At 71.5% G+C, this 57,457-nt stretch carries 46 protein-coding genes and 3 pseudogenes (1 of these 49 cut by a window edge); 22 read left to right on the top strand and 27 right to left on the bottom strand.

Features of this window, described 5'->3' with window-relative positions:
• On the top strand, positions 1-1,179 hold the 3' portion of the coding sequence (locus tag ACWGJM_RS34145) for a carboxylesterase/lipase family protein (RefSeq protein ID WP_453415633.1). The gene continues 405 nt to the left of window position 1, outside the view; 1,179 of the gene's 1,584 nt are visible here — the last part of the coding sequence; its start codon lies off the left edge, out of view; the stop codon is at positions 1,177-1,179.
• Positions 1,180-1,239: 60 nt separating this feature from the next.
• Here ACWGJM_RS34145 and ACWGJM_RS34140 read toward each other — a convergent pair whose 3' ends face one another.
• Both ACWGJM_RS34140 and mmuM read right to left on the bottom strand, forming a co-directional pair.
• The gene (locus ACWGJM_RS34140) at positions 1,240-1,923 is read right to left on the bottom strand and encodes a LacI family DNA-binding transcriptional regulator (protein WP_453415632.1); all 684 of its coding nucleotides are present in this window, start codon (positions 1,921-1,923) and stop codon (positions 1,240-1,242) included.
• A 41-nt stretch (positions 1,924-1,964) separates the two neighbouring features.
• Complete coding sequence (gene mmuM / locus ACWGJM_RS34135) at positions 1,965-2,891, bottom strand: homocysteine S-methyltransferase (protein ID WP_453415631.1); 927 nt, start codon at positions 2,889-2,891, stop codon at positions 1,965-1,967.
• Between the two features lie 20 nt (positions 2,892-2,911).
• On the opposite strand from mmuM, the pseudogene ACWGJM_RS34130 reads away from it, so the two are divergent.
• A pseudogene (locus ACWGJM_RS34130) lies at positions 2,912-3,094 on the top strand (amino acid permease); the annotation flags it as partial.
• Between the two features lie 50 nt (positions 3,095-3,144).
• Here the strand turns inward: ACWGJM_RS34130 and ACWGJM_RS34125 are convergent.
• Positions 3,145-5,178, bottom strand: a complete 2,034-nt coding sequence (locus ACWGJM_RS34125; protein WP_453415630.1) for an autotransporter — start codon at positions 5,176-5,178, stop codon at positions 3,145-3,147.
• 251 nt (positions 5,179-5,429) lie between these two features.
• On the opposite strand from ACWGJM_RS34125, the gene ACWGJM_RS34120 reads away from it, so the two are divergent.
• The gene (locus ACWGJM_RS34120; protein ID WP_453415629.1) at positions 5,430-6,521 is read left to right on the top strand and encodes a glycoside hydrolase family 43 protein; all 1,092 of its coding nucleotides are present in this window, start codon (positions 5,430-5,432) and stop codon (positions 6,519-6,521) included.
• Between the two features lies 1 nt (position 6,522).
• Complete coding sequence (locus tag ACWGJM_RS34115) at positions 6,523-7,935, top strand: RICIN domain-containing protein (protein WP_453415628.1); 1,413 nt, start codon at positions 6,523-6,525, stop codon at positions 7,933-7,935.
• 15 nt (positions 7,936-7,950) lie between these two features.
• On the opposite strand, the gene ACWGJM_RS34110 is transcribed toward ACWGJM_RS34115, so the two are convergent.
• Entirely contained in the window at positions 7,951-9,639 is a 1,689-nt protein-coding gene (locus tag ACWGJM_RS34110; protein ID WP_453415627.1) for a rhamnogalacturonan lyase B N-terminal domain-containing protein, read from the bottom strand.
• 230 nt (positions 9,640-9,869) lie between these two features.
• On the opposite strand from ACWGJM_RS34110, the gene ACWGJM_RS34105 reads away from it, so the two are divergent.
• The 6 genes from ACWGJM_RS34105 to ACWGJM_RS34080 all read left to right on the top strand — a co-directional run bounded on the left by ACWGJM_RS34105 (position 9,870) and on the right by ACWGJM_RS34080 (position 15,121).
• Positions 9,870-10,919, top strand: coding sequence for a rhamnogalacturonan acetylesterase (locus ACWGJM_RS34105; protein WP_453415677.1), 1,050 nt, complete (start codon positions 9,870-9,872; stop codon positions 10,917-10,919).
• A gap of 67 nt (positions 10,920-10,986) precedes the next feature.
• Positions 10,987-12,708, top strand: coding sequence for a DUF2264 domain-containing protein (locus ACWGJM_RS34100; protein WP_453415626.1), 1,722 nt, complete (start codon positions 10,987-10,989; stop codon positions 12,706-12,708).
• A 180-nt stretch (positions 12,709-12,888) separates the two neighbouring features.
• Positions 12,889-13,257 carry a VOC family protein gene (locus ACWGJM_RS34095; RefSeq protein ID WP_453415625.1) on the top strand — a complete coding sequence of 123 codons (369 nt, stop codon included), beginning with the start codon at positions 12,889-12,891 and terminating at the stop codon, positions 13,255-13,257.
• A 74-nt stretch (positions 13,258-13,331) separates the two neighbouring features.
• Positions 13,332-13,826, top strand: a complete 495-nt coding sequence (locus tag ACWGJM_RS34090) for a hypothetical protein (protein WP_453415624.1) — start codon at positions 13,332-13,334, stop codon at positions 13,824-13,826.
• A gap of 14 nt (positions 13,827-13,840) precedes the next feature.
• Entirely contained in the window at positions 13,841-14,596 is a 756-nt protein-coding gene (locus ACWGJM_RS34085; protein ID WP_453415676.1) for an isocitrate lyase/PEP mutase family protein, read from the top strand.
• A gap of 99 nt (positions 14,597-14,695) precedes the next feature.
• Entirely contained in the window at positions 14,696-15,121 is a 426-nt protein-coding gene (locus ACWGJM_RS34080; RefSeq protein ID WP_453415623.1) for an NUDIX hydrolase, read from the top strand.
• Here the strand turns inward: ACWGJM_RS34080 and ACWGJM_RS34075 are convergent.
• The 17 genes from ACWGJM_RS34075 to ACWGJM_RS33995 form a co-directional block, all read right to left on the bottom strand.
• Positions 15,108-15,836 carry a hypothetical protein gene (locus ACWGJM_RS34075; RefSeq protein ID WP_453415622.1) on the bottom strand — a complete coding sequence of 243 codons (729 nt, stop codon included), beginning with the start codon at positions 15,834-15,836 and terminating at the stop codon, positions 15,108-15,110. The two genes, ACWGJM_RS34080 and ACWGJM_RS34075, sit on opposite strands and share 14 nt — an antisense overlap.
• Positions 15,837-15,858: 22 nt before the next feature.
• Entirely contained in the window at positions 15,859-17,244 is a 1,386-nt protein-coding gene (locus ACWGJM_RS34070) for a hypothetical protein (RefSeq protein ID WP_453415621.1), read from the bottom strand.
• Between the two features lie 50 nt (positions 17,245-17,294).
• Entirely contained in the window at positions 17,295-18,005 is a 711-nt protein-coding gene (locus ACWGJM_RS34065) for an alpha/beta fold hydrolase (RefSeq protein ID WP_453415620.1), read from the bottom strand.
• The gene (locus ACWGJM_RS34060; protein WP_453415619.1) at positions 17,998-18,582 is read right to left on the bottom strand and encodes a TetR/AcrR family transcriptional regulator; all 585 of its coding nucleotides are present in this window, start codon (positions 18,580-18,582) and stop codon (positions 17,998-18,000) included. Before ACWGJM_RS34060 ends, ACWGJM_RS34065 begins: the two co-directional genes overlap by 8 nt.
• 55 nt (positions 18,583-18,637) lie before the next feature.
• Positions 18,638-19,966: a jacalin-like lectin gene (locus ACWGJM_RS34055; protein ID WP_453415618.1), complete on the bottom strand. Its 1,329-nt coding sequence runs from the start codon at positions 19,964-19,966 to the stop codon at positions 18,638-18,640.
• Positions 19,967-20,478: 512 nt separating this feature from the next.
• Positions 20,479-21,051 carry a hypothetical protein gene (locus ACWGJM_RS34050; protein WP_453415617.1) on the bottom strand — a complete coding sequence of 191 codons (573 nt, stop codon included), beginning with the start codon at positions 21,049-21,051 and terminating at the stop codon, positions 20,479-20,481.
• The gene (locus ACWGJM_RS34045; protein WP_453415616.1) at positions 21,048-22,208 is read right to left on the bottom strand and encodes an MFS transporter; all 1,161 of its coding nucleotides are present in this window, start codon (positions 22,206-22,208) and stop codon (positions 21,048-21,050) included. Before ACWGJM_RS34045 ends, ACWGJM_RS34050 begins: the two co-directional genes overlap by 4 nt.
• Positions 22,205-23,011: an ABC transporter permease gene (locus ACWGJM_RS34040; RefSeq protein ID WP_453415615.1), complete on the bottom strand. Its 807-nt coding sequence runs from the start codon at positions 23,009-23,011 to the stop codon at positions 22,205-22,207. Before ACWGJM_RS34040 ends, ACWGJM_RS34045 begins: the two co-directional genes overlap by 4 nt.
• The gene (locus ACWGJM_RS34035) at positions 23,011-23,814 is read right to left on the bottom strand and encodes an ABC transporter permease (protein WP_453415614.1); all 804 of its coding nucleotides are present in this window, start codon (positions 23,812-23,814) and stop codon (positions 23,011-23,013) included. Before ACWGJM_RS34035 ends, ACWGJM_RS34040 begins: the two co-directional genes overlap by 1 nt.
• 1 nt (position 23,815) lies before the next feature.
• The gene (locus tag ACWGJM_RS34030) at positions 23,816-24,817 is read right to left on the bottom strand and encodes an ABC transporter ATP-binding protein (protein ID WP_453415613.1); all 1,002 of its coding nucleotides are present in this window, start codon (positions 24,815-24,817) and stop codon (positions 23,816-23,818) included.
• Between the two features lie 164 nt (positions 24,818-24,981).
• Positions 24,982-27,870, bottom strand: a complete 2,889-nt coding sequence (locus tag ACWGJM_RS34025; protein WP_453415612.1) for a glycoside hydrolase family 2 TIM barrel-domain containing protein — start codon at positions 27,868-27,870, stop codon at positions 24,982-24,984.
• A 12-nt stretch (positions 27,871-27,882) separates the two neighbouring features.
• The gene (locus ACWGJM_RS34020) at positions 27,883-28,779 is read right to left on the bottom strand and encodes a carbohydrate ABC transporter permease (protein ID WP_453415611.1); all 897 of its coding nucleotides are present in this window, start codon (positions 28,777-28,779) and stop codon (positions 27,883-27,885) included.
• Positions 28,776-29,741: a carbohydrate ABC transporter permease gene (locus ACWGJM_RS34015; RefSeq protein WP_453415610.1), complete on the bottom strand. Its 966-nt coding sequence runs from the start codon at positions 29,739-29,741 to the stop codon at positions 28,776-28,778. The genes ACWGJM_RS34020 and ACWGJM_RS34015 overlap by 4 nt, the downstream gene beginning before the upstream one ends.
• 20 nt (positions 29,742-29,761) lie before the next feature.
• Complete coding sequence (locus ACWGJM_RS34010) at positions 29,762-31,027, bottom strand: ABC transporter substrate-binding protein (RefSeq protein WP_453415609.1); 1,266 nt, start codon at positions 31,025-31,027, stop codon at positions 29,762-29,764.
• Between the two features lie 250 nt (positions 31,028-31,277).
• A complete protein-coding gene (locus tag ACWGJM_RS34005; RefSeq protein WP_453415675.1) occupies positions 31,278-33,122 on the bottom strand; it encodes a glycoside hydrolase in 1,845 nt (614 codons plus the stop codon).
• An 11-nt stretch (positions 33,123-33,133) separates the two neighbouring features.
• Complete coding sequence (locus tag ACWGJM_RS34000) at positions 33,134-34,378, bottom strand: ROK family transcriptional regulator (protein ID WP_453415608.1); 1,245 nt, start codon at positions 34,376-34,378, stop codon at positions 33,134-33,136.
• A gap of 129 nt (positions 34,379-34,507) precedes the next feature.
• Positions 34,508-35,752: an FAD-binding protein gene (locus ACWGJM_RS33995; RefSeq protein WP_453415607.1), complete on the bottom strand. Its 1,245-nt coding sequence runs from the start codon at positions 35,750-35,752 to the stop codon at positions 34,508-34,510.
• A gap of 106 nt (positions 35,753-35,858) precedes the next feature.
• Here ACWGJM_RS33995 and ACWGJM_RS33990 point away from each other — a divergent pair, with 106 nt between their 5' ends.
• The 4 genes from ACWGJM_RS33990 to ACWGJM_RS33975 all read left to right on the top strand — a co-directional run bounded on the left by ACWGJM_RS33990 (position 35,859) and on the right by ACWGJM_RS33975 (position 41,174).
• A complete protein-coding gene (locus ACWGJM_RS33990) occupies positions 35,859-36,866 on the top strand; it encodes a hydroxyacid dehydrogenase (RefSeq protein WP_453415606.1) in 1,008 nt (335 codons plus the stop codon).
• Positions 36,863-37,930: a LacI family DNA-binding transcriptional regulator gene (locus ACWGJM_RS33985; protein WP_453415605.1), complete on the top strand. Its 1,068-nt coding sequence runs from the start codon at positions 36,863-36,865 to the stop codon at positions 37,928-37,930. Before ACWGJM_RS33990 ends, ACWGJM_RS33985 begins: the two co-directional genes overlap by 4 nt.
• Before the next feature lie 113 nt (positions 37,931-38,043).
• On the top strand, positions 38,044-39,375 hold the full coding sequence (locus tag ACWGJM_RS33980; RefSeq protein WP_453415604.1) for a radical SAM protein: 1,332 nt from the start codon (positions 38,044-38,046) through the stop codon (positions 39,373-39,375).
• A gap of 284 nt (positions 39,376-39,659) precedes the next feature.
• A complete protein-coding gene (locus ACWGJM_RS33975; RefSeq protein ID WP_453415603.1) occupies positions 39,660-41,174 on the top strand; it encodes a cellulose-binding domain-containing protein in 1,515 nt (504 codons plus the stop codon).
• A gap of 58 nt (positions 41,175-41,232) precedes the next feature.
• Here the strand turns inward: ACWGJM_RS33975 and ACWGJM_RS33970 are convergent, their stop codons facing one another.
• From ACWGJM_RS33970 to ACWGJM_RS33960, 3 genes are all read right to left on the bottom strand, one after another.
• Positions 41,233-42,240, bottom strand: a complete 1,008-nt coding sequence (locus ACWGJM_RS33970; RefSeq protein ID WP_453415602.1) for an ABC transporter substrate-binding protein — start codon at positions 42,238-42,240, stop codon at positions 41,233-41,235.
• Positions 42,241-42,326: 86 nt separating this feature from the next.
• Positions 42,327-43,388 (bottom strand): ABC transporter permease, encoded by a 1,062-nt coding sequence (locus ACWGJM_RS33965; RefSeq protein WP_453415601.1) that lies wholly within the window; start codon positions 43,386-43,388, stop codon positions 42,327-42,329.
• Positions 43,385-44,206 carry an ATP-binding cassette domain-containing protein gene (locus tag ACWGJM_RS33960; RefSeq protein ID WP_453415600.1) on the bottom strand — a complete coding sequence of 274 codons (822 nt, stop codon included), beginning with the start codon at positions 44,204-44,206 and terminating at the stop codon, positions 43,385-43,387. Before ACWGJM_RS33960 ends, ACWGJM_RS33965 begins: the two co-directional genes overlap by 4 nt.
• Before the next feature lie 219 nt (positions 44,207-44,425).
• On the opposite strand from ACWGJM_RS33960, the pseudogene ACWGJM_RS33955 reads away from it, so the two are divergent.
• Positions 44,426-44,632: pseudogene (locus tag ACWGJM_RS33955) on the top strand (ribosome small subunit-dependent GTPase A); the annotation flags it as partial.
• A 310-nt stretch (positions 44,633-44,942) separates the two neighbouring features.
• Here ACWGJM_RS33955 and ACWGJM_RS33950 read toward each other — a convergent pair.
• Together ACWGJM_RS33950 and ACWGJM_RS33945 are read right to left on the bottom strand one after the other, a co-directional pair.
• A pseudogene (locus ACWGJM_RS33950) lies at positions 44,943-45,296 on the bottom strand (class I SAM-dependent methyltransferase); the annotation flags it as partial.
• A gap of 165 nt (positions 45,297-45,461) precedes the next feature.
• Positions 45,462-45,773, bottom strand: coding sequence for an ArsR/SmtB family transcription factor (locus ACWGJM_RS33945; RefSeq protein ID WP_329533144.1), 312 nt, complete (start codon positions 45,771-45,773; stop codon positions 45,462-45,464).
• 572 nt (positions 45,774-46,345) lie between these two features.
• Here ACWGJM_RS33945 and ACWGJM_RS33940 point away from each other — a divergent pair.
• From ACWGJM_RS33940 to ACWGJM_RS33930, 3 genes are all read left to right on the top strand, one after another.
• The gene (locus tag ACWGJM_RS33940) at positions 46,346-48,028 is read left to right on the top strand and encodes an SWIM zinc finger family protein (protein ID WP_453415599.1); all 1,683 of its coding nucleotides are present in this window, start codon (positions 46,346-46,348) and stop codon (positions 48,026-48,028) included.
• A 250-nt stretch (positions 48,029-48,278) separates the two neighbouring features.
• Complete coding sequence (rsgA, locus tag ACWGJM_RS33935) at positions 48,279-49,391, top strand: ribosome small subunit-dependent GTPase A (protein ID WP_453415598.1); 1,113 nt, start codon at positions 48,279-48,281, stop codon at positions 49,389-49,391.
• A gap of 175 nt (positions 49,392-49,566) precedes the next feature.
• Positions 49,567-50,970 carry an AlkA N-terminal domain-containing protein gene (locus ACWGJM_RS33930; RefSeq protein ID WP_453415597.1) on the top strand — a complete coding sequence of 468 codons (1,404 nt, stop codon included), beginning with the start codon at positions 49,567-49,569 and terminating at the stop codon, positions 50,968-50,970.
• On the opposite strand, the gene ACWGJM_RS33925 is transcribed toward ACWGJM_RS33930, so the two are convergent.
• Positions 50,967-51,335, bottom strand: coding sequence for a PPOX class F420-dependent oxidoreductase (locus tag ACWGJM_RS33925; protein ID WP_453415596.1), 369 nt, complete (start codon positions 51,333-51,335; stop codon positions 50,967-50,969). The genes ACWGJM_RS33930 and ACWGJM_RS33925 overlap by 4 nt on opposite strands.
• 168 nt (positions 51,336-51,503) lie before the next feature.
• Here ACWGJM_RS33925 and ACWGJM_RS33920 point away from each other — a divergent pair, with 168 nt between their 5' ends.
• From ACWGJM_RS33920 to ACWGJM_RS33905, 4 genes are all read left to right on the top strand, one after another.
• Positions 51,504-52,766, top strand: a complete 1,263-nt coding sequence (locus ACWGJM_RS33920) for an SGNH/GDSL hydrolase family protein (protein ID WP_453415595.1) — start codon at positions 51,504-51,506, stop codon at positions 52,764-52,766.
• A gap of 508 nt (positions 52,767-53,274) precedes the next feature.
• On the top strand, positions 53,275-54,879 hold the full coding sequence (locus ACWGJM_RS33915) for a protein phosphatase 2C domain-containing protein (RefSeq protein ID WP_453415594.1): 1,605 nt from the start codon (positions 53,275-53,277) through the stop codon (positions 54,877-54,879).
• Between the two features lie 28 nt (positions 54,880-54,907).
• Positions 54,908-56,650: a pyruvate dehydrogenase gene (locus ACWGJM_RS33910; RefSeq protein WP_453415593.1), complete on the top strand. Its 1,743-nt coding sequence runs from the start codon at positions 54,908-54,910 to the stop codon at positions 56,648-56,650.
• Positions 56,651-56,950: 300 nt separating this feature from the next.
• On the top strand, positions 56,951-57,430 hold the full coding sequence (locus ACWGJM_RS33905) for an ATP-binding protein (protein ID WP_453415592.1): 480 nt from the start codon (positions 56,951-56,953) through the stop codon (positions 57,428-57,430).
• The last annotated feature ends 27 nt before the right edge of the window (positions 57,431-57,457 follow it).

Raw genomic sequence — 57,457 nt, 5'->3', positions numbered from 1 at the left:
GTCTTCGTCTCGGTCAACTACCGGCTGGGAACGGAGGGCTACGGACTGTTCCCGGACACGCCCGCCAACCCCGGACTGCGCGACCAGCTGGCCGCCCTGCGCTGGGTGCACACCTCCATCGCGGCCTTCGGCGGCGACCCCGAACAGGTGACCCTGGCCGGGCAGTCGGCCGGCGCCATCAGCGCCGGCGCCCTGCTCGCCGCACCTCAGTCACAGGGCCTCGTCCGGCGGGCCGTGCTCCAGAGCGGGGCCCCGGAGGCCGTGGAGCGCGACAAGGTACGGCGGATGGTGCGCCGCATGGCGAACCGGCTGAGGATCCCCGCCACCGCCGAGGCCTTCGCCGCCGTCGACCGGGACCTGCTGCTGCACACCCAGGCCGAGGCCGGCCGGCTCAGCAGCCCGGTGCTGGGCGGCCCGTCCTTCGGCATCGTCGTCGACGGCGACCTCGTCCCGCGCGACCCGCTCCAGGCCCTCATCGACGGCGAGGCCGCACGCGACGTCGACCTGCTCATGGGCTGGACCCGCGACGAGTACCGGCTGTGGCTGGTGCCGGGCGGGCTGGTCGAACGCGTCGACCGGCTCGGCGCGGTGGCCCTGGCCGGCGCCATGGCCCGCTGCCACTGCGGCCACGAGGTGCCCCGCGGCTACCGCACCCTGTACCTGGACGCCTCACCCGCCGAACTCGTCGGCCAGATGGTCACCGACCATCTGCTGCGGGTCCCGATGCACCGCCTGGCCGACGCCCGACCCGGATCGTCGTACGTCTACGAGTTCGCGTGGCCCTCGAACCTCCCCAGGCTGGGCGCCTGCCACGCCCTGGAGCTCGGCTTCGTGTTCGACACCGGGGAGACCCCGGAATCCGCCCGGCTGGCCGGGGAGGGCGCGCCGCAGGAGCTGGCCGACACGATGCACTCGGCCTGGGTGCGGTTCGTGACCAGCGGGGATCCGGGATGGGAGCCGTGGGACACCGCCCATCCCGTGCGGATCCTCGGCGACGGTGAACCGTATACCGCACACGGGCACCGGGATCCCGAGGTCGGCCTGTGGCCGACCGCCTCCGGGACAGCCGGGGCAGCCGGGGCACCGGATGCGATCGACGGCACACATGCCGCCCGCAGCGCCGAACTCGCGGCGACGGTACGCAGGCTGCGCCGCTCGGTCGGCACCCGCCTGCACTGAGAGCCTGAGCCGTCAGCGGTGCGCCGCGGCCGGCCGTCAGCGGTCCGCCGAGTCCGGCCGTCAGCGGTCCGCCGAGTCCGCGGCGTCCGCCCGGTCGGCCGGCCTCGCCACCGAGCCCCGCACCACCACGTGCGTTCCCAGCAGCAGGTGCTCGTCGGCCGAGTCCGCGGTGTGGCCGAGCGCGGTGCGCACGGCGAGGCGGCCCAGCTCCTCGTACGGGACGTGAACCGTGATCAGGGCGGGATACAGGTCCCGCGCGAACGGGATGTCGTCGTACCCGGCCGGCGACACGTCGCCCGGCAAGTCGCGGCCCGCCTCGTGCAAGGCGGTCAGCGCGCCCGCCGCCACCATGTCCGTGCCGGCCACCACCGCCGTGAACTCCAGCCCCCGCCGCAGGGCCTCCCTCATCAGGCGGTGGCCCGAGTCACGGGTGAAGTCGCCGTGCAGCAGCAGCTCGGGGTCGGCCTCCAGGCCGCGGGCGCGATGGGCGGCGAGGTAGCCGCGCTCACGGCCCTGCGCCGTGGTGTGGTCCGGCTTGCCGCCCGGGAACAGCACCCGCCGGTGGCCCTGCGCGAGGACGTGCGCGCCCAGGACGTAGGCGCCGCCCTCGTTGTCGTACTCGATGACCGTCACCGGCGCCCCCGGCCCCAGCGGCGGGCGGCCGCACAGCACCAGCCGGGAGCCCGCCGACGCCAGCGAGTCGCCGATCCGGCGGGTGCGCTCGCGGTAGGAGGTCGAGCTCAAAGGGGGCGCGGGGACCCCCTACGGCGAGACGGCGAGCCTGTTCAGGCCGCGCCCACCGTTCGTGCGATCGACGCGATCGTCTCAGGGCCCACCCGGCAGCAGCCGCCGATCAGCCGGGCGCCCGTCTTCCGCCAGGCCTCGACCTGCTCCGCGGCGAAGCTGGAGCAGCCTTTCCAGGTGCGGGCCCCGGCGTCCCAGGCCTCGCCGCTGTTGGGGTAGACCACCACAGGCTTCCCGGTCACCCGGACGGCGGTCTCGATCGCGTGCTCCACGTCCTCGGGGGCGCAGCAGTTGACGCCGACCGCGATCACCTCGTCGGCGTCGGCGGCCAGGGCGAACGCGTCCTCCAGCGGTTGTCCGGCGCGCGTACGACCGCCGTCGACGGTATACGAAAGCCAGGCAGGTGTATCCAATCCGCGCACCGCCCGCAGCAGCGCCGCCGCCTCGTCCGCGTCCGGAACCGTCTCCAGGGCCAGCACGTCGGGCCCTGCCGCCGCCAGCACCTCGAGACGGGGCCGGTGGAAGCGCTCCAGCTCGGCCACGCTCAGCCCGTACCGCCCCCGGTACTCGGAGCCGTCCGCGAGCATCGCCCCGTACGGGCCGACGGAAGCCGCCACCCACAACGGACGCGCCGTCCCCCCGGCGTGGGCCCGCCGCGCCGCCTCCCGGGCCAGCTCCACGCTCAGCGTGAGCAGCCGGGCCGCCTCCTCCTGGCCGATCCCGCGTTTCGCGAAGCCCTCGAAGGTGGCCTGGTAGCTGGCGGTGATCGCCACGCTCGCGCCCGCCTCGAAGTAGGCGAGGTGTGCCTCGGTGACGGCTTCCGGCCGCTCCGCGAGCAGCCGTGCCGACCACAGCTCGTCGCTCAGGTCGTGCCCGGCGGACTCGAGCTGGTTGGACATGCCGCCGTCGAGCACGACGGTGCCGGCGGCGAGGGCTTCGGCGAGCGGGGGAGCGGTGTCGCTGGTCATGCCCCGACGCTAGTCCGTAATGGCTGGCCCGCGGCAGCCGCGACCGCGTCCGCCCCGCCGGCCTCACCCGCGACCTGATCGTCGCCGCCCTCTCCTTCGCCTTCTCCTTCTGGCTGATCGCGGGCGCCGGCTACGCCGCCGTCTACCAGGGCGTGCTGTTCCTCTTCGCGGGCATCCCGGTGTACGTGTGGCTGCGCGGACGGGGGGGAACCGGCGGAGCAGTCCGCCTAGGCCGCCCAGCGGGCGCCGAAGCTCACCCCGCCGTGTGCCGATCGCCCCGGCGCCGCCCCCTGACCCGTCCGCGCAGGCTCGCGGGGAACACCAGCCCGCCCAGCAGGCCGAGCGCGAGGACGTACGGCCACCAGCCGAAACCCTCGGCCGCGCTGCTCGTGCTCCGGGTGTCGACCGCCTTCGGGCCGGCCGCGGCCTCGGCGCGGGCGCTCGCCGCCGGGTTGCTCTCGACGGCGGTGAGGACGACGTCGTTGCCGTCGCCGCCCCGGTAGGTGATCCGGTAGACGGTGTCCGCCAGCTTCACCTCCGCACCCTCGCGCAGGCCGTCGAAGGCGCCGACGGTCCGGGACGCTCCCTGGTGATCGACGACGGTGATCTCCGGCGCGGGGCCGCCCCCGGCCGCGGACATGTCGAAGGACCCGTCCAGCCGCAGCCTGCCCGCCACCTTCAACGGCCGTCCGCGCAAGACCAGTTCGCCCTTCGCGCGCTGGCTGTAGTCCCCTGTCACGGTCAGACCCCCGGCGACCACACCGTCGTTCGTCACCGAACCCCTCACCGTGCCCTCGCCGGTGAGCGCGGTGGCCACGCGCAGCGCCGAGGGGCCCGTGTCCAGCCGTGCGTCGGCCGACGTGAGCCGGATCGCCTTGCTGCGGGAGAGGGTGGCGCCCGCGCGGAGCGCCAGGATGCCGCTGGAGACGGTGGTCGTGCCGGTGTACGTCACCGCGCTGCCGGTGAGCGTGAGGGGTGCCGCGCCCGACTGGGTGAGGGAGCCGCTGCCGCTGATCCGGGAAAGGGCCAGCCCCGTGTACTTGTTGTTCAGCACGAGTGAGCCGTTGTCGACGATCCTGCAGAGCTCGCCTTTTGTGTACAGTCCGCCGTCGCCGCCGTACTTGCCGCTGCCCAGCCGCAGTACGGCGTTCTTCTCGACGGTCGTCGAGCCGTTGTAGTACTGGATGGCCGCGAAGGTGACGTCGTTGCCCTTCGTGCCCTTGACGACGACGTCGCCGGCGCCGGGCGCGGCCAGCGTGTCGTGGTACTTGCCGCCGCCGATGGGGGCGCCCAGCGTCACGGGCCCGTTGTAGTCGAACGTGAGCAGCGAACGGGACCGGGCGGCCAGCAGATTGATGTAGACGGTCTCGGCGGTGCCCGGCATGAAGATCTTGTCCGTGGTGCCGTCGCCCCACTGGACGTTCGCGCCCTTGATGTTGGTGCCGCGCTTGTTGACGTTCTTCCGCGCGGGCGTCCAGTTGAGGCCGGGGTCGCTGAGCGAGGGGTCGGTGTCGCCGCCCCGGTTCGACCAGCTGTACTGGCCGGTGAGGACGACCTTGCCGCCCGGCCGGGACTGCACGTTGATGTCGCTGCCGTACTCGCGCTGGTAGAAGTCCATCCCCATGGTGACGGTCCGGCCGAGCGGGGTGTCGACGGTCCAGGTGCCCTGGTTGAGGACCTTGCGCACGTTCGGCAGCGAGGTCGCGTACTCCGGCCCTCCGGCGTTCAGCTGCGTGCCGTTGTCGATCACCCCGGAGAAGGTGTGGGTGCCGGAGAGGTCCCAGGTGCCCCAGAGGAACCTCGGCTGGGTGATCAGACCCGAGCCGCTGATGGTGCCCAGGTTGTAGGCGCTCTTGAGGGACAGCCGCAGGGTGCCGTCGACCCGGATGTTGTCCTGGTTGAGGCGGAACGCCGGGGTGTTGTAGGGGAAGTGGCCGATCAGCCCGGTCGTGCCGCCGTTTCCGTACTGGAGGGTCGCTCCGCGCGCGACCGTGATCGCCGGCGGGTCCGGGTGGGTGACGGTGACGTACGGGTGGTTGCCGCCCTCCGTCCTCACCGCCTGCCGCTGCCGGGACTTGGGCAGGGTGAAGTCGCTGTCCCTGGTGAGGATCAGCGTTCCACTGCCGCGCACGGTGAGGGTGCCCTCGCCGCGGAAGACGCCCTCGTACGTCGTGGTCCCGGCGGGCACGGTGACCAGGGTGTCGCCGCCGAGCGTGACGTCCCGGCCCGCGAGCACGTCGGCTGTGACGTCACGGGTGCCGGCCGCGGCCGGGGGAGCACCGATCATGAGGGTGACCGTCGCGAGGACGCCGACGGTCGCTGCTGTCCTGTGGATGTGGCTGCGCACGTACTGGGAGACGGGCGGGGAGGCGGCCGATAACAAAAATCCGTGCAGCTCCCAGAAATCGCTTACCCCCGTGTCTCGTCAGACCCGTTGACCCCGTGGTGGCTCACCCTTACCTTTTCGGCGTTCGTAATCACAGATGATGTCCGTGATTTCGAACCCCCTCATGTCTCCCCCACCGAGAGGCAGTCCACATGAGCCGCGATCACGACCTGCCCCGAGTCCCCAGCCGGAGAGTGGTGCTGAAGGGCGCCGCGGCTGGTGCCGCCCTGACCGCCCTGTCCGGCGCCCCCGCCGAATCCGCCGAATCCGCCGAATCCGCGCCCCGGAAGGCGGCCCCGTACGTGAACCCCCTCGTCCCCCAGCGAGCCGACCCCCACATCACCCGCCACACCGACGGCTCCTACTACTTCACGGCCACCGTCCCCGAGTACGACCGCATCATCCTGCGCCGCTCCCGCACCCTCAACGGCCTCGCCACCGCCACCGAATCGGTGGTCTGGCGGGCACACACCACCGGCCCGATGGGCGCGCACATCTGGGCGCCGGAACTGCACCGCATCGACGGCAAGTGGTACATCTACTTCGCCTCCGCGCCCGCCGAGGACGTATGGGCGATCCGCATCTGGGTCCTGGAGAACGCCCACCCCGACCCCCTCAAGGGCACCTGGACCGAAAAGGGCCAGATCAAGACGGCCTGGGAGACCTTCTCCCTGGACGCCACCACCTTCACCCACCGTGGCACCCGCTACCTCGCCTGGGCCCAGCACGAGCCCGGCATGGACAACAACACCGCGCTGTGGCTGTCGGAGATGGCCGACCCCTGGTCCCTGACCGGACCTCAGATCCGGCTCTCCACGCCCGAGTACGACTGGGAGTGCGTCGGCTACAAGGTCAACGAGGGTCCCTACGTCCTGAAACGCAACGGACGGATCTTCCTGACCTACTCCGCCAGCGCCACCGACTACCACTACTGCGTCGGCCTGCTCACCGCCGACGCCCACGGCGACCTCATGGACCCGGCGACCTGGTCCAAGTCACAGGCCCCCGTCTTCACCAGCAACGACACCACCAAGCAGTACGGCCCCGGCCACAACTGCTTCACGGTCGCCGAGGACGGCCGCACCGACGTCCTCGTCTACCACGCCCGCCAGTACAAGGAGATCACCGGCGACCCGCTCGACGACCCCAACCGCCACACCCGGATCCAGAAGCTCGGCTGGAACCCGGACGGCACCCCGGGCTTCGGCGTACCCGTCGCCGACACCGTGAAGGAGAGTGCCTGAGATGAGACGTGTGTATGCGATCCTCCTGGCCCTGTGCTGCGCTCTCGCCGCGGCACTGGCGACCGCCGGACCCGCCCAGGCCGCGGCCAGGACCATCGCCAACGGCACCGGTTTCACGGACACTTCGGGCGCCGTCCTGCACGCCCACGGCGGCGGAGTCATCAAGGTCGGGTCCTACTACTACTGGTTCGGCGAGGACCGCAACTCCGACAACACCTTCCGGTACGTGGACGCCTACCGGTCCACCGACCTCAAGAGCTGGGAGTTCCGGGGCCACGTCCTCAGCCAGTCCGGCGCCCCGGAGCTGGCCACCGCCTACATCGAGCGGCCCAAGGTCATCTACAACGCCGCCACCGGCAAGTTCGTCATGTGGATGCACAAGGAGAACGGCACCGACTACAGCGAGGCCCGCGCCGCCGTCGCCGTCTCCGGCACGGTCGACGGGACCTACACCTACCAGAGCAGCTTCCGCCCGCTGGGCCAGTACATGTCCCGGGACATCACCACGTTCGTCGACACGGACGGCACGGCCTACATGGTCTCCGCCGCCAACGAGAACTACGACCTGCACATCTACAAGCTGACCGCCGACTACACCGGCATCGCGAGCCTGGTCGCCAACCCCTGGCCGGGCGGCCACCGCGAGGCCCCGGCGCTGTTCAAGCGGGGCAGCGTCTACTTCATGCTGACCTCGGGCGCGACCGGCTGGAGCCCCAACCAGCAGCAGTACGCCACCGCGACCTCCCTCGCCGGCCCGTGGACGCCGATGACGAACGTCGGCGACTCGACCGCCTACGGATCGCAGACCGCATACGTTCTTCCCATACAAGGGACGTCCGGCACGTCGTACCTCTACATGGGCGACCGCTGGGGCGACTCCTTCGGCGGCACCGTCAACGACTCCCGCTATGTGTGGCTGCCGTTGGCCTTCCCGACCTCCACCACGATGTCCATGTCCTGGTATCCGGAGATCGCCGTCGACACCGCCGCCGGCACGGTCACCGGGACCGCCGCCACGTACAACACGCTGGTCGCCCGGCACAGCGGCAAGTGCGCCGACGTCACCAGTCAGTCGCTGTGGCAGGGTGCCCAGATCAAGCAGTACGACTGCAACGGCGGCACCCATCAGAAGTACTGGTTCAAGTCCGTCGGCGGTGGCTACTACCAGCTGGTGGTCAGGAACAGCTCCCTGTGCGCACAGGAGAACGCCGCCACCGTAACCCAGGAGAACTGCGGTGACTCGGCCACCAGCCAGCAGTGGTCGCTGACCACCTCCGGCTCCTACGTGACCGTCAAGGCCCGCGCCACCGGCGAGTGCCTGGACGTGTCCGGCGCGTCCACCGCCAACTCCGCCACGATCATCACGTATATCTGCAACGGAGGGACCAACCAGCAGTGGACGCGCGGAACATGACGAGCCGCCGGTGGGTCACGCCAGCAGATCGATGGCGTCGATCGACGTGCCCGCGCTGAGATAGGACGTCGTCCCCGAACCGCTCACCACGTAGACCTTCAGCGTGTTGTAGGCGCTGGTGTCCGTCTGCCAGGCCGACGCCGGGATGCTGTAACTGAAGGTGTAGTTGTTGCCCCGGTACGAGCCCACGGTCAGCGACCGGGTGCTCGGCTGGCTGGGCGGGGAGGGGATGGCGGAGGTCCAGGTGTCGTTGACGACGACCTGGGGGCGGCCGTTGGCGTAGGCCGTCGTGACGCCGATGCGCAGGGTGTGCGCGGCGGCGGCCTGGGCGGCCGTCAGCTTGAAGTAGACGATGATGCCGCTGTTGACGTCCTTCCAGAGGTAGCACGGGAAGGCGGACGTCTCGCTGCCGCTGCCGATCACCACGTTGCCGGTCCAGGAGGCGGCCCGGACGTCGGAGGGATGCGCGTACGTCATCAGGTCCGCGTTCTTGAAGCCGCTCGGGGTGCCGTTCCAGTCGCCGATCCGCCAGATCGCGCTCGCGTTGCCCGGGTCGTTGGAGGACGGGACGGTGATGGTGTTCAGGGTCGTCGTCGCGCCGGCGGACACCGTCACCGATGTGCTGTATACAGCCAGCTCGCCCTTGTAGACAGTCAGCGTGTACGCACCCGGCAGTATCCCGCCGACCGAGAAGTAGCCGTCCGACGCCCGCGCCGGCCCCCAGTACTGCGCCGTCGGGTTCGCGAGCCCCACGGTGTACGGGTACGCCGTGTTCCGCCCGGAGATGCCGACGCCCGCCACCCGGCCCCGGCCGCTCGCCGGTACGTATCCGGAGATGCCCAGCGAGTCCGCCCACGAGGTGGTGAGGGTGCCCGGGAACAGCGACGAGGAGGGTGCCCCGCCGTCCGTGAAGGCGATGACGTACGGGCCCTGGAGGCCGTAGCGCTCGGCCTCCGTCTGGTTCTCGCCGTAGTACAGGATCTCGTACAGGCCGCCGCCGTCCGCGCTCTGGTGGCGCAGCAGCGAGCGGTAGAAGGGGCCGCCGGAGGCCTTCTCGTGGTTGCTGCGGACGATCCACAGGCCGACGCCGCCCGTCGTCCAGCCGATGTGGTCGTAGTCCATCACCCGCAGCTTCGAGTAGTGCTTGGACCGCGTCTGCCCGTCGGACTTCGCGAACACGTCCGAGGCCTCGACGGTGCTGGTGGTGTACGTGTAGGAGTCGGACTCGTCGTTGAGGAACAGGTCCGCCTTGACGCGCACGATGTACCGGGTGGCGCTGACCGAGGAGTCCGCCTTGTTGGTCCACAGGTAGATGTTGTTCTCGCCGCTGCGCGCCGCGTAGTAGTGCTTGAGCGTGCCGTAGGCGACCGAGACCAGGATGGTCGTCCCCGACTGCTTGATGGTCACCGTGGACGTGCCGAGGCCGGACTCCACGTGCGAGTTCTTGCCGCCGTAGCCCTGGTACTCCGTGCCGCGGTAGACCAGCGAGGTCAGATCGCCGTTGGTCTTGCTGACCTTGAAGACCAGGTTGGCGCCGGTGTCGACGACGTAGTGGGAGCCGTCGTCGCTGTAGCCGAAACTCGCGGCCGACGCGGCCGACGCGGTGGTCGCGAGCGGTCCGGCGAGGGCGGCCGAACCGGCGGCCGCGGCCGTGCCGAGGACGAAGGTGCGGCGTCCGACCGGTCTGTTCACGGATCCGGACATGGGGGTGCCTCCTTCGGAGATGTGGGGTGCGGGTGTCAGGCAGAGTGACAGTTGAATCGAATTCGCGAAAGGGCTTTCGCCGAGAGACACTTGGCGGTCCTGTGAAATAGGTCCAAGGACTAGAAAGCGCTTGTCGCGAGCGGTACGGTCCAGCCGCCAGGTATGTCGTCGTGACGGAGGAGCCAGGAGTGAGACGTTTCACCGGTGTGCGTACGGCCGCGCTGGCGGCGATGACTCTCACGGCCGTCCTGTCGGCCGCGCCCGCCCACGCCCGCGACGGGCGACCGCCCCTCGGTCTCGACAACTGCACCGCCACCGCCTGCCACTTCGACGTCCCGCCCGGCACCTACGACGTGAAGGTGGTCCTCGGCGGTGAGACGGCGTCCAGCACCGCCATCACCGGCGAGACCCGGCGCTCCCTCCTCCCCGAGACCGCCGTCGCCGCCGGCCGGCACATCACCCGCGCGTTCACCGTGAACGTCCGCACCCCCGAGGGCGAGCCGACCGGCGCCGACGGAACCCCCGGGCTCGACCTGGCACTCGGCGGCTCGGCACCCGCCCTGGCCGGCATCAGGGTCACCGCCGCCGGATGGGGGTCCCCCCGCGCGAGCGCATTCGAGCGTGGGGGAGCCCGCCAGATCCTCCTCGTCGGCGACTCCACGGTCTGCGACCAGCCCGCCGACCCGTACTCCGGCTGGGGCCAGCAGCTCCCGCAGTACCTCGGCAAGGGCCTGTCCGTCGCCAACTACGCGGACTCCGGCGAAAGTACGGTCACCTACCTTCAGAACCCGCAGCTGTGGGGCACCGTCCAGCCGCTGATCCGCCCCGGCGACCTGGTGTTGATCCAGTTGGCCCACAACGACAAGACGACGGATGAGACGACGTACCGGGGGAACCTGGAGACACTGGTGGCGGGTGTGCGCGAGAAGGGCGGTGAACCGGTCCTCGTCACCCCGATCGTGCGCCGCTGGTTCAACGCCGACGGCACCCTGAACAACGACACGGCCCTCCTGGTCAACGGCCTCGGCGTCAACCACCCGGAGGTGATCCGCCAGGTCGCCGCCGCCGAGGACGTCCCGCTGATCGACCTCACCGCGAAGACCAAGGCGCTGGTGGAGTCGCTGGGCGTGGAAGGCTCCAAGGCGCTGTACCTGTACAACGAGAAGAAGGACAACACGCACACCTCCGCGCACGGTGCCACGGTCTACGCCGGCCTGGTCCGCGACGAACTCCTCGCCCAGCACCTGGTCCCGAAGGGCAAGGTGCGGGTGGGGCAGTGACCCTGGGGCGCCCCGACCGGAACCGGGGCGTCCCAGGCCCCCCTCCCCGGGCCCTGGAAGGAACCTGATGCACCTGCCCGCCGACGACCGCGCCCTCAGCCCCCGCACCGGTTACACCCGCGCGCACTGGGAGGCCGCCGCCGACGCCCTGCTCGCCGCCGTGGAACCGTACGCCACCCCCGACCGCGCGCTGTACCACCTGCCCGGCGAGCGCGAGAGCTGGTCGGGCCGTCTCTCCGACGGCCTGGAGGGGTACGCCCGCACCCTCCTGCTGGCCGCCTTCCGCCGCGACGAGACCGCGCTCGGCCGCTACGCCGAGGGCCTCGCCGCCGGCACCGCGGGCGTCTGGCCCCGCATCGAGGACCGCGGCCAGCCCCTGGTCGAGGCCGCGTCGATCGCGCTCGCGCTGCGCCTGACCCGCCCGCTGCTGTGGGACCGCCTGGACGACGCCGTACGGCAGCGGGCCGCGGACTGGCTCGCCGACGCGCTCACCGCCGAACCCTGGCCGTGCAACTGGGAGTTGTTCCCCGTCACCGTGGGCGGCTTCCTCGCGGAGATCGGCCACGAGCCCGACGCCGCCCGCAAGGCCATCGACCACGGCCTGGAGCGCATCGAGCAGTGGTACGTCGGGGACGGCTGGTACACCGACGGCGACGGCCGCAAGTTCGACTACTACAACGGCTGGGCCATGCACCTCTACCCGGTGCTGCACGCCTGGCTCGCGGACGACCCCGGCCTCCTCGACCTCTACGGCGGCCGCCTCGAAACCCACCTCGCCGACTACGCACGGCTGTTCGGCGCCGACGGCGCCCCGATGCACCAGGGCCGCTCCCTCACGTACCGCTTCGCGACGACGGCCCCGCTGTGGCTGGGCGCGCTCACGGGACGTACGCCGCTGGCGTCGGGGGAGACGCGGAGGCTGGCGTCGGGAGCGCTGAAGTACTTCCTGGACCGGGGAGCGGCCGACGACCGGGGTCTGCTGAGCCTCGGCTGGCACGGCCCCGACGAGGCGGTCCTCCAGGGCTATTCGGGGCCCGCGTCGCCGTACTGGGCGAGCAAGGGCTTCCTCGGTCTGCTGCTGCCCCCGGAACACGAGGTGTGGACGGCGGCCGAGGAGCCTGGCCCGGCAGAGCGCGCGGACGCGGTCACCCCGGTCACCGCCCCCAACTGGCTGCTCCAGTCGACGCGTTCGGACGGCCTGGTCCGGCTGCACAACCACGGCAGCGAGGACGTCCGCTACGACCCGTACTACACGCGGCTCGCCTACTCCACCGCGACGGCGCCCGCCGGCGCCCACGGCGACCGGCCGGACAACAGCGTGATCGTCGGCGGCGACGCGAGCCGTACGGACATCGTGCCGCTGGGTGTCGGGGACGGCTGGGCCGCCTCCCGGCACACCGTCCGGGACGGGATCACGGTGACCAGCCTGGTGGTGGCCGAGGGAGCGGCCGAGGTGCGGGCGCACCTGGTGGCGGGCGCGGCTCCCGGGACGCCCGTGCGGGTGACGGGCTGGGCTGCACCGGAGGGCGCACGGGCCGAACTCGCGGCAGCCGTGGGGCTCTCGGAGGACCTCGACGGCGTGACCGGCGAGGAGGCGACCCTCTTCGTCGCCCTGTCCCGCCTCACCGCCGAGCCGGCGCCCCCGCACCTGACGGAACTGGTCACCGTGGAGGTGCGGGGGAGCCATGAGCTGGTGGTCCAGTGGGCGGCGGGCCCGCCTAGGTCCTTCTGGTTCACGGCGTCAGACGGGCGATCCGCAGGCTCGTCGTGGTCGGTGACGCCCCGGTGAGCCTGGTGCTGTAGGAGGGTGCGACGGGTGCGTAGGCCCAGGTGAGCGTGCCGTCCTTGATGCCGCCCCGGTGGTGACGTGTCGTGCGTCGTGCAGATGTCTGCCCGGGCCGCCGCCGGACCCGGGAAGGTTGCCGAAATTCCGTCACCCTTTCCTCAGGCATCGACAAGAATCACGCCCATGACTTCCAAGATCCGTCACATCACGGTCGACTGCGCCGACGCCTACGTGCTCGCCACCTTCTGGTCCCAGGTCCTGGAACTGCCCGTGCACGACGACGATCATCCGGGCGACCCAGAGGCGCTGATCGAGGGCGCGGGACTGCTCTTCGTCACCGTGCCGGAGGCCAAGACCGTCAAGAACCGCGTCCACCTGGACCTCCAGCCGCAGGACCGCACCCGTGACGAGGAGGTCGAGCGGCTGCTCGCGCTTGGCGCCACGCTGGTCGCCGACCACCGCAGGCCGGACGGCACGGGCTGGGCGCTCCTGGCCGACCCGGAGGGCAACGAGTTCTGCGTGGAGCGCAGCGCGGGGGAACGCGCTCAGTAGGACCGGCACGGCGCGGACATCTGGCGCGGATACTTCGGCCGGGACCGAAGTGATCCGCGCCTAGCGTTCGAAGCATGACCGACACCGCACCCGGCACGGCACCTGTCACGACTTCCGTCGCCGCACCCGACACCCTCGCCCGGCACGTCACCGCCATGGTCGACCACGTCCTCGCCCTGGCCGCCACCTGGACCGCCTGGGACGGCACCCCCGCCCCCGTCGACGACCGCGTCTACACCCCGCACAAGGCGATCCGCCGGGTGGCCGACCACCTGGTCGACCACCTGGCGGAACTGGAGTCCCGGCTGGCGGGCGCCCAGCCCCAGCCCGACCACTGGCACGCCTCCGCGATCACCACCGCCGCCGACCTCGCACCCTTCACCGCCGAGGACCTCGACGAGGCCCGCAGTCGCCTCACCCGCCTCGCCCGCATCTGGGCACACCGCCTGGACGCGCTGACCGACGAGCAGCTCGACGCCTCGCCCGGCGAGGGCTGGAGCTTCCGCGAACTCGCCCACCACCTGAACGGGTCCACCTACTACGCCGACGCCGTGGGAGACCTGTCGTGACGGCCACGACAGGCATGACAGGGTTCGCCGAGCTGCACCGCCCGGGCGAGCCCCTGCTCCTGCCCAACGCGTGGGACCATGCCTCGGCGGCGGCCCTCGCGGCCCAGGGCTACGCGGCGATCGGTACGACCAGCCTCGCCGTCGCGGCTGCGGCGGGACTGCCCGACGGTGCCGCCGCCACCCGCGAGCACACCCTGCGGCTCGCCCTCACCCTCGGCACCGGGCCGTTCCTGCTGTCCGTGGACGCGGAGGGCGGCTTCAGCGACGACCCGGACGAGGTGGGGGAGTCGGCGCGCGAGCTGTGGGCCGTCGGCGCCGTCGGGATCAACCTGGAGGACGGCAACGGGCCGGCCGACCGGCACGCGGCGAAGATCGCGGCGGCCAAGTCGGCCGCGCCCGGCCTCTTCGTGAACGCGCGCACGGACACGTACTGGCTGGCCGACGGGGAGGGCACGCTGCCCCGCCTGGACGCCTACCGACAGGCCGGTGCCGACGGGGTGTTCGTCCCCGGCCTGACCGACCCCGGGCGGATCACCGCCCTGGTACGGCACCTCGACGTCCCCCTCAACATCCTCTACTCACCGGCCGGGCCCACCGTCGCCCACCTCGCCGAACTCGGGGTGAGCCGGATCAGCCTCGGCTCCCTGCTCTACCGCCGCGCGCTGGGCGCCGCGCTGGACGCGATGGCCGACATCGCCGGCGGGCGCACACCGCCGGGGACGACGCCCTCGTACGACGCCGTACAGGCACTGGGGCGCCGGCCGGGCTGAGAGCGACGGCACAGCCCCGTTCGCCCTGTCCTGGTACGGTGGAGGCTTTCTGGGGTATCAGACCCTTTGGACTCATCACCGGCGAGGGACCGAGGAACCATGGACATGGAGATCCCCGGCGAGAGGCGACTGGCGGCCGCCGTCGTGATGGACGAACAGGGGCGGGTGCTCCTGGTGCGCCGCAGCGAGCGGGAGCGGTTCCTGCCGCGGGTGTGGGGCGTGCCGTGCGGGAAGCTGGAGCCGGGCGAAAGCCCGGTGGACGGCGCCCTGCGCGAGCTGAAGGAGGAGACCGGGCTGCTCGGCGAGGTCGTCCGCCGGGTCGGCGAGTCGTCCTTCGTCAGCGACTACCGCGGGCACGAGGTCAAGAACTGGCAGGCCAACTTCCTGGTCAGGCCGCTCACCCGGCTCGTCACCCTGCCCGAGGCCGATCAGGCGTATGCCTGGCTGGCACCCGCCGCGTTGTCCACGGTCGACATCGACGACTACAACCTCGACGTCGTGCGCCAGGCCCTCACGAACTCCTGAGCAGCTCCGCGAGATCGCCGAGCGCGGCCAGGTAGTCGCCCACGTCCAGCGGCACCTTGGGCACCGCCCCCGGATGCGGACCGGCCGCCGTGAACACATCGGTGTGGCGCCGCCGGCCGGCGCCCGTCTCCAGGAACAGCGTCACCGTCGGCGCGTCCGTGTCGCACCAGGCGCGGTGCAGGGTGTGCGCGGGCAGGGCGTAGGAACTGCCCGCCGCGTACTGCCCCACGTGCGTCAGCCGCAGCCGGGCCCGGCCGGCCGGCCGCAGCAGCCAGTCGGCCGATCGGTCGGCGAGGGACTCCTCATAACGGTCGGCGCCGATCCCGCCCTCCCCGGCCCAGGCCTCGTACAACTCCATCGCCAGTCTGCCCCGCACGATGTGGGAGGCCAGCGGCGAACGGTGGTTGTGCACGTCCTCCTTGCCGGGTCCCGCCGCCGACGGATGCCACACATGGGCGCGCAACTTGTGCCGGGGCCCGCCGTCGATCAGCAGCAGCTTGTCGAAGCCGAGGACGTGCCGGTACGACAGTCCGGCACAGCCCTCCGGATCGCCCTCACCCGAGGCGAGTTCGGCGATCAGCTCCAACAGCCGCTCGTGCGCCCCGAGTTCGGCGACCACCGCTCGGGCGGCGCCCACCGTGGCGTGTTCGGTCAGCTCACCGTCCAGCGTCTCGGCCAGCAGCCGCCGCGCCGCCAGGACCTGCCGACCGCCCATGCACACCCCACTTCGCCAACGGTCACTCGACCGGCTGATACATCCATACGGCATGCGCCCGCAGCGCCGAAAGCCCTTGATACGTCATCCACATGGGCCGGCGCAGCTCGGTGCCGTCGCCCCGGCCCCAGCTCCAGATGCCGCCCGACTGCCCGGCCCACACGGCGGCGACCGCGCCGTCCAGCCGCTCCCGCCACTGAGCCTGGAGCCCGTCCGCGCGGGCCACCTCGCAGGCGCCCGGGGTGAGCAGGGCACGCACCATCCAGGACGCGGTGAAGTGCCGTACGTTCAGCACCTCCTGGCGGGTGGGGTCGTCGGTGCGCGTCCGGCGGACTTCCTCGCGCAGGTTCTCCACGTCCAGGCAGACGTGGTGCCGCGCGTCCGGGCAGGCCAGCAGCCAGCGGACCCCGTCCTGGCGGGCCGCCCGCGCCCCCGCCGTCTCGCCGAGCACCCGGGCCGCCCGGTCCAGGGCGACCACCGCCTGCGCCGTGTGCAGCGGCGACGGCGGGCCGTAGGGCGGGTGGAGCCGGTAGCCCCAGCAGCGCAGGTGCTCACGGCGCTCGTCGTCGATCGCGCCGTCCACCAGCGCCTCCCGCAACGGCGGCAACAGCGCCGAGCGGGGCGCCGCGCGCAGCAGCCCGCGCAGTACGGTCGTCACGACGTGCGTGGACTCCCGCCCGGCCGGGTCGAGTTCCCGGGTGAACGCGGCGATGCACCGGGTCACCTCCGCGGCGAGCCGCTCACCGGAGGAGCCCGCCCGGGCCAGCGCGCCCAGCACCAGCGCCGTCACCTCCGGACGCGCCTCCGAGCCCTGCGAGCGCGCCGACCAGCCACCACCGGGCAGCCTGAGGCGCCACAGTGTGTCCACCAGGTCGCCGGTGCTCAGCCGCCCGTCCGGCATACCCAGGTCGAGCATGATGTGCAGGCCGTACGCGGTACCGACGGGCGTGGGCGGCCACGGGGTGGTCTCGCCCAGCGAGTGCGTCCAGCCGGTCAGCCGCCCCCGGGCCGGGTCGTCGACCACCCTCACCTGGTCGACCAGCGTCTCGTACGCGGCGGCGAACACCCCGGGCAGCGGACCGGACGCGGCGGTCGCCGCCCGTACGGTCACCGGGGCGGCCCGGCCCGGCCCGGCGGAGCGCGCCTTCAGCAGGGCCGCCGCCAGCCAGGCCGCGAGACCCGTACCGACCCCGCTCACCCCGGAGACCAGCCACTTGGCGAGTTCCCCGCCGAGGGAGTCGGGCAGCACCCCGAACAGGAACTGGAACACCCCGTACCCGGCGGCCGCGCAGCCCAGACTGCCCAGCCAGCCGACGAAACGCGCCGGGGGCGAGCCGGTGCCGTCCGGGGGCACGGGGGCGGCGCCGGGGGGTCTCAATGGCCCGCGTCCGAGCTGCTGTTGGGACAAGGCGCGCTCCCTCCCCCAGGGCGGCACGTGGCACCCGCGAAGCTTCCAGTCTAAGTGGTCAGCGGTGCCCCTGGGGCGTCCACCGGAATCAGCGTTTCCGCGACGCGGTCGGCGAACGCCACGGGATGCTCGAGCGCGCCGAGGTGCCCGCCGGGGAACTCGGTGAAGGCGCCGCCGGTGCGCTCGGCCACCGACACGGCCGTGTCGTACAGGACTTGACCCCGGGAGCCGGCCCCGGCGGCCACCGTGAGGCGGCCGGGGGAGGCGGTGAAGGCCGGCGCGTACGAGGTGAACGGCTCCAGGACATGGGCGAGGAAGACCGCCATGGGCCCCTCGGCCGACGCCTGCCCGGCTCGCAACCCCTCGATCAGCCGGGCCCGTTGCTGCGCCCCGTCCGGCAGCAGCGTCACGCACGGCGGCTCGTGCGCCACCACGTGCCGCAGCCGCCCGGGATGCCGGGCGAGCAGGTCGAGGACCGCGATCCCGCCGGAGCTGGTCCCGAGGACGTACGCGGACTCGTCCGCCGCGAGCACCTCCTCCAGCACCGCGTGCGCCGCCTCGCTCCAGTCCGCCGGCCGCTGGTCGGCGACCGGGGAACCGAGCCGTCCGTGGGCGAGGCCGAGCGGGTCGTACGTCACCACCGTGAATCGCTCGGCCAGCCGTTCGGTGACCGGGCCGAGCCCCATCGGATGCCCGGCCCCGCCGGGGACGACGAGCAGGACGGGCCCGCTGCCGGTGACGTCGTAGTGCGGTTCAGTCATGGCTGTTCCTCTCCCGTGGCCAGTGCGTGAGGGCGACGTGCAGGGCGTCGATCGCCCTGTCCCAGGAGGCCTGTACGTCACGGGAGGCGCCGAAGCCGCCGGTGGACTCCAGGGCGCAGTAGCCGTGGAAGGTGCTGCGCAGCAGGCGTACGGCGTCGGTGAGGTCGGGCTCGTCGAGGCCGTAGGCGCGCAGCATGCCGTAGGTGACCTCGGCGGTGCGGCGCATGGCGGGGGAGTCGGCGACGAGATCCTGGTCGATGCGGATCTGGGTGGACGCGTACCGGCCGGGCCGCTCGAGGGCGTACTCCCGGTACGCGCCCGCGAAGGCGGCCAGCGCCTCCTTCCCGGCCCGGCCGGCCACGGCCGCCGCGATCCGGTCGACCAGTTCGGCGCCCGCGTACAGCGCGAGCCGGGTGCGCAGGTCCTGAAGGTTCCTGACGTGCGAGTACAGGCTCGCGTCTTTCACGCCGAAGCGGCGGGCCAGCGCCGACAGGGTGACGTTCTCGAACCCCGCCTCGTCGGCGAGCTCGGCCGCGGCCGCCACCAGGCGGTCGGCGGTGAGTCCGACGCGAGCCATGCGACACCTCCTAGGTTGCCTAGGGGCAATCCTAGGGCATCTAGGTTCGGCGGGTTCAGCCGATCGGCGCGTACAGGACGCCCAGCTTGTCGATCTCGTCGCCGGCGCGGCCGGTGAAGCCGGCGATCTGCCAGCCGGACGGGGCCGTGAAGGTGGTGGCGTCGGCGGTCGCCGTGCCGGCGGAGAGGCTGCGGCCCTTGTCCGTCGTGAACGCGGCCGAGAAGATCCGGGTGCGGTCGTCCTTCTGGCCCTCGGTCAGCTTCACGGAGGTGAGGTGCTCGCCGGAGGCGAGGGCCAGGGAGGCCGCCGTGCCGCCCGCACCGCCGTGGGACAGGACCGTACCGCCGTCGTGGGTCAGGGACACCGCGTCCAGGCGGGCGCCGCCGCGCAGGGTCAGGGTGCGGGGGGACACGGCGGACGGCAGGTCGTCGGCGTCGTTGAAGGCCGTGCCGTGCGGACCGCCGAAGAAGTCACTGGCCCGCAGCTTGGAGTTCAGGGTGTAGGAGAAGCCGACGGTGTGCGGGAAGTGGTCGGAGAGGTTGCCGCCGGAGGAGTCCAGGAAGGACGCCCATTCGTCGTTGTAGCGGGTCGCGGCCAGGGACACCAGCGGGCTGCTCCGGTAGAGGACCTTGTCGACCACCTCGCAGTCGTTCGTCGGGGCCGACGTGGGGCACAGCAGCGGGTCCGCGCCCAGCGCCGGGGCCGTACCGCCCTTGACCAGCTTCACCCAGGCGTCCGTGAGCCCGTTGTCGTCCACGAGCGTGCGGATGTTGTCGCCGGTGCGCGTGTAGCGGGTGTTCGTGTCACCCATGACGATCACCGCGTTGCCCGCCGAGTTCGCCTGGATGAAGGCGGAGAGCTGCTTGATGTTCGCACGGCGGGCGGCGAGCGCGTCGTCGGTGTCGTCGGCGTTGGGGTGGGCGTTGTACAGGTCGACGTAGACCCCCTCGGCCAGCCGCACCCGGGCAAGTGTGAAGCCCTTCGGGGTCAGGCAGTTGGTGCCCGTGCAGTCGTTCCACTTGACGCGCTCGAAGTCGTCGAAGGGGTAGCGGGACAGGGTGTTGAGACCGTCGCCGATGCCCGCGCCGCCGCTGGTCGCGGTGCGGTAGGGATGGTCGTCGCCCGCGTACAGGGCCGCGTGGTAGTTGAAGTCCTCCTGGACGTTCACGATGTCGTAGGGCGCCAGCCTGGGGGAGATCAGGGGCGTGTTGGCCGCCGGGTGGCTGGAGCTCAGGCCCTCGGGGAGGCCCGCGACGTTGTACGTCAGCACGTTGAAGGTGCCCGACGTGGCGGCGGAGTCCGCCTGGGCCGGAGCGGCTGCCGCGGCCGAGAGCCCGGCCAGGGCGAGTGTGCCGGCGACGAGGGTGCCGATGAGTCTTCTCATGGTGGGGGTGTCTCCGGTCGGGGGAGAGTGGGAGGAAGATGAACGATCCTCAGGTTGGTGCCAACAGCTATGGCGCACAAGGGTAGTTGGGGAAACTGTGAATGATCGGAACGGGACATCCGGACCGGTCCCACCGCCGTCCCGGCGCCCCGCCCCACGGCCGGCCTCGACCATCATGACGGGGTGACGGACACCGCAGAGGCTCCCGGCTGGGACGCCATAGACACCGGGCTCGCGCCCCTCTACCCGGGGGCCGAGCCCTTCCAGCGGGGTGTCGCCCACGGCCGCGCCGATCCGTACGCCCCGCGCGTCGGCGTAGCCGCGCAGGGTGGTGGCCGCCGACGCGTTCGGTGTGAGCTGCGGCAGCGTGTACGCGGCCGCGGCGACCAGCACGCCCGCGCGGCGAGCGGCAGCGGGCGCAGGACGCGGCGACGGCGGCGGTGGGCGGGTGCGGTGCATCGCCTTGGAGTCACCGCCGCCGCACGGAAGGTTGCCGGGACGCCGGTCGGGGCCTACGGACAGCCCGCCCTCAGGGCGGCCAGCGCCGACCATGCGGCGCCGCGCTCCTCCTGGTCGTACACCCGGGGTGCGGGGCCCCCACCGGAGGCGAACACGACGTAGCAGAGCGGGAGGTACGACAGCAGCCCCCACTCCTCCCGCTGGTGGCCGCGGGCCAGGACCCGGCCGCAGCGGGCGCAGCTGATCCACGGGACCAGGAACAGGTCCGGCACCGGAGGGTCCGGCAGCACGGACCGGGCGGGAATCGGGTCACCGGCGTCGTCCGGGAGAACCCGCAGCCCGCCTGCCTCCGGCGCCGGACCGCACCGGGCGATGTCCGGCCCGAGCCTGTCCCACACGCCCCACTGCCCGGCCATCACCGCCAGTTCGGCCCGCGCCGGCTCGGCCACCGCCAAGCCCTGTTCGTGGATCTTCTCGACCAGCGCCGTGAGCCCGCCCTCCTGCTCCCCGATGTCCCAAGCCCCCCGCACCTCGTCCACGTCCACCGGATCGGGCAGCAGGGCGGCCAGCCGGCTCCACAGGGCGGCTTCGTCGGCGTAAGGCGGCGGCAGAGGCGTGTCGGTCATGCGGGGACTCTCGCACGCCCCGCCAGCAGCGCGGCGCCCGCACCCGCCACCACCAGCGCGCCGAGCGCCACCCGCAGGCTCGTCGCCCCGGCGAGCAGCCCCACCGCCGGACCGGCGAGCAGGAAGCCCGGCCACTGGCCGATCGTGACGACCGAGAGGGCCTCGCCGGCCGGCATCCCGGGCTGCCGCCCCGCCAGCGCGATCACACCGGGCAGCGCGCATGCGATGCCCAGACCCACCACCGTGAACCCGGCCAGCGCGGTCGCCAGACCCGGGTGGACCACGGGCAGCGTCGCGCCCACTGCCGCCGTCAGCAGGGTCAGGCGGAGAAAGGCACGGCGGCCCAGCCGGGCCACGAACCGGTCGCCCAGCAGACGGGCGACGAGGATCGCGACGGAGAAGCAGGTGTACGTCGCCGCGCCGAACGCCGATCCTTCGCGCAGGTAGTCGGCTGTATACACCGAACTCCACTGCGAGGCCGCCCCCTCGATGAAGGACCCGAGGAACGCGACACCGGCGAGCAGCAGCAACTGCGGGCTGAAACGGCGCCTGAGCGGTCGCCGTTCCTCCCTCACCCTGTCCTCCGTCTCCTCCGGCAGCGCGCCGCCCAGTGCCATCAGCAGCGCGCCGAGCACCCCGCTGCTCACCGCCATCTGCACGCCCGGCGACACACCGGTGGCCGCCGCGAGCGTGCCCAGGGCGCCGCCCGCCAGCACCCCGCAGCTGTACGAGGCGTGGAAACCGGACAACAGGGGGCGGCCGGCCCGCCGTTCCACCGCGACCGCGAGGGCGTTGACCGGAGTCGCGAGGAAGGTCGCCGACAGCCCCCACACCGCGAGGCCCGCCACCAGCGCCGGTACGGTCGACGCGCCCGCCAGCAGGGGCGCGTTGACCAGCACCAGGACGGCCGCCGCCAGGCTCAGCGGGCGGTTGCCGACCCGGCCGATCAGGACCGTGACCAGTGCCAGCGCCACCACGTCCCCGGCTGCTGAGGAACTGCTCACCAGCCCCCATCGGGCGGAGTCCAGACCCACCGCGTCCCGGATCGCGGGGATCCGGGCCATCCAGCCGCCCTGCGTGCCGCCGAGGACGACGAAGACCAGACCGACCGCGAGCCGGGCCCGTAAGCCGGACGACGTCTCCGCGACCGCCTTCATCCGTTCACCCCCGTGTAGTGATCGAGACTCCACCGCCACAGCAGCCGGGACAGCAGGTACGCGAGGGCACCGAGCAGCGGTGACGCGGCGGCCAGCCAGTACGGGGCACCGGCGTGGTGGCCGTGGCCCGTGAGCACCGCCGCCGGGAAGTAGGCGACGAACGCGAGCGGCAGGCCGTAGGTCAGGAAGCCGCCCACCGCCTTCGGCAGGACGTTCAGCGGGTAGCTGCCGAAGGTGCCGAGCAGTTCCTCCAGCCAGCGGCCCCAATAGCCGGCCGCCGGGAAGCGCAGCGAGGCCGCGGCGACCACCGTGAACAGGGCCGCCTCCAGGAGCATTCCGCCGAGGACGGCCGCGATCAGGTAGGTGGTCCGGCCGGCCGTCCAGTCCAGGTGGCTGCGGCCCAGGGCGCCCGCCATCAGGCCCGCGGCCACCGTCAGGTCGCCGATGGCGTTGGTGGGGAAGAACTGGAGCTGGATCTGGCGGTGCACCGGCATCGGCCGCAGCAGATACCCGTCGATCTTCCCCTCCTGGATGTGCCGGCCCAGGCCGTGCATCCGGCCCAGGAACAGCACGAACAGCCCGTGCGCCAGCATGCGGGTGGCCGGGATGAGGAGGACGTCGGAGCTGTCCCAGCCGCCCATGCCGGTGAACCGGGTCAGCAGCACCGTCGCGAAGACGATCACCGACACCTGCCAGACCGCCCCGATCGCGATCATCATCAGGAACTCGGTGCGGTACTCCAGCTGGGCGCGGAAGTTGAGACGTGTGACGCGCCAGGCGATCCGGACGGCGTTCACGGGCATCAGCCTCCCTGCGAGACGACACGGCGGCCGGCCCGCCGCCACAGGAACCGGGTCAGGAACCGCAGCGCCACCACCCAGCCCACCTGGACGGCGAGCTGGGCACCCGCGTCCGCCAGCGGGATGCGGCCCACGTACAGCGACAGCGGCACGCTCAGCGTGGCCTGGAAGGGCAGGAAACCGCTCAGCACCACGAACCAGTGCGGGAAGAACCACAGCGGCGCGTACACCCCGGACAGCAGGTTCTGCGCGAAGATCAGGATGAGGATGGCGGCGTCGTTGCGCAGCGTCCAGAAGCACAACTGGTCGATGAGCAGCATGACGTAGTGCAGCACCCACTGCCCGAGCAGCAGGCTGAGCGCGAACACGGCGGCCACCGCGGCCGACCCGGGCGGCGCGACCACGCCGGCCGCCAGGCAGATCACATATCCGGCGAACGCCCAGGCGAAGCCGTACAGTTGTTCGCCCAGCGCACGCAGCGCGTAGTAGCGGTGGGGCGGCAGCGGACGCAGGTACCAGTACACGATCGTGCCGTAGTGCAGGTGCTGCACGACCGTGTCCCGGGCCGCGTACTGGTCCAGCTCCCGCAGCCGGGAGGCGAGTACGGCCAGTACGGCGTAGGTCACCGCCTGGTCCCGGGTGAGCCCGGCCGTCGTACCCGTGTGCGCGTACAGGCCGCGCCACAGGGACGCCACCAGCACCACCTGGACGGTCAGCCGCAGCAGGGCGGCCGTGACGCGGGGCGGGGTGTACAGCTCGCCGAGCGGGGTGACGCGGGCGGCGCGCCAGGCGACGGGGAAGGCCATGTCACACCGCCTCGGCGTGCACGTAGGCGGCCCGCATGACGTCCTCCAGATCGGCCTCGTCGAGGGCGATGTCCGTCACCTCGTACCGCTCGACGACCAGCTTCAGCGCCTGGTGCACCGTCGGCGCGGCGGAGTCCTCCGGGCCGAACACCACCTGCGGGCCCTCACGCCGCACCACCGTGATGCCCGGCAGCGGCACGATCTCCGCGTGCGGATCCGCGAGCGTCACCCGCACCTGCCACGTCGAGCCGAACTTCCGGCGGATCTCGTCCAGCGTGCCGTCCAGCACCAGCCGCCCGTGGTTGACCAGTACCACCCGCTCCGCGAGCCGCTCCACCTCGGTCATGTCGTGCGTGGTCAGCAGCACGGTACGGCCGCGCTCGGCGACCTGGTACCGGAGGAACTCGCGGACCTGCTCCTTGACCACGACGTCCATGCCGATGGTCGGCTCGTCGAGGAAGACGACCGGCGGATCGTGCAGCAGTGCGGCCGCCAGGTCGCAGCGCACCCGCTGCCCCAGGGAGAGGTGGCGCACCCGGGTGTCCCAGAAGGTGGACAGATCCAGCAGCTCGTCGAATTCCTTCAGCCGTACCGCGTGTTCGGCTTTCGGCACCTCGTAGATGTCCCGCAGGATCGCGAACGACTCCCGCACCGGCAGGTCCCACCACAGCTGGGTGCGCTGCCCGAACACCGCCCCGATGTTGCGGGCGTTGCGCTCGCGCTCCTCGTACGGCACCACGCCCGCGACGCGCGCCTCGCCGGCGGTCGGGGTGAGGATGCCGGTCAGCATCTTGATGGTGGTCGACTTGCCCGCGCCGTTCGGGCCGAGCAGGGCGAGGAGTTCACCCGGCGCCACGTCGAAGGAGATGTCGGAGACGGCGTGCTTGGCGACCCGCTCGGGGTTGACGAGGGATCTGATGGCTCCCGCGAAACCGGGGCGGCGGACGGTGGTGTGGAAGGTGCGGGAGAGACCGCGGACCTCGATGTTACCGGTCACATTCATGGCCACACGTTTCTCCTTCGGCAGCCGGAACGGATGGGACGGGAGGGGGGACGGAAGACGGGATGGAACAAGCCCACACCCGCGTACGTCACCTGCGCCACTCTTTTTACGGGCGCGTGGTCGTACGCGGGCGTGGGGTCGTGCGTCAGGACGCCGCGGGTGCGTCAGGACCCAGCCGGTCCACCCGCCTCCGAGAAGACGAAGGAGAACTCGGCGGGCTCGGCGAGCAGGTAGTACCGCGGCAGCGGGCCCGGGCCGCAGGACTGCGAGCCGATGCCGTGCTGGCCGTGGTCCAGGTTGACCCACACCGTCTCACCCCGGGTGAGGTCGGTACGGTGGGCGGCGGCGTCCAGCTGCTCGGTGGTCCAGCGCCGGGCGGTGAACCAGAAGGCCGGGTCGCCCTCGATGTGCAGTCCGCCGAGTTCCGCCCAGCGGACGTCGGCGCGGGCGCCGTTCTCCTGCGGACGGACATACGGTGTTTGCATACCGTCGACCGTCGACTGCCAGCGGCCGACCATCGACGCCGCCCGGGTGTCCGGATACGCCTCGCCGGGACCGCCGCCGAACCACGTCACCGCGTCGGTGTCCGCGCCGGACAGCCCGAAGCGGACGCCGAGCCGGGGCAGCGGCACCGTCCAGTCGCCTTCCGGCGCCACGGACACGGTCAGCTGTAGACGACTGCCGTCGGACGTCCACCGGTATACCGTCGACAGGCCCACCTCCCAGGCAGCCGGCGCCACCCGCGTGCGCACGGTGAGCGCGTCGTCGCCGGCCTCCACAGCATCGAGACGGTGCCGCATGCGGTGCAGGCCGAACTTCCGCCACAGCTGGCCGTAGCGGATGTCCGTCTGCCAGGCCGCGCCGTCGTCGTTGTCGGTGGTCGCCCGCCACACGTCGAGGCGCAGCCCGGTGACCTCCACCCCGCCCACCGACCGCAGCGCTCCGGTGCGGGCGTCGAAGGAGCCCGGGCCCAGGGTGATCAGCCGGTCGCCGGGTACCGGTCCGGCGGTCGCGGCGACGGACGGCGCCTGCCGGGCGGAGACGGGGAACTGGCCCCAGCCCACCACATGGTCCTTCGGCGCCCAGGCGGTGTCGGAGGCGAGCACCGCCCGTACCGTGCACCATGCCTCGCCGCTCCTCGTCGCGGGCGGTTCCGGCAGCTTCACATCCGCCGACTCCCCCGGCGCGAGCACCGGAACGGACAGCGCGCCCGACTCGACCGTCTCGCCGTCCACCTGGTACGACCACTCGAAGGCCAGCGCCGACAGGTCGGCGAAGTCGTACCTGTTGGCGATCCGTACCGTCCCGTCGGCGAGGTCGCCCTCGATCCGGACCGGCTCGATCACCTTCTTGTACTCGGCCAGACCGGGGGAGGGCCGCCGGTCGGGGAAGAGCAGCCCGTCACAGACGAAGTTGCCGTCGTGCAGTTCCTCCCCGAAGTCGCCACCGTACGCGAAGCCGTACCGTTCGTCCTTGACGCCGTGGTCGATCCACTCCCAGATGAAGCCGCCCTGGAGCCGGTCGTACGACTCGAAGATCTGCTGGTAGTCGGCGATGCCGCCGGGGCCGTTGCCCATGGCGTGCCCGTACTCGCAGAGGATGAAAGGCAGTTCACGGCGCTTGTGGGTGCCACCGTCCAGCCTCTGGCCGATCCGCTCGACCTCGGCGTGGTCGGCGTACATCCGTGAGTACATGTCCGTGTCACGGCAGTCGATGTCACCCTCGTAGTGCACGAGGCGTGAGGCGTCCCGGCCGCGGATCCATTCGGCCATGGCCGTCAGGCCGCGGCCGGTTCCGGCCTCGTTGCCGAGGGACCAGATGACGACGGACGGATGATTCTTGTCGCGCTCCACCATGCGGGCGGCGCGGTCCAGCAGCGCCGGGGTCCAGCGGTCGTCGTCGACGGGGTTGTCCCGCCAGTCCTGCTCGGTGAAGCCGTGGGTCTCCAGGTCGCACTCGTCGATCACCCACAGCCCGTACTCGTCGCACAGGTCGAGGAAGGCCGGGTGCGGCGGGTAGTGGGAGGTGCGGACGGCGTTGATGTTGTGCCGCTTCATCAGCAGCACGTCCTCGCGCATGGTCTCCAGGTCGAGGGCCCGGCCCTTCTCCGGGTGCCACTCGTGCCGGTTGACGCCCTTGAACAGGACGGCCTTTCCGTTGACCTTGATCAGGCCGTCGGCCAGTTCGACCGTGCGGAAGCCGATGCGCAGCGGCACCCGCTCGCCCTCGGTGGCGAGCACACCGTCGTACAGCTTCGGGGTCTCCGCCGACCACGGCTCGACCGGCACCGTCACCGACTCACCGGTCGCGACGTCGATGCCGAGGTCCGGCACGGTGACCCGGCCGTCCACGTCGGAGTCGACGCGCAGGGTGCCCACCCCGCCGGCGTGGTCGTAGGAGGCGCGGACGAAGTGGTCCAGGACGGCACCGGCCGGCCGGTGCAGCAGGGTGACGTCCCGGAAGATGCCGGGCAGCCACCACTGGTCCTGGTCCTCCAGGTACGAGCCCGCCGACCACTGGTGGACACGGACGGCCAGTACATTGCCGACGGTCTTCAGGAGATGGCCGACCGCGAACTCGTGCGGCAGCCGGGATCCCTTGAACTCGCCGATGTCCGTGCCGTTCAGCCAGACCCGGGCGCAGGACTCCACACCGTCTAAGCGGAGTACCGCGCCGCCCTCCTCGAGGTCCCAGTCCTCGGGCAGATCGAAGACGCGCAGATGGTCTCCGGTCGGGTTCTCGGTCGGCACGCGCGGCGGGTCGACCGGGAACGGGTAGAGGTGGTTGGTGTAGGCGGGGGATCCGAAACGGCCGCCGCCCTGGAGCACCCAGTGGCCCGGGACCGATACCTCCGCCCAGCCGTCGGCGTCGTACCCCGGCTCGGCGAAGGTGTCGTCCTCGGCGCCCGCCGTCGCCGACAGACGGAACCGCCAACTGCCGTTCAGGGACAGGGTTCTCGCGTCCGACGTGGCATACCGGGCGCGGGGCGGCAGCGCCCCGTTGCCGGGTGAGACGTCCTCGACGTAGTCGACGGCTGTGGTGCGGAAAGACATCGGTCTCCTAGCTCATCCCTTGATACCGGTCTGCGCGATCCCCTGCACCAGCCAGCGCTGGAGGAAGAGGAACACGAACACCAGGGGCAGGATGGAAATGGCGGTGGCCATGAAGATCGTGTGGAAGACGACGGTCTGGTTGGTCATGTAGTTGGACAGCGCGACCTGCACGGTCCACGCGTCCGGGCTCTGGCCGATGACCAGCGGCCACAGGAAGGAGTTCCAGCCGCTGATGAAGGTGATGGTGGCGATCGCCGCGAAGAAGTTCAGCGAGTTCGGCACCACGACACGCCAGTACGCGCCCCAGTAGCCGAGCCCGTCCACGCGTGCCGCCTCCTCCAGCTCCTTCGGGAACCCCAGGAAGTACTGCCGGAACAGGAAGCAGGTGAAACCACTGAACAGGCCCGGAATGATCAGACCCCGGTAACTGTCCACCCAGCCGAGCGACGACACCAGCACGAAGCTGGGGACGAAGGTCACGGCGGTCGGGACCATCAGGGTGCCGAGGACCGCGTAGAAGACCTTGTTGGCGTGCTTGTAGGGGATGCGGGCCAGGGCGTAACCGGCGAGGGAGCAGATCAGCAGGACGCCGCTGGTGTGCAGGACGGCGACGAGCGCGGAGTTCAGCAGCGACCGGCCGAAGGGCACCATGGGGTCGTTGAACAGCTCGCTGAGGTTTCCCCACTGAAGGTGCGTGGGGAAGATCTGCCAGTGCTCTCCGGTGATCTCGGGGTCGGTGGAGAGGGCGTTGCGGACCAGGATGTAGAACGGGATCAGGAACAGGAAGGCGGCGACACCGACGGCTGTGTAGAGGCCGGTGTTGCCCATGACGCCGCCCCCGCGCCTGGTGCGGCGGGGCCGGTTCGACGGCGGCGCGCTCTTGTCGGTCTCTGGTGCGGTGGTGGTCACTTGGACTCGTCCCCCCTTCCGAAGCCCATGATCTTGCCCTGGAACAGGGTGATCACGCAGATCAGCACGGTCAGGATGACGGCGCCCGCGCTGCCGGCCCCGTAGTCCTGGTTCTCGCCCAGGGCGCGGTAGTAGAGCTCGACCAGCGGCGGGCGGCCCCAGGTCGTCTTCGACAGCAGGTTGAAGAACTCGTCGAAGGCCTGGTAGGCGGCGATGAGCAGGAGCAGGATCACCGCGGTCGAGGTGGCGCGCAGCTGGGGCAGGGTGATGTGCCGGAAGGTCTGCCAGCCCGGCTTGGCGCCGTCGATGGCGGCCGCCTCGTACAGCTCCTGTGGGATGTTCTGGAGCGCGGCCAGGAACAGGATCATGTAGAAGCCGGACTGGAGCCACAGACGGGCGGTCACGATGACCAGCCAGTACCAGGGCGGGTCGGGGGTGATCAGCCAGGCGATGTTGTCGACCCCGAACCAGCCGAGGACCGTGTTCGCCAGGCCGAAGCGAACGCCGTTGAAGATGGACATCTTCCAGATCAGTGCGGCGGCGACGTAGCTGCACGCGGTGGGCAGGAAGAAGACCGAGCGGAAGAACGCCCGCATGAACCTGAGCCGGTTCACCATCACGGCCAGGCCCAGCGACAACGCCCAGGTGGTGGGCACGATGAACGCGGCGAAGACGGTGAAGGTGCCCAGGGAGCCGACGAAGTCCGAGTTCGTCAGCATGAAGTGGTAGTTGTCGAAGCCGATGAACTTGCTCGGCGTGACGGTGAAGCGGGCTTCGAAGAAGCTGAGGTAGATGCTCCAGACGATCGGGACGTAGACGAAGATCGCCAGCCCGATGAGGAACGGGGCGGAGAAGAGCCAGAAGTTGAAGGTGCTGCTGGCCCGCAGACCCCGCCGCGGCTTGGCCTTCACAGGCTTCGCCGGGGCCGGGTGCGCGAGGTCGCGCGTCGTGGTCGTCGACATGGTGCAGTTCCGTCCGCGGCCTATCCGAAGAGCTTCTTCAGCTCGCGGTTGACCGCCTTGTCGGCCTTGTCGAGGGAGGCTTCCGGGTCACCGCCCTTGCGGACGGAGTCGGCGAAGACGTCCTCCAGCGCCGTGATCATGGCCTGGGTCCAGCCGATGTTGTCGAAGTGGCCGAACTCGTTGAAGAGCTTGACGCCCTCGGCCGCGTTGCCCGACTTGAGCTTGGTGGCGGTGGCGGCGATGGACTTGCGCGGCGGAATGTGGAAGCCGTACGAAGTGGCCCAGTCCTCCTGGTACTTCTTCTGCTCGATCCACAGCCACTTCACGTACTCCTTGGCCGCGTCCACGTTCTTGCCCTTGGCGTTGACGAACATCGACCAGCCGCCGTTGTAGACGGACTGCTTGCCGTTGTCCGTGACCTTCGGGAAGGGGAAGATCCCCCAGTCGTCGCCGAGCGCCTGCTGGAACTGCGGCATCGCCCACATCCCGCAGAACTGGATGGCGCACAGGCCCTGGTTGAGCGCCGACGGGTCCCAGTAGTCGGTCGGGGCGCCGAGCAGGAGGTGGCCGCTGGTGAACAGCTTGCGCATCTTCTTGATGCCCTCGACGACGCCGTCCGTGTGGTAGGCGATCTGGTTCTTGTCGTCGAGGGTGTCGGCGCCCGCCGACCAGATCATCGGGTTGATGACCGCGTGCAGGTCGTTGCCGATGTACAGGCCCTTGACCTTGCCGGTGGTGAGCTTGGCGGCGGCCTCCATCAGCTCGTCGAACGTGGTCGGGGGCTTGACGCCCGCCTTCTCCAGCATCGACTTGCGGTAGAAGAAGAACTGCGGGTCGTCGATCATCCGGACGCCGTAGATCTTGCCGTCGACCGTGTGCGACGTGATGTCGGCCGGGTTGAAGTCGTCCTTGACCGGGTCGATGATGTCGCTCAGGTCAGCCACCTGGCCGCTCTTGACCATCTGGATCTGCGGGTGGAACTCGAACAGGTCGGGAGCGTTCTTGGTGAGCAGCGTGGCGAAGAGCTTGCTCTCGAAGTCGGCACTGGTGATCCACTGCGTGGTCACGTTCGCGTCCTTGTAGGCCGCCGCGTACCGCTTGAGGGCCTGCTGGGTGCCCGCCTCGCCGTAGGCGTGGAAGAACTGGGTGAGCTGCTTGCCCGAACCGCTGCCGCCGCCCCGGCCGTTGTTGCCGCCGCACGCGGCCAGCGTGCCGGCGGCGGCCAGGCCCGCGGCGGCCCGGAATATGGATCGGCGGTCCCAGTTACTGCTGCTCATTGCCGACATGCTGACGTCCTTGTCTTGTCGAGTGGTGCTGCGGCTCTTTGCTTCAGCGCCGGATGCCTCGAGGGCTCGATGGCCCGAATTGCTGCTGCGGTGCGGGACGTTAACCTTCGGCTAAGGCTTCGGCAAGGGGTTGGACGAAGTCTGTTCGAAGCGTTGTGTCCGGTTCGGGATCACGAACAGGGGCAGGGCGCGGGAGAGATGAGGGCCGCCGGGTCAGGGGGCTGGCCGGCGGCCCTCGGTCAGGGGGTGACTAGGCCTTGTCCCAGACCTCGTTGGAGCCGCCGTTGCAGCTGTAGAGGATCACCTTGCTGCCGTCGGCGGTGGCCTGTCCGCTGACGTCCAGGCACTTGCCCGACGCCTCGCTCAGGATCTGGCCGTTGGCGTTCAGGAGCCAGCGCTGGCTCGCGTCGCCGGTGTACTGGGGGGACGTCGTCAGGCCCGAAGCACCGGCGGTGAGGTACCCGTTGGCGCCCTTCAGGGTGCCCTTGGCGTCGTACGACCACGACTGCCCGGCCTCGCCGGTGCAGGTGCCGATCGCGGCCCCGGAGGCGTCCGCCGTCAGGCACTTGCCGGACTGCTCGCCCTGCCAGGCGCCGGTCACGGCCGAACCGCCGTGGCCCCTCTGGTCGAAGACGTACGTCGTGACCGAGCGCGCGGCGAGCGTCGCGGACACCGTGCCGTCGCTGACGGACGGCTTGGCGACGTCCGCCCAGTTCTCGGTGGCCGAGGTGCGGACGGCCTGCCTGGCCCGTACCGGCGTCCTGCTGTTGAAGTGCAGGTTCAGCGCGGCGTCCGTGGTGTTGTGGTTGTTGACCACGACGACCCACTTGCCGTCGCGGTCGTACGACGACACCTCCACGCCGGCCGGTGCCCCGGTCACGTTGTGCGCGACCGAGCCCGGTTTCACGAACTTGCTGTACTGGCCGAGCGCGTAGTACCGCTTGGTGAAGTACAGCGTCTGGTTGCCGTTCGTCGCGTAGTCGGGGTCGTAGTAGATCAGGCCGTCGTTCCAGCCCTCGTCGTTCTTCGCGGACGGGTCGCTGCCGTACCCGCTCGCGAGCGCCACCCACCACTGGAACGCCGAGTCGTGGGAGCTCGCGAAGTCCTTGTAGATGATCCTCGACATCAGCAGGGCGTTGTCGATGGTCGGGTCGTACTCCTGGTTCCAGCCCGTGGTGCCCTTGCCGAAGCAGCAGATCTCGGTCGCCCAGGACTTCTTGCCGGCCGTCTTCGCCGTCTCGTAGACGTTGCCCAGCTGGCCGTCGTTCGGGTTGTTGTACGTGTGGTGGGCCAGCGCCGACACGTACTGCGCGGTGCCGGGCTGCGAGATCCACCGCGGGACCTCGGTGGTGAACTGGACGGTGCTGCTGGACTCGTCGGCGATGATGCCGGTCTTCTGATGCCGGGTCCGCTGCTCGGCCCCCAACGCCCTCACGATGTCGTCGCGTTGGTCGGGCGGTACCTGCATGCCCTCCTGGCCGCAGCTGCCGAAGTCGTTGTCCGGCTCGTTGAAGGGGCTGATGTGGTCGAGCTTCGCGCCCCGCTCGGCGAAGTGGGCCGTGACGTCGGCCATGTACGTGGCGAAGTCGGCCGTGTTCCCGGCCTTCAGCTGTCCGCCGCAGCTCTGCCCGTTGGTCGTCCACTGGGCGGGCGCGCTGTTGACGAAGCCGATCAGGTCCTCGACGCCGTACTTCGCGGCGTACTCGAGGAACGTCCGGCCTCCCTTGTCCTTGCGCCAGTCGTAGGAGCCGTCGGAGTTCAGGAAGTCCTCGGCGGCGCGGGCCGGGGTGGTGACCGCGACGCCTCCGCCGCCGATGTTGTAGCGGTACGAGCTCAGGTCCAGGCCCTGCTTCGAGAACAGCAGTTTCGCCACCCGGGCCTGCACCTCGGGTGTGAAGTGCTGTAGGTCGTTGACCCACCAGGCACCCGATGCGCCGATGTCGTCGATGGTCTGGGCCGCGTGGGGGGAGACCTCGGCCGCAGTGGGGGTGGCGGCCGACGAGGGCGGGGCGGATATCAGGGGGCCCGCGACGGCGAGCGCGGCCGCGGCGGTCAGAAGGACCGGTCTGCTGCGGTGGGGGCGAGGCATGTGCATCCCTTCCGTCGTCATGAAGGTGGTGCGGTACGGCTCCTTGCGGGGGTGGTGCGTTTCGCAGTCCTCTGTCCCACCGACTGAAGGGCACCTTCCAGCGCGAAGGTCGCCGCGCCCAGGCAGGCCGGATCGGTGGGAATGGGGGAGAGGACGATCTCGGTAGCGGCGAACGGCCGCCTCAGCGCGTGCCGTCCGACGGCCTCGCGCACTTCGTGCAGCAGAGGTTCGCCGAGCCTGCGGGCGACCCAGCTGCTGAGCACGACCACTTCGGGGTTGAGGACGTTGACCAGGTTGGCGATGCCCGCGCCGATGTAACGGGCCGTCTCCCGGACGACCTTGAGGGCTACGGGATCGTTCGCGTCCACGCCGCGGGCCAGCGCGTCGATGGTGGCGGTCTGGTCCTCGGGGTGCAGCAGCGGGCTCTGCGGGCTCAGCTCCCGCAGGTTCAGCATGATGCCGGGCGCGCCGACGTAGGCCTCCACACAGCCGTGGTTGCCGCAGCGGCACAGCCGCCCGTCCAGGACGAGCGTGGTGTGGCCCCACTCGCCGGCGCTGTTGCTCACTCCCCGGTACAGCCCGCCATGGAGCGCGAGCCCCGCGCCGACACCGGTCCCGAGGTTGACCACCACCGCGTCCCCGCGCCCGCGTGCCGCCCCGAACCACATCTCGGCGACCGCGCCGGCGCGCAGCGGATTGTCCAGGTAGAGGGGGTAGGCGATGACCTCGGACAGCAGGTCGAGCAGGGGTACGTCGTGCCAGTCCCAGTTGGGCGCGTACTCCGAGATGCCGGTGTCCCGGTCCACCTGCCCCGGCACGCTCACCCCGACGCCCAGCACCCGCGCGCCCTCGATGCCGGCCTGCGCGACCACGGAACCGACGGCGGCGGCGACATGGTTGACCACCTGCTCCGGCAGGCTCTCACCGGGGCGCATTTCCTCGTCGGCGCGCGCGAGCACGTTCAGCGCGAGGTCGAAGAGCTCCACGTGGACGTACGTCTCGGCGATGTCCACGCCGATCAGTGCGCCCCCCGAGGCGTTGACGGCCACGAGTCCCCGGGGGCGGCCCCCGGCCGAGTCCTCGAAGCCGACCTCGGTGATCATCCGCAGCTCGAGCAGCTCGCCGACGAGCGTGGCGACCGTGGCCAGGCTCAGCCCGGTGGCGGCCGCCAGCTCCTGCCGGGAGGTGGGCGACTCGGCGATGATCTGGCGCAGCACCTCGTAGCGGTTCGCGGTGCGGATGTCCCGTGATGTGCGCTTCACGAAGGCTGCCCCTCCCATCGCTGCCAGGCCGTGCCGGGCGAGACGGGCACCGGCGCGGCGCAAGGCTATGGCGTGCCGAGGACTTTCGACAAGGGGTTAGGAAAGGGGCTTTATAAAGTCCGCCGCTCTTCAGGTGCCGAGGACATCCTGCACGAAGGCGTTGGTGAACTTGCCGGTGGGGTCCAGGGAGTGGGCCAGCGCCAGGAAGTCGGCGAGGCGTGCATACCGTCGACGGATATCGTATGCGGACATTGCATACACCTTCCCCCAGTGCGGCCGCGGATCGAAGGCGTCCAGCGCCTCCTCCACCCGCCGCACCACCGGCAGCACCGCCGCGGCGTCCTCGACCCAGGTGAAGTGGACAGCCACCGAGTCCCGCCCGTGCGCCGGACTCAGCCACTGCCGGTCGGCGGCGACCGTCCGCACCTCGCATGTCTGGAGCACGGGGGCCACGGTCTCCCGTACTCCGTCGATCGCATACAGCACATCGAGGGCGGACGACCGCGGCAGCAGATACTCCGACTGCAACTCCGCCCCGCTGCTCGGCGTGAACTCCGCCCGGAAGTGCGGCAACCGCTCGTGCCACGGCCCCGGCACCCCGAACTGCTCGGTGCAGTTCTCCGCAGGCATGCCCGGCACCGGATGCAGCGCCACGGTCGCCGGCGCGGCCCAGGGGAAGTCCACCGGCGCCTGGTCGGTGCGCCGCTTCACCCACACCTGCCGGAAACCGGCCGCCCGGGCGTCGGTGAACAGGCTCACGCTGTACGCGGACCCCGCCACCGCCTCGAAGTCCAGCCCGTCCAACGGCAGTTCAGTGAACAGGTGCTGTTCCACCTCGTACGCCGGTTCGAGGTCCAGGGTCAGCGCGGTGACCACACCCAGCGCTCCCAGGGAGGTCACCGCGCCGTCGAAGCCCTCCTCCCCGCGCGTGAACGTCACCGTCGAGCCGTCCGCGGCGACCAGTTCCACCGCGCGCACCGCCGCGGCCAGCGGCCCGTTGCCGACCCCGGAGCCGTGCGTGCCGGTCGCCACCGAACCGGCCACCGAAATGTGCGGCAACGACGCCATGTTGGGCAGCGCGAGGCCGTGCGCGTGGACGGCGCGGGCCAGTTCCGCGTACCGCACACCGCCCGAGACCCATACCGTACGGGCCGCGGTGTCCACTTCGAGCACCGGCGGGAGACCGGCGATCGACAGCAGGACGCCGTCGGCGCCCGGGTCGGCGATCGCGTTGAAGGAGTGCCCGCTGCCCAGCACCCGCACCTTCGTGCTCCCGGCCACCAGGGCCCGGAGCGCGTCGAGCGAGTGCGGACGGTGCAACTCCTCGGCCGTGTAGGTGATATTGCGCGCCCAGTTGGTGACCGCCTGAGTCATCCCTGCCCCTTCCGGTGAGTGCGTGTCCATTGACCCTCTCATTCGCCGCCGCCTACCGTAGAGACCGGTTGCTATCCATGCGTCACCGAGCTGGAAGGTCACTTCCTTGCCCGAGCGTCCCCAGGCACTGTTCGCCATGTCGGACCAGAACGTGCCGCACATCTTCCCGCCGGAGGTGCTCGCCCGGCTGTGCGAGTACGTAGAAATCGATCCCACTCTGGTGGCACGCGACTTCACCGACCCACGGATCCGGGAGACGCTCGCCCGCACGGAGGTCCTCATCACCGGCTGGGGCTGCCCCCGCCTGGACGCGGCCGCCCTCGACGCGGCCCCCAGGCTGCGCGCGGTGCTGCACGCGGCCGGCTCGGTCAAGGGCTTCACCACCGAGGAGGTCTGGCGGCGCGGCATCGCGGTCTCCTCGGCCGCCGCCGCCAACGCGCTGCCCGTCGCCGAGTACACCCTGGCCATGATCCTGCTCGCCGGGAAGGACGTGTTCGGCTACCGCGACCAGCTGCGCACCCGCCGCGCATTCCCCTACGGCGACATCCTCCCCGGCATCGGCAACTACGGCCGCCGCGTGGGCGTCGTCGGCGCCTCCCGCATCGGCCGCCGGCTGATCGAGCTGCTGCGCCCCTACGACCTGAGGGTGAGCCTCGCCGACCCCTACGTCGACGAGGCGGAGGCCGCCCGGCTCGGCGTCCCCCTCGTCACGCTGGACGAACTGCTGCGCACCTCGGACATCGTCACCGTGCACGCCCCGCAGACCCCGGAGACCCGGCACCTCGTCGGCGCCCGCGAACTCGCCCTGATGCCCACCGGCTCGGTCCTGATCAACACCGCGCGCGGCTCGCTCGTCGACCACGACGCCCTGGTCACCGAACTGCGCGCCGGACGTCTGAGCGCCGTCCTCGACGTCACCGACCCCGAGCCGCTGCCCGCCGACTCGCCGCTCTTCGACCTGCCCAACGCCTTCGTCACCCCCCATCTCGCCGGCTCCCAGGGCAACGAGGTGGCCCGCCTCGGACAGACGGTCGTGGACGAGGCCGAACGGCTGGTGAGCGGGAGCCGGCTGGCGTACGCGATCGACCACACCGTGCTGGAGCGGGCGGCGTGACCACGGCCAGGCGGGCGCAGACGGCGGGCGGCGACGCCTCGACCGTGCGGGACGTCGCCGCGCGCGCCGGCGTCTCGGCCTCGACCGTCTCCCGCGTCCTCGGCGGCACCTACCCGGTCGCCGAGACCACCCGCGCCAGGGTCCACAAGGCCATGCGCGAACTGGACTACGTGGTCAACGCGCACGCCCGGGCCCTCGGCGGCGCCACCAACAAGACGGTCGCCTTCGTCGTCGACGACGTCACCGGCCCCTTCTACGCCCACATCGCGCGCGGGGTGGAGGAGCAGGCCTCCGCGGAGGGCCGTCTGTGCATGCTGTGCACCACGCACGGCGACCCGCGCCGCATCCTCGCCGTCGTCGAGACCATGCGCGAGCAGCGGGCGGACGCGGTGATCGTGGTCGGCGGGGCCTGGGAGGACAAGGCCTACCAGGACCGCATGACCCACTTCGCGCACGCCCTCGACCGGGCCGGCTCCCGGCTGGTCCTGGTCGGCCGCCCGCCGCTCGGACCGGGCGTGCCCGCCACGGTCGTCGACTACGACAACGAGGGCGGCGCCTTCGCCCTGACCACCCATCTGCTGTCCGCCGGCCACCGGCGCATCGCCTACCTCGGCCGGGTCCCCGGCCTGTCCACCAGCGGCCGGCGCATCCGCGGCTTCACCCGGGCCCACGAACTCCTCGGTCTGACCCCGGATCCCGCCCTGATCCTCGACGGCGCCTTCTCCCGTTCGTACGGCTACCGGGCCACCCGCGAACTCCTGGACACGGGCGTGGAGTTCACCGCGATCTTCGCCGCCACCGACATGATCGCCACCGGGGTCGTCCAGGCCCTGCGCGAGGCGGGCCGGCGCATCCCCGACGATGTCGCGGTCGCCGGATACGACGACATCCCGGTCGCCCGCGACGTGTATCCCGCGCTCACCACCGTGCACGTCCCCCAGGAGGAGCTGGGCCGCGCCGCCGTCCGCCTGGCGCTGCACCGCGACGAGCTGCCCGACGGCCAGCATCTGGTGCTGGGCACCCATGTGGTGCTGCGGGAGTCGACGCTGCGGACGGGTGGCTGACCCCTCACCCTCCGGCGGCCGACACCTCACCCTTGGGGGGACCCGGCCGGGCAGTCGTACAGGCGGGGGCATACCGTGAGGAGTCGAACGCCTGAGCCGGGAGGAGACACGGGATGGGCAGCCGCACCGCGCTGGTCGAGGATCTGATGGAGAGGTTCCCCCACGTACCCCGGGAAGCCGTCTTCAAGGAGGACCTGCTCCGGGGCGGGGTCGCCTTCGACGCGTCCGCGCTGTCCGACAACGAGAGCGGCGAGGTCAAGCCGAAGTCGTACTTCATCTTCTCCTTCGACCACGGCACCCTGCCCGAGCTCGGCGAGGCCGCGCTGCGCCGGCCCCCCGAGGAGATCATCCTCACCGGCGGCCCGTACGACCTGCGGCGCACCGTCGTCTCTGTGCGCGTCAACCCGGCCTCGCCCTACCGGGTCGCCGCCGACGGCGAGGGGCTGCTCGGGCTGTACCTCGACGGGAAGCGGATCGCGGACGTCGGCGTGCCCCCGATGCCCGAGTACTACCGGCACACCCTGTCCAACGGGAAGTCCGTGATGGAGGTCGCCCCGACCATCCAGTGGGGCTACCTGATCTACCTGACCGTCTTCCGGGTCTGCCAGTACTTCGGCGCCAAGGAGGAGTGCCAGTACTGCGACATCAACCACAACTGGCGCCAGCACAAGGCGGCCGGCCGGCCGTACACCGGTGTCAAGGACGTGGAGGAGGTCCTCGAGGCGCTGGAGATCATCGACCGGTACGACACCCAGAAGGCGTCCACCGCCTACACCCTCACCGGCGGCGCCATCACCAAGACGGTCGCCGGGCGCGACGAGGCCGACTTCTACGGCCACTACGCCAAGGCCATCGAGGAGCGCTTCCCGGGCCGCTGGATCGGCAAGGTCGTCGCCCAGGCGCTGCCGCGCGACGACGTGCAGCGGTTCAAGGACTACGGCGTGCAGATCTACCACCCGAACTACGAGGTGTGGGACCGCCGTCTGTTCGAGCTGTACTGCCCGGGCAAGGAGCGCTACGTCGGCCGGGACGAGTGGCACCGGCGGATCCTGGACTCGGCGGAGATCTTCGGCGCCCGCAACGTCATCCCCAACTTCGTCGCGGGCGTGGAGATGGCCGAGCCCTTCGGCTTCACGACCGTCGACGAGGCCATCGCCTCCACCACGGAGGGCCTGCGCTTCTTCATGTCGCACGGCATCACGCCCCGCTTCACCACCTGGTGCCCCGAGCCCACCACGCCGCTCGGCAAGGCCAACCCGCAGGGCGCGCCGCTGGAGTACCACATCCGGCTGCTCCAGGCCTATCGCCAGACCATGGACGACTTCGGCCTCTCCTCGCCCCCCGGCTACGGCCCGCCCGGACCCGGACGCGCCGTGTTCTCCGTCAGCTCCTTCATGGACAGCCTTCCGGCGCGGGATCCGGCGGAGGAACCGGCGCAGGTGTAATCCTTCCGCGACGGACGGTGAGTGGAAACGCGGTCCCGTCCGTACAAGAGGCCGGAGATGCGGGTCACGGTGGGCACGCGTGCGCCCACCCCGGTCGTCATGTCCGTATCATCTGGGCTGACACGCGGGGCGGGAGCATGGTCGTGGGCTACCGGCAACCGGTTTTGAATATGCCGCTTGTCAGTTGTGTCGGAGACGTGAAAGGCTCTGGCCCTGCCGCGAGGTTCCCCCCAACTCCCTTACCAGTCTGGTGAGTTGACCTCGCTCGTGGATGCAGGAGACCCATGCCCGACCTGCCGAAGCCCCAGGACGCCGCCGAGGCCGCGCTGTTCTCCGAGTACTGGGACGCGGTGCTCTCCTATGCCGATCTGTGCACCTCCGGCGCCGCCTCGGCCAACCAGCTGGCCACGGAGGCCTTCGCGCTCGGCCTGCGGGAGGTCCGCGCCGCCGACGCCTCCCCCGGGCGTGGCGCCGGCCGCCGGCCCGCCCGGCTGCCCATGACCCCCCTGCTGCTCACCGCCGTGCGCAGCACGGCGGCGGCCTGGGAGGCCGACGGTCTCGGCCACAAGCTCGATCCCGACCTCAGGCTGTGGCTCAACTCCGACAAGGCCGCCCGCTACACCGGACCGCCCCTGCTGCGCCCGGTCGCCCTGCGCGGCCTGCGGGACATGCAGGACGCGGACGCGTCGCTGCTGTGGCTGGCCGAGGTGGAGGCGCTGCCGCTGCCCGCCGTCGCCCGCCGCCTGGGCCTCGACCCGGCCGAGGCGGCCCGCGAACTGGACCAGGTCCGCGGCCTGTTCCGGGACCGCTGCCACCGCGCCCACGTCGACTCGCCGATGGACGCGCAGTGCCGCAGCTACGCGCGTCTCCTCGACGCGGTCACCCGCTCGTCCGCCGCCGGCACCCCCGAAGACCTCTTGCGGCACCTCGCCACCTGCGTGCAGTGCGCGGAGGCCGCCGCCTGCCTGCGACTGCACGGCGGTGGCATACCCGCGGCCCTGGCCGGCGGCGTGATCGGCTGGGGCGGCCTCGCCTACCTCGAGCGCCGCCGCCGGGCCGTGGAGGTACGTCAGGGCAAGGCGCGCCCTCAGCAGCAGGACCCGGAGACCGGGGAGCCCAAGGACGCCGCGCACCGCCACCGGGTCGTGCGCAACGGGCTGCTCGGCGCCGCCGTACTGCTGTCGATGCTGGCGCTCGGGGTGTCGATGATGCCGTTCGGCTCCGGTCACGACACCGCGGCCGCCCGCGACGACCGCCAGCCGGTCGCCGACCCCAGCCCTTCCCTGCCGAACGCGGCCCCGCTGCCCTCCGCCTCGGCGTCCCGCTCCACCGGCCCGTCCTCGCGCGGTCCGGCGAGCAAGTCCGACCCCGCCGATCCCGTCGGCTCCGACTCCGACCCGGAACCGCAGGGCACCTCCTCCTCCACCGCCCACGAGACCCCCAGCAGCAACGCCACCACCGGCGGCACTGGCGGCACCGGCACCTCGGCCCAATGCCGGGTGGAGTACAACCTCGTCAACCAGTGGCCCGACGGCTTCCAGGCCACCGTCACCGTCACCACCGACGAGGCCCTGTCCGGCTGGAGCGTCGCCTGGTCCTTCCGCAACGGCCAGTCGGTCGGCCAGATGTGGGACGCGAGCGTCACCCAGAACGGCTCCCGTGTCACCGCCGCCGCCGCCGACTACAACAAGTCCGTCGCCGCGGGCGGCAGCCTCTCCTTCGGCTTCATCGCCTCCTGGCACGGCAGCAACACGGAGCCGTACGACTTCACGCTCAACGGCGAGAGCTGCGCGAAGTAGCGCGGCCGGTGGACCCCCGACGAGCGAGGGGGTCCACCGGCCGCCGCGGGTGGCCCGGTCAGCAGCCCGACTTGTAGAAGTACTTGCTGACCGCGGGCTTGTTCATGTTGGCCTTCGTGATGGCGACCATCCCGGTGCCCACCGACTTCTCGACGGACTTGCCCTCGAAAGCGGCGGCGAGCTGGTCGACGGCCTGCCTGCCGATCCCCGCCGGATCCTGGGCGACCAGAACCTGTAGGGTGCCCGCCTTGAGCGCGGCGATCTCATCGGGCTCGGCGTCGAAGGCGGCGACCTTGACCTTGCCCTGCTTGCCCGCCTGTTTGAGGCCGGTGGCGATGCCCTGGCCGGTGTTGGTGTTGCCCGCGAAGGCGCCGCCCAGGTCGGGGTGTGCCGCCAGCGTCGACTGGATCTGGGAGGCCGCGGTGGCCGGCAGGTCGTTGTCGTAGAGCGTGGGCAGCACCTTGATGCCCGGGTACTTGGCCATCTCCTCGGTGAAGCCCTTGATCCGGGCATCGGTGGTGGAGACGCCGGGCTTGACGCTGATCACGATCACCGAGCCCTTCTCGTTCATCAGCTTGGCGAGCGCGTCGGCGGCGACCCGGCCGCCCTTCTCGTTGTCGGACGAGATGCGGGTGATGCCGACCGACGAGTCGCTGACCGTGGTGTCCACGAGCGCGACCTTCGTTCCGGACGACTGGATCAGCTTGAGCGAGGGGGTGAGCGCGCTGGTGTCGACCGGCGAGATCATCAGCCCGTCGGGCCGGGCCGCCGCGACGGAGTCGAGGAGGGGCCGCTGGACCGACACGTCCCACTGCGCGGAACCGTCGGCGGTGAAGTCCATGCCCTTGGCCTTGGCCTCGGCCTTGGCGGCGCAGGTCATGGTGATGTAGAAGGGGTCGCTCTTCACACCGGTGATCAGCCGGACCTTCTTGTGGGCGGCACCGCCCGAGGACCCGGAACCGCCGCTGTCCGACGAACCGCACGCGGCCGCGCCGGTCAGGGCCAGCACGACACCCGCGGCGACCAGCAGCCTGCGCCTGCCGCGAAGGCCCGGCTGGCGTGACATGGGCGGCATACTCGACACGCTCGGCATACTCGGCACGCTCGACATACTCCGCATACTCGACTTGGACATGACGGTGCTCTCCTTGGTCATGAGCGCTCTCGGGTCTTCCTGCGCATCTGGTCGATGTAGACGGCCGCCACCAGCACGACGCCCACCGCCACGTCCTGCCAGTACTGCTGGACGCCGATGACGATCAGTCCGGTGGTGAGCACGGCGGGGATGAACACGCCGATCACGGTGCCCAGCACCGATCCGCGCCCGCCGAACAGGCTGGTACCGCCGAGGACCACCGCGGTGATCACCTTGAGGTTGTCGGTGGAGTGCCCGGCGATGGACGTCGTGCCGTACGAGGCCAGCCACATCACCGCGCCCAGTCCGGCCAGCAGACCCATCAGCCCGTACACCTTGATCAGGTGCCGCCCCACCGAGACGCCCGCGCGCCGCACGGCGGCCGGGTTGGAGCCGATCGCCAGGGTGTGCTCGCCGAACCTCGTACCGGCCAGCACCGCGCCGAACACGGCGGTGACAGCCGCCGCCAGGACCACCATCCACGGGATGCCGAGCACCTTGCCGAAGCCGAGACTGTTCTGGAGACGGGTGGCGGCCGCCCCGGCCGGATCCTGGCCGCCCGTGGCGAGTTCGGCCAGGCCGAGCGCCGCACCGAGGCCGCCGAGCGTCACGATCAGCGGGGGCACCTTCCCGGTCGCCACCACCGCTCCCTGGAGGGCGCCCCACGCGGTGCCGACGGCGAGGGCGATCAGGACGCACACCGCGATCGTGCCCCAGCCCGCGTCGGCCCCGCCGTGGTGGATGTTGTACTCGCCCGCGGCCACCGCGGCCAGGACGAGGACCGAGCCGATGGACAGATCGATGCCCGCCGTGATGATCACGTACGTCATGCCGACACCGAGCACCAGATAGATGGAGGCGTTCACGGCGATCTGCGTGAGGTCGTACGTGGTGAAGAACTTGCCGGGCGCGGCGATGGTGAAGAACGCGACCAGCGCCGCGAGGATCACGAAGGTCCACACTTCGCTGATGCCGGCCGCCCGCCGCAGCCACACGGGGACCGCCGCCCCCGTGCGAGGGGGAACGGGCGGATCCTGCGCCGGAGCGGGCGGCCGGGTCTTCTGGCTGTCGGCGGTCATCTCCCGTCCTCCGATTCCTTCACCGCGGCCGGGCCGAGGGCCTGGTCCTGCCGCGCGGGGTCGTCCAGCGATCCGGTCATGGCCCCGACGAGCTCCTCGATCGTGGTGCCGGCCGCGGTGAACGAGGCGACCCGCCGGCCCAGCCGCAGCACCTCGACCCGGTCCGCCACCGACAGCACCTCGGGCATGTTGTGGCTGATCAGCACGGTGCAGATGCCCTGGTCGGCGACCCTGCGCACGGTCTCCAGAACGCGGGCGCGCTGCACGACGCCCAGTGCGGCGGTCGGCTCGTCCATGAAGATGACCTTGTTGGCGAACGCGACCGCGCGAGCCACGGCCACGGACTGCCGCTGACCTCCAGACAACGTTGTCACCGGAGCGGTCACGTCCTTCAGTTCCACACCGAGCTCGGCGAACGCCTTGACCGCCTCCCGCCGCATGGCGGGCCGGTCCAGCACACCCAGGCGGCCCAGGACACCACCGCGCACAAGTTCCCGGCCGAGGTACAGATTGGCCGCCGCGTCGAGGTCGGGCGCCAACGAAAGATCCTGGTAGACGGTCTCGAGGCCGTGGCGCTGCGCGTCCATCGGCCCGGTGAACCGGACCGGCACCCCCTCCAGGCGGACCTCGCCGCCGTCCGGGGCGACCACGCCCGACAGTACGTTCACCAAAGTCGACTTGCCGGCACCGTTGTCACCGATCAGGGCGACGACCTCGCCGGGGTACGCAGTGAAGTCCGCGCCCTGGAGCGCCTGGACGTGGCCGAATCGCTTGAAGACGCCGGATGCCGTGAGAAGTGGTTCCCTTGCAGAGGCCATGTGTGCCTTCTGGTTGGTCGTTGACAGTCCTGCGATTCTGGGCAGCCTGTGGTTGGGCGTCAAGAGTCGGGTGCGAACAGCGAGCTGGATGTTGCGGGGATGATCGGTGGTACCCGCCGTGGTCCCCCCACTATGGCGAGTGCACATCGCGGCGGCGGCTGGTGGCCGTCGCTTTCGGCCGGGTGAGGAAGGGGAGGTGCGACCGATGGCTGTCTCTGTGATGGGCGCCAATGCGACGTCGTCACCCCAGCCGCAACCGTCCGTGCCGACACCGGGTTCCTCGTCCCCCGCGACCCGATGAAGGTCGTGCGCGCGGGGGAAGGCAGCGACCCGCGGTACAGACGGACGCTGCCGCCGCGTCGTACCGCGTTCGTGCGGTCGACGTCCTCGAAGCGTTCCGAGGGCCAGGTGCTGCGGTGCCCGGTACGACCCACCGGGCACCGCTCAAGCTCCCGCCGTGGAGGACACCACACACGGCATACGCATCCGAAGGAGCGGCGACGGATTCCGCCGACTGCCCGGATCGCAGAGTTCCCCAAGAAGGCCGCTGACCAAGCCCGTTGATGGGAGAGTCACATCCTGGAGGTGCTGCGCGGTCTGCCACGGGATGCTTCCCAAGGGGCAGTGCCGCGACCGGAGTTCGACCCCAAGCGGCATTCGCTGGCCGAACGCGAGCGGGCCAAGGCGGCCGAGCTGAGGGAAGCGGGCCATCGGGTGACGGCCAGTGGCATCAAGCATCGAAGGCGGTGGTGTTCCACCAGATCGCGAGCGCACCGTCCGTGCGCAGGACCCGCAGGGCCTCCGGAACGGAACGGCCGGTGTCGGTCCACCGCCAGGACTGCGCGAACGTGATGAGGTCGTGCGAGGAATCGGCGAGGGGCAGGGCATCGCCGTCTCCTCGCGCGATCGGCACGTCCGGGAGCACCCGACGAAACTCGACGACCATCGCGTCACCAGGCTCGACGGCGACCACATCACCACCCCGCTCACGCAGCGACGAAGTCGAACAGCGCGGGCGGATACGACGGGCGGCTCGCCTCGTACGGGCAGCAGCCGAGTTGAATGAACGCGCACGTGAGCTGGCAGTCATCTCCTCGTCATCGGTCCCTGACCCGGTGCAACAGAGCACCGATCACCCAACCCGGTGACCATTTCCGGTCACGGCTGGGGCCCATCGGCGCCCGGCAGGCGCCGAAGCCCGCAGAGCTGAATGATTCGAGGCCGGCAGCACACGCTGGATCAGCTTCGGACACGCCTAATCCGCCGAGATGACAGCCTCGATCAAGCCCGGAAAGCGGCGGTCCAGATCCTCTTTCCGCAGGCGCATGTACAGCCCGTTCCCGGCATCGCGCTGATACACCAAGCCCGCCTCACGCAAGACGCGCCAGTGACGGGTGCGACTGGACTTGCCCACCGGCAGATCGAAGGAAGCACACAACCGCTCCTCCTCCGGTCCCGCGGCCAGTTCAGCCACGACCCGACGCCGGTTCGCATCAGCCAGTGCCAAAAGGATGGCCCCCACTTCCAGTTCCTCAACCCGAGGATGCGCCAACTCACCCGCCGCCATCACTCCACCCCTCGACAAGGTACGCATGTGCGCGTACCTTACGTTAGGTACGCGGCAATGCGTACCTTACCGCTGCCGGGGGAGCCATGTCTGCACCTACATCGTCACGTCGCCGCATCCTGTCGCGCATCCGCTCGTCACTGCGCAAGCTCCTACTGGCCGAGCACTCACCCTTCATGACGCTGTGACTCCCAGATAGGGCCTCGGGCCTGCCCTTGCTGTGCCGCACACGGAGACGGCAGGAACGCGATCGCGGCTCGGGCCCCACAGCCTTTGCCATTCAACTCGGTCCGCCCAGGTCAGCGCGACAAGCACGACCAACTACACAGTTACCGAGGATCTGGGAGTCAGTCTCGACACAGCGGATGACACCGACGATCTGTGACCAGCGAGATCCTCGTACGCACAGTGATCAACTCGGTGACGCAAATGTCATGATCCAGGCATGCGGGAGCAGATTCGGGTCGTGAGCCGTGACTGCCTGGCATGCGGATGTGGGCATGCACGCCCACCAACACAGGGATGCGGGTACTGGAGAGGCCGTCGCTCCGCTCCTCCGGTTGAATACCTCTGTGGCACAGGACTTGGACTTCGACGAGGACGACCTGCGGGCGCTGGCCGGGCCACGCTCCTTCGAGCGGGGCCGAGGGTATCTGGCCGCGGTGACCGCGGTGGAGGTCGGCGACGGCTGGATCACGGCCACCGTCCACGGGGCGGAGGCCTACCAGGCGGAGCTGACCCTGGACGGGTCCGACGGCCTTGCCGGGGAGTGCGACTGCCCGTACGGCATGGAGGGCAACTTCTGCAAGCACCTGGTCGCCCTGGGCCTGACTGCGCTGGCCGAGCCGGAGGCGGTGCCGCGGCAGCGCGGCCGGGCCAGGACTCGTGCCCAGGAGCTGGATGCATGGCTGGCTGCGCTCTCCAGGGACGAGCTGCTCGCCCTGGTACGGGAACAGGTCGCCGAGGACCGGCAATTGGCGCGGCGGCTGGAGCTGCGGGCGGCGAGCGTCCGCGGAGACCTGGTCGAGGTCCGAGCCCGGATCCGGGAACTCCTCGACACCGCCCCCTTCGCGCGGTACGGCTACGTCGAGTACGCCGATGCCCACGCCTACGGCGAACAGGCCGCGCAGGCGGTGTCCGCGATCGCCGCGCTGACCACCGCGGGGCGGCCCGCGGACGCGATCCCCCTGTCCCGGGAGGCGATGCGGCTGCTCGGCGAGGCCCAGGACGCGATCGACGACTCCGACGGTCACCTGGGTCGAATCGGGACTGCGCTCGCCGAAGCCCACCTCGACGCATGCCGCGCAGCACGCCCAGACCCGGACGAGACCGCGCGGTGGCTGGTCGGCCACCTGCTCGGTGACTCTGACGATCTCACCGGCATCGATCCCCTCGACTACGAGGACATCCTCGGCGCGCAAGGGGTGCTCCGGGTACGGGAGTTGGCGGCTTACGCCTGGCGCCGCAATCGCACCGGCTGGGCCGAGAAGTACCTGATGGAACGGCTGGCCAAGGCCGAAGGAGACGTGGACGGATGGGTCGCCGTCGCCGCGGCTGACCTCGCCCCGGACGGCAGCACCCATCTGACCGTCGCCCGCGAACTGGACACCGCCGGCCGCCCGGACGAGTCCCTGCGGTGGGCGGAACGCGGCATTGAGGAAACACCCGACGACGTCACCCCCGACATCGCCCTGCTCGATTACCTCTGCGACCGCTACACCCGCGCCGACCGGCTCCTTGACGCCGTCGCCCTGCGTCACGTCCAGTTCGCCACCCGCCGCTCCCTGGCCGCGTACCGGCAGTTGCGTACGGCGGCACAAGCGGCCGGCTGCTGGCAGGCCGAACGGGAGCAGGCGCTTGTGCTGCTGCACGCCGACGCTGGGCAGCGACAGCAGTCCTGGTACGGCGGCCCGGTCGTGGTGGACGCCCTCCTCGACGACGGCGACGTCGACGCCGCCTGGCAGGCCGCGACCCGAACGCGTGCACACGACCGACAGTGGCTGGCCCTCGCCGACCAGGCCCGCGCCGACCGTCCTGCCGACGCGCTCGCGGTCTACCTCCGGCTGGTCGAACCGCTCATGAATCAGACGGGCAACGCCGTCTACGAGCAGCTGACCGATCTGCTGCTGAGCATGCGCGACTGCCATCGCCGCCTGGGCACCGAAGACGAGTTCACCGCGTACCTCGCCGCTCTGCGTGCCGGCCAGAAGCGCAAGCGGAACCTGATGCGGCTCCTCGACCAGCACGGCCTGTGACCCGGCCAGAAAATCGATGGCGCCCGAACGCGGGCGCCTCTAGGGTGAGATCCGCTTCACGCAGTGGCCGTCGGCCGCTGCCGTCAGCCGAGTGAGAAACGGGAGGTGTGACCGATGGCTGTCTCTGTGGTGGGCGCTGCCCGCAACCAGAAGTTCATCCACTCCACCTCCGTGGCCTCCGGCTGATCTCTCCTGTCTTCTTCGCGCCTGTGAGTGCGCGCGGCCGGGGCCGCCCTGTGAAGGGTTCCCCTTGATTCTCTCTTCTCTTTCGGCTTCTTCCGCTTCGTCGCACCCTCTGGCCCCCTACGGCTGGGACGAGGGATGGGAAGCGGAGTTCGCTCCCCATGCCGCGCAGGGACTCGTGCCCGGTCGTGTCGTACGTGTCGACCGTGGTCAGTGCGACCTCGTCACCCCGCCCGGCACCGTCCGGGCCGACACCGAGTTCGTCGTCCCCCGGGATCCCATGAAGGTCGTGTGCACGGGGGACTGGGTCGCCGTCGACCCCGAAGGCAGCGATCCGCGGTACGTGCGGACGCTTCTGCCACGCCGTACCGCGTTCGTGCGGTCCACCTCCTCCAAGCGGTCCGAGGGGCAGATCCTCGCCGCCAACGTCGACCACACGGTCATCGCCGTCTCGCTGGCCGCCGAACTCGACCTCGGCCGCGTCGAGCGGTTCCTGGCCCTCGCCTGGGAGTCCGGCGCGCAGCCCGTGGTCGTGCTGACCAAGGCCGACCTCGTGCCGGACCCGGTGACGCTGTCGTATCTCGTGCAGGACGTGGAGACGACGGCGCCGGGCGTGCCGGTGCTCACCGTCAGCGCGCTGCACGGCGACGGGCTCGACGTGCTCGCCGCCATGGTCGGCGGCGGTACGTGCGTGCTGCTCGGGCAGTCCGGCGCCGGCAAGTCCACGCTCGCCAACGCGCTGCTCGGCGAGGACGTGATGGACGTCCGGGCCGCGCGGGACGTGGACGGCAAGGGGCGCCACACCACCACGACGCGCAATCTGCTCGCGCTGCCCGGCGGGGGCGTGCTGATCGACACGCCGGGGCTGCGCGGAGTGGGGCTGTTCGACGCCGAGACGGGCGTCGGGCAGGTGTTCTCCGAGATCCAGGAACTGGCCGACGGATGCCGGTTCCAGGACTGCGCGCACGAGAGCGAGCCGGGGTGCGCGGTACGGGCCGCCGTCGACTCCGGGGAGCTGCCCGTGCGGCGGCTGGAGAGCTACCGCAAGCTCATGCGGGAGAACCAGTGGATCGTCGCCAAGACCGATGCGCGGGTCCGTGCGGAGCTTCGGCGGGACTGGAAGCGGAAGGGCGCCGCCGGCAAGGCCGCGATGGAGGCCAAGCGGAGGGGGTGGCGGTAGGGGGCGGGGCTGTTGCTGACGTGACTGGGGCTGCCGCCCCCAGACCCCCGCTTCGGCCCTGAACGGGCCTCGTCCTCAAGCGCCGGACGGGCTGATAAAGCTGCCGGCAGTGAGGGTGAGGCTCATGTCCGATTTCCGCCAGCCGTGGCCCCCGGTCTCGCTCACACTGGGTGGCATGACGGACGAAGACACCAGGTACGAAGCCGTTCGCAGCCGGGACGCGAGGTTCGACGGGGAGTTCTTCTTCGCCGTCGAGACGACCGGGATCTACTGCCGGCCCAGTTGCCCGGCGGTGACGCCGAAGCGGCCCAACGTGCGGTTCTTCGCGACGGCCGCCGCCGCGCAGGGGGCGGGGTTCCGGGCGTGCCGGCGGTGCCGGCCGGACGCCGTGCCCGGGTCCGCCGAGTGGAACGTGCGCGCGGACGCCGTGGGCCGGGCGATGCGGCTGATCGGCGACGGCGTGGTGGACCGGGAGGGCGTCGCCGGGCTCGCCGCGCGGCTGGGGTACAGCGCGCGGCAGGTCCAGCGGCAGCTCACCGCCGAGCTCGGCGCCGGCCCCGTCGCGCTGGCCCGGGCGCAGCGGGCGCACACCGCGCGGGTGCTGCTTCAGACCACCGAACTGCCGGTCACGGAGATCGCGTTCGCGGCCGGGTTCGCCAGTGTGCGGCAGTTCAACGACACGATCCGCGCGGTGTACGCCGCCACGCCGAGCGCGCTGCGGGCCGCCGCGCCCGGCGGCTCGGCCCGGGACCGGCGGGCCGCGACCCCCGGCGCCGGGATCCCGCTGCGGCTCGCGTACCGGGGGCCGTACCGGTCCGCCGCCGTCTTCGACCTGCTCCAGCGGGAGGCCGTACCCGGAGTCGAGGAGGTGAGCGGTCCGCCCGGCCGCCGTACCCACCGGCGCACACTGCGGCTGCCGTACGGCACCGGAATCGTCGCCGTCGAGGAGCGTACGGGCGCGCCGAGGACGGGGTCGGCCGCCCACCCGGGCGGCTGGCTCGACGCCCGGCTGCACCTCACCGACCTGCGGGACCTGACGACCGCCGTGCAGCGGCTGCGGCGGCTGTTCGACCTGGACGCGGACCCGTACGCGGTCGACGAGCGGCTCGGCGCCGATCCGCGGCTGGCCCCGCTGGTCGCCGCCCGGCCGGGCCTGCGCTCGCCCGGCACCGCCGACCCGGTCGAGCTCGCGGTGCGGGCGCTGGTCGGGCGGGCGGAGGCGGAGCGTCTCGTCCAGCGGTACGGCAAGGCGCTGGACGCCCCCTGCGGCAGCCTCACCCACCTCTTCCCGGAGCCCGCCGTACTCGCCGAGGCCGAGCCGCACGGCACCCTGGGCGCGCTGGCCGCCGCGCTCGCCGACGGCACCGTACGGCTGGACCCGGGTGCCGACCGGGAGGACACCGAGGCGGCACTGCTCGCCCTGCCCGGCCTCGACCCGGCCGTCGTAGCCGTCGTCCGCGCCCGTGCCCTGGGCGACCCCGACGTGGCCCCGCCGGGCACCGACCTCCCGGACGACTGGCGGCCCTGGCGGTCGTACGCCGTCCAGCACCTCGCCGTGGCGGGGGAGCGGAGCGCCTAGCCCTCCAGCCCCCAGCTGTGGATCCGCCGCGGATGGATGCGGATCACCTCCTCGCTGAGGTGCGGGCCCAAGTCGTGCGGGCCGGTGAGGAGTTCGGCCTCGCCGCGGATGTCGACACCGCGGACCCGCCAGGGGTCCAGGCTGACGATGTCGTCGACGACGAGGGCGACCTTGGGGTTCTGTTCCAGGTTGCGCCACTTCTTGCTGCGGCCCATCGCATAGCCGCCGATCAGGATGGTGCCGTCGTCCTGCGGGAAGAAGCCCACGGGGTTCGCCTGCGGCTGACCGCGCGGGTCGACGGTGGCCAGCCGTCCCAGCCGCTGCGATCGGAGGTAGGCGCGCTCGGCCGCGCTGAATTCGGTCATGGCAGCAGCCAAACACGCCCGCCCGTCCGGCGCATCGGCTCCAGGGCCTAGGACCGCCGGCCTGTTCCGGGTTCGGCCGTGCGGGTGGTCCACCGGTGATGTTCCGTCAGTGTCCGTTCCGTGTATGGCACCTTCGCCTCCGGCGGATCTGCGGAAAGGCGGGCGCACATGGTCGACTCCGGGCGGATCCTCGCGGCGGCGCTCCTGACACTGGTGGGTACGACACCGGCGGCCGGGGCCGGTTCCCCCGTTCCTTCCAGGACGACCGCGCGGCCCGCCTGGACCGGCAGCTGGGAGGCCGCCCCCTCCGGTGCCGCGTCCGCGGTGCCCGGCGCCACCATCCGCAACGTGGTGCACCTCAGCGTCGGCGGGCGGGTGCTCCGGGTCCGCCTGAGCAACCGACTCGGCACCGCGCCCCTCACGCTCGGCGCGGTCACGGTCGCCCTGCGCCGGGCGGGCGGCCCGGACGCCGTGCCCGGCACGATGCGCACCGCCACCTTCGACGGCGCCCCGACCGTCACCGTGCCGCCGGGCCGGGAGCTGGTCACCGACCCGGTGCCACTGGCCGCACCGGCCGCCGCCGACCTGCTCGTCACGGTCCACACGCCCACCGCCGCCGGCCCCGCCACGTACCACCGCACCGCCCTCCAGACCGGCTATGTCGCCCCCGACGGCGACGGCGACGGCGGCGACGACGTGGCCGCCGACGAGGACGGCGGCGCGTATCCGCTCGCCACCAGCCACTGGTACTACGTCACCGGCGTCGACGTCCGAGGCCCCGCCGCCGGCAGCGTCGTCGCGTTCGGCGACTCCCTCACCGACGGCACCTGCACCACCCCCGACGCCAACCGCCGCTGGCCCGACCGGCTCGCCGAACGTCTGCGCGCACTGCCCCCGCGCCACCGCCCGGGCGTCCTCAACGCCGGGATCGCCGGCAACCGCCTGCTGCGCGAAGGCACCGGCCCCGGCGCGCTGACCCGGCTCGACGCCGACGCCCTGGCACGGGCCGGGGTGCGGGCGCTGATCGTGCTGGAGGGCATCAACGACATCATCAAGGGCACCCCGCAGTCCGGTGACGTCCGTGACTTCGAGGACGCCTACCGGACGATCGTGGCCCGCGCGCACGCCCGCGGGATCCGGGTCGTCGGGGCCACCCTCACGCCGTTCGGCGGCCACGGCGCCTTCACGGCGGCGCGGGAGGCGGTGCGGGAGCAGGTCAACGAGTTCGTCCGGAGGGGCGGCGCCTTCGACGCCGTCGCCGACTTCGACGCGGCCGTCCGTGACCCGGACCGGCCGCGGCGGATCCTGTCCGCCTACGACTGCGGCGACCACCTGCACTTCGACGACGAGGGCGCGCGGGCGCTGGCCGACGCGGTCGACCTGGCCGCTCTGCTGCGGCGGACCCCCGGTAGGCCCCTCAAGACACCTTGAGACGCCTTGAGGCGCCTTGAGGCGTTTTGAGGCCTCTCCGAAGTGGTCCGAAGTGGTTCGAAGCGTGGCGGAAACCGGCCACGGCGCAAGCCCGCCTCGGCACATCATCGCCGCACCACCGGTCACTCTGCCCAGGTGTGGTCACCGCGATGTCGATCACCGTCGTCGGCTTCCAGGGCCGGATTCACAGCCGGCTTTCAGGAAAGCCGGTGACAATCCGGACCGGCCGTCCGAGTCGCTCGGACCGGCCGCGTAGACGGTGACCCGGGCCCATGACGTGCGCGAGCGCGTGAAGGGGATCCGGGTCCGGGTCACTTTCGGTGTCGCCGGGCGGTCCTCCTGTGGGGGGTGGGGCCGCCCGGCGGCTCGTCCCGCCCGGCGTCGGCAACTCCAGTGCCCCGTACAGTCGTTCGACGGAGTACTCGGCACGCCGTTCGAGGCGGGAAGGTGCGCCGGATTTTCGGGATGCCCCGTTTTCATACGGCCCCGGCGGTGGACAATTAGGGGCATGAACCAGCAGGGGGGCAGGCCCATCCGTCACGAGGACGACTGGTGGCGGCAGTTGTACGACGACTCGACCCCGGACACGGGTCCCGCGGCCGCGGCGGATTCCCTGGACGACCGGTTCGCCTCGGCGGCGGGAGCGGTCGGCGCCCAGGGTCCCGCCGAGCCGAGCTCGCAGGCCGGCTCCGGCGAGCTCGGGGAGCGCGGGGAGCGCGCGGACCGGCACTCGGCCGACCGCCCCGCGGACCCGCGCGACGAGGGGATCGGCGACCCGCTCGGGGCGGGGACCGCGCCGCCGGGGCCGCCCGCCGAGGGCACGGTCCCATCGCAGCGCGCCGCCGTTCCGGCCGAGAGCTCACCGTCGCAAGGCGCTCCCTGGGGACCGCCCCCCGCCACACCCCCGTCCCCGGCCCCGGCCCTCCTCCCGCCCGGTCCGCGGCCGCCGGGGTTCGAGCCGGTGCGTGAGGCCGGGGAGTCGTCGGAGTACAGCGGACCACCGCACGAGGAGAGCCCCACGGCGTCCGCGCCGCCGCGCCCCTCCGTACCGCCGAAACCGGCTGTGGCCCCCGCCGCCCCGGAGCCTGAGGTCGTCCACCCGGCCACCCACCTCGATCTGCCCGCCCTGCCACCGCCCCCCGCCGGAGTCGACTACGTCGGGTCCGGGCCGCCGACCTACGATCCCGAACCCACCGCCCTGCCGGCCGCCGACCCGGAGGGACTGGACGAGCTGGTCGCGGACACCGTGCTGGACGGGGCGCGCTACGGGGCCTGCACGCTGCGGGCCGCATCCGTGCGCGGGGACTCCGCGCGGTTCAGGGGGGAGCCGCGCCGCGACTCGCTGCTGACCGCGCGGTTCGGCAGCGGGGAGCAGGCGCTGGTGCTGGTGGCGATGGCGACCGGGGCCCGGGCCACACCTGAGGCGCACCGGGTGGCGGCCGAGGCCTGCCAGTGGATCGGACGGGCCGTGGGGCGCAGCCACGCACGCCTGGTCGAGGACATCCGGGCCGGCCGCCGCGGCGACCTCAAGTCCGGTCTGCACCGGCTCACCGACCGCAGCCTCGGTAAGCTGCGCGCCAGCGCCACCGAACAGGGCGTCGACCCGGTGGAGTACACGGCCACCCTGCGCTGCCTGCTGCTGCCCGCCCACCCCGACTGCCGTACGCGCGTGTTCTTCGGCGTCGGCGCGGGCGGACTGTTCCGGCTGCGCGGCGGCGAGTGGCAGGACATAGAGCCGCAGGTCTCCGCCGTCTCCGCCGCCGGCGAGCCCGTCGTCGGCTTCGGCTCGCTGCCGGCCGAGACGCCCGAGGGCGACCGGCTCACCATGGACTTCGGCATCCCGACACCTCCTAGCCCCTTCGAGCCGGCCCCCGAGCCGCCCCGCGAACCCTTCCGGTTCCGCACCTCCGTCGCCCGACCGGGTGACGCTCTGCTGATGTGCACCGCGGGCCTCGCCGACCCGCTGCGCGGGGAGGCCGCGCTCTGCGCCTACCTGGCACGACGCTGGTCCGGCCGCACCGCGCCCGGCCTCGCCGCGTTCCTCGGGGACACCCAGGTGAGGGTGAAGGGCTACGCCGACGACCGGACGGTGGCCGCCGTGTGGGAGGCGTAACCGCCGCCCGTGTGGATTCATGGAAGGCATGGCCAAGCAGAACGTCGCCGAGCAGTTCGTCGACATCCTCGTCCGCGCCGGCGTGCGCCGTCTGTACGGCGTCGTCGGCGACAGCCTCAACCCGGTCGTGGACGCGGTGCGCCGCAACTCCGCGATCGACTGGATCCACGTACGCCACGAGGAGACCGCCGCGTTCGCGGCCGGCGCCGAGGCCCAGGTGACCGGGAAGCTGGCCGCCTGCGCCGGCTCGTGCGGCCCCGGCAACCTCCACCTCATCAACGGGCTGTACGACGCCCACCGCTCCATGGCCCCGGTCCTCGCCCTCGCCTCGCACATCCCGTCCAGCGAGATCGGCCTGGGCTACTTCCAGGAGACCCACCCCGACCGGCTGTTCACCGAGTGCAGCCACTACAGCGAGCTGATCTCCAGCCCCAAGCAGATGCCCCGGCTGCTTCAGACCGCGATCCAGCACGCGGTGGGCCGCAGCGGGGTGAGCGTGGTGTCCCTGCCCGGTGACATCGCAGCCCAGCCCGCCCCGGAGAAGGCCGCCTCGGCCGCCCTCGTCACCTCACGGCCCACCGTCCGGCCCAGCGACGCCGAGATCGACGAACTCGTCCGGATGATCGACGAGGCCGGCCGGGTCACCCTGTTCTGCGGCAGTGGCACGGCCGGCGCGCACGCCGAGGTGATGGAGTTCGCCGGGAAGGTCAAGTCACCGGTCGGACACGCCCTGCGCGGCAAGGAGTGGATCCAGTACGACAACCCGTACGACGTCGGCATGAGCGGGCTGCTCGGCTACGGCGCCGCCTACGAGGCCACTCACGAGTGCGACCTGCTGATCCTGCTCGGCACCGACTTCCCGTACAACGCCTTCCTCCCGGACGACGTGCGGATCGCCCAGGTGGACGTGCGGCCCGAGGTGCTGGGCCGCCGGTCCCGGCTGGACCTGGCCGTGTGGGGCGACGTACGCGAGACCCTGCGCTGTCTGATCCCGCGGGTGCGGCAGAAGAACGACCGGCGGTTCCTCGACCGGATGCTGAAGAAACACGCGGACGCGCTGGAGGGGGTCGTCAAGGCCTACACGCGCAAGGTGGACAGGCACGTGCCGATCCATCCCGAGTACGTGGCCGCCGTGCTGGACGAACTCGCCGCCGACGACGCCGTGTTCACGGTCGACACCGGGATGTGCAACGTCTGGGCCGCCCGCTACATCTCGCCCAACGGCCGCCGCCGGGTGATCGGTTCCTTCTCCCACGGGTCCATGGCGAACGCCCTGCCGATGGCGATCGGCGCCCAGTTCACCGACCGCCGCCGCCAGGTGGTGTCGATGTCCGGGGACGGCGGGTTCAGCATGCTGATGGGCGACTTCCTTACCCTGGTGCAGTACGACCTGCCGGTGAAGGTCGTGCTCTTCAACAACTCCTCGCTCAGCATGGTCGAGTTGGAGATGCTGGTCGCGGGCCTGCCCGCGCACGGCACGGCCAACACCAACCCCGACTTCGCCGCCGTGGCCCGCGCCTGCGGCGCCTTCGGGATCCGGGTCGAGAAGCCCAAACAGCTCGCCAGATCGCTGAAGGAGGCCTTCCAGCACAATGGCCCCGCCCTCGTCGACGTCGTCACCGACCCCAACGCGCTGTCCATCCCGCCGAAGATCAGCGCCGAGATGGTCACCGGGTTCGCGCTGTCCGCGTCGAAGATGGTGCTGGACGGCGGAGTGGGCCGCATGCTCCAGATGGCGCGCTCCAACCTGCGCAACGTACCCCGGCCCTGACCGGCCACTCCGGGGACCGGTGGATTCCGGCCAGATTCGCGCGGCCGGCCGCGGTCGCCGGGACAGGAAGCGGGTGCCCCCCTTCCGGTGTGACGGGACGCCCGTGACGTACTGCGGCGGCCCATTCGCCCGGAACGCGGTTGCCATGGCGCTCGAGCCGCGCCTCAGGCACGGTGGACCGGTGGCCGAACCGCTGGTCGTCGCCGACCCGGCATGACTGCCCACCGGCACATGGGGCATGGATCCCCGTGAACGTGTTCGACCAGGAGGGGCAACGGCAACGGCGTGCGGGCGGGGGACATGAAGAGGCAGGCACGAGGGGGCGGTCCCGTGGTCATCGGGGCCTCCTCGGCGAAGCAGGCGGGGGAAGATGCCGACAACACGGAACGGACGCGACCGCCCCAGCTGAGGCGGAGACTGGGAAGGGCGGACTTACGGGCGGTGCCCGAGGTCCGCAGGGCGTTGCGCGAACTCCTCAGGCACTGGGGGAAGCCGGGGCGCTCCGAGATAGCCGAACTGCTCACCAGCGAACTCGTCACCAACGCGCTCGTGCACACCGACCGCGACGCCGTCCTGACGGCCGTGGTCGAATCGCGCGGACTGCGTGTGGAGGTCCGGGACTTCGTCGCCCGCAGACCCCGACTGTGCGTGCCGGACGCCGACGACGGCACGCACGGCCGGGGCCTGTTGCTGGTGCAGTCCCTCGCGGACGCGTGGGGTGTGCGTGCGCACGGGGTGGGGAAGTCGGTCTGGTTCGAACTCGACGCGGAGGCCGCGTGAACGGGACGGGGGCGTGACCCTGAAGGT

This window comes from Streptomyces sp. NPDC054834, assembly GCF_053611185.1.
The sequence above is the reverse complement of the archived record's forward strand: the minus strand, read 5'-3'. Positions and strand labels throughout refer to the sequence as shown.

Bases quoted from the DNA above. Each gene is read 5' to 3' on its own strand.
- mmuM (WP_453415631.1), bottom strand. From the start codon at position 2,891: ATGACCAGCGACACCGCTCCCCCGCTCGCCGAAGCCCTCGCCGCCGGC.
- ACWGJM_RS34125 (WP_453415630.1), bottom strand. From the start codon at position 5,178: ATGATCGGTGCTCCCCCGGCCGCGGCCGGCACCCGTGACGTCACAGCC.
- ACWGJM_RS34120 (WP_453415629.1), top strand. From the start codon at position 5,430: ATGAGCCGCGATCACGACCTGCCCCGAGTCCCCAGCCGGAGAGTGGTG.
- ACWGJM_RS34115 (WP_453415628.1), top strand. From the start codon at position 6,523: ATGAGACGTGTGTATGCGATCCTCCTGGCCCTGTGCTGCGCTCTCGCC.
- ACWGJM_RS34110 (WP_453415627.1), bottom strand. From the start codon at position 9,639: ATGTCCGGATCCGTGAACAGACCGGTCGGACGCCGCACCTTCGTCCTC.
- ACWGJM_RS34105 (WP_453415677.1), top strand. From the start codon at position 9,870: ATGACTCTCACGGCCGTCCTGTCGGCCGCGCCCGCCCACGCCCGCGAC.
- ACWGJM_RS34100 (WP_453415626.1), top strand. From the start codon at position 10,987: ATGCACCTGCCCGCCGACGACCGCGCCCTCAGCCCCCGCACCGGTTAC.
- ACWGJM_RS34095 (WP_453415625.1), top strand. From the start codon at position 12,889: ATGACTTCCAAGATCCGTCACATCACGGTCGACTGCGCCGACGCCTAC.
- ACWGJM_RS34090 (WP_453415624.1), top strand. From the start codon at position 13,332: ATGACCGACACCGCACCCGGCACGGCACCTGTCACGACTTCCGTCGCC.
- ACWGJM_RS34085 (WP_453415676.1), top strand. From the start codon at position 13,841: ATGACAGGGTTCGCCGAGCTGCACCGCCCGGGCGAGCCCCTGCTCCTG.
- ACWGJM_RS34080 (WP_453415623.1), top strand. From the start codon at position 14,696: ATGGACATGGAGATCCCCGGCGAGAGGCGACTGGCGGCCGCCGTCGTG.
- ACWGJM_RS34075 (WP_453415622.1), bottom strand. From the start codon at position 15,836: ATGGGCGGTCGGCAGGTCCTGGCGGCGCGGCGGCTGCTGGCCGAGACG.
- ACWGJM_RS34065 (WP_453415620.1), bottom strand. From the start codon at position 18,005: ATGACTGAACCGCACTACGACGTCACCGGCAGCGGGCCCGTCCTGCTC.
- ACWGJM_RS34060 (WP_453415619.1), bottom strand. From the start codon at position 18,582: ATGGCTCGCGTCGGACTCACCGCCGACCGCCTGGTGGCGGCCGCGGCC.
- ACWGJM_RS34055 (WP_453415618.1), bottom strand. From the start codon at position 19,966: ATGAGAAGACTCATCGGCACCCTCGTCGCCGGCACACTCGCCCTGGCC.
- ACWGJM_RS34050 (WP_453415617.1), bottom strand. From the start codon at position 21,051: ATGACCGACACGCCTCTGCCGCCGCCTTACGCCGACGAAGCCGCCCTG.
- ACWGJM_RS34045 (WP_453415616.1), bottom strand. From the start codon at position 22,208: ATGAAGGCGGTCGCGGAGACGTCGTCCGGCTTACGGGCCCGGCTCGCG.
- ACWGJM_RS34040 (WP_453415615.1), bottom strand. From the start codon at position 23,011: ATGCCCGTGAACGCCGTCCGGATCGCCTGGCGCGTCACACGTCTCAAC.
- ACWGJM_RS34035 (WP_453415614.1), bottom strand. From the start codon at position 23,814: ATGGCCTTCCCCGTCGCCTGGCGCGCCGCCCGCGTCACCCCGCTCGGC.
- ACWGJM_RS34030 (WP_453415613.1), bottom strand. From the start codon at position 24,817: ATGAATGTGACCGGTAACATCGAGGTCCGCGGTCTCTCCCGCACCTTC.
- ACWGJM_RS34025 (WP_453415612.1), bottom strand. From the start codon at position 27,870: ATGTCTTTCCGCACCACAGCCGTCGACTACGTCGAGGACGTCTCACCC.
- ACWGJM_RS34015 (WP_453415610.1), bottom strand. From the start codon at position 29,741: ATGTCGACGACCACGACGCGCGACCTCGCGCACCCGGCCCCGGCGAAG.
- ACWGJM_RS34010 (WP_453415609.1), bottom strand. From the start codon at position 31,027: ATGTCGGCAATGAGCAGCAGTAACTGGGACCGCCGATCCATATTCCGG.
- ACWGJM_RS34005 (WP_453415675.1), bottom strand. From the start codon at position 33,122: ATGCACATGCCTCGCCCCCACCGCAGCAGACCGGTCCTTCTGACCGCC.
- ACWGJM_RS33995 (WP_453415607.1), bottom strand. From the start codon at position 35,752: ATGACTCAGGCGGTCACCAACTGGGCGCGCAATATCACCTACACGGCC.
- ACWGJM_RS33980 (WP_453415604.1), top strand. From the start codon at position 38,044: ATGGGCAGCCGCACCGCGCTGGTCGAGGATCTGATGGAGAGGTTCCCC.
- ACWGJM_RS33975 (WP_453415603.1), top strand. From the start codon at position 39,660: ATGCCCGACCTGCCGAAGCCCCAGGACGCCGCCGAGGCCGCGCTGTTC.
- ACWGJM_RS33970 (WP_453415602.1), bottom strand. From the start codon at position 42,240: ATGTCACGCCAGCCGGGCCTTCGCGGCAGGCGCAGGCTGCTGGTCGCC.
- ACWGJM_RS33965 (WP_453415601.1), bottom strand. From the start codon at position 43,388: ATGACCGCCGACAGCCAGAAGACCCGGCCGCCCGCTCCGGCGCAGGAT.
- ACWGJM_RS33960 (WP_453415600.1), bottom strand. From the start codon at position 44,206: ATGGCCTCTGCAAGGGAACCACTTCTCACGGCATCCGGCGTCTTCAAG.
- ACWGJM_RS33945 (WP_329533144.1), bottom strand. From the start codon at position 45,773: ATGGCGGCGGGTGAGTTGGCGCATCCTCGGGTTGAGGAACTGGAAGTG.
- ACWGJM_RS33930 (WP_453415597.1), top strand. From the start codon at position 49,567: ATGACGGACGAAGACACCAGGTACGAAGCCGTTCGCAGCCGGGACGCG.
- ACWGJM_RS33925 (WP_453415596.1), bottom strand. From the start codon at position 51,335: ATGACCGAATTCAGCGCGGCCGAGCGCGCCTACCTCCGATCGCAGCGG.
- ACWGJM_RS33920 (WP_453415595.1), top strand. From the start codon at position 51,504: ATGGTCGACTCCGGGCGGATCCTCGCGGCGGCGCTCCTGACACTGGTG.
- ACWGJM_RS33915 (WP_453415594.1), top strand. From the start codon at position 53,275: ATGAACCAGCAGGGGGGCAGGCCCATCCGTCACGAGGACGACTGGTGG.
- ACWGJM_RS33910 (WP_453415593.1), top strand. From the start codon at position 54,908: ATGGCCAAGCAGAACGTCGCCGAGCAGTTCGTCGACATCCTCGTCCGC.
- ACWGJM_RS33905 (WP_453415592.1), top strand. From the start codon at position 56,951: ATGAAGAGGCAGGCACGAGGGGGCGGTCCCGTGGTCATCGGGGCCTCC.